The organism is Bilophila sp. T19-St14 (genome assembly GCF_059728385.1).
Genome location: NZ_BAAGFT010000001.1, coordinates 1,901,736 through 1,958,432, shown reverse-complemented (window position 1 = coordinate 1,958,432; position 56,697 = coordinate 1,901,736). Strand labels below are relative to the sequence as shown.

The 56,697-nt window shown below is 58.1% G+C and carries 49 protein-coding genes; 22 read left to right on the top strand and 27 right to left on the bottom strand.

The window, feature by feature from the left end; all coding sequences use genetic code 11:
* Positions 1-340: 340 nt before the first annotated feature.
* The 3 genes from AC6I1V_RS08385 to AC6I1V_RS08375 form a co-directional block, all read right to left on the bottom strand.
* Entirely contained in the window at positions 341-784 is a 444-nt protein-coding gene (locus tag AC6I1V_RS08385; RefSeq protein WP_486853502.1) for a hypothetical protein, read from the bottom strand.
* 510 nt (positions 785-1,294) lie between these two features.
* Positions 1,295-2,593: a (Fe-S)-binding protein gene (locus AC6I1V_RS08380; RefSeq protein WP_486853501.1), complete on the bottom strand. Its 1,299-nt coding sequence runs from the start codon at positions 2,591-2,593 to the stop codon at positions 1,295-1,297.
* 3 nt (positions 2,594-2,596) lie between these two features.
* The gene (locus tag AC6I1V_RS08375; RefSeq protein WP_302553245.1) at positions 2,597-3,982 is read right to left on the bottom strand and encodes an FAD-binding oxidoreductase; all 1,386 of its coding nucleotides are present in this window, start codon (positions 3,980-3,982) and stop codon (positions 2,597-2,599) included.
* Between the two features lie 331 nt (positions 3,983-4,313).
* Here AC6I1V_RS08375 and AC6I1V_RS08370 point away from each other — a divergent pair, with 331 nt between their 5' ends.
* Entirely contained in the window at positions 4,314-5,918 is a 1,605-nt protein-coding gene (locus AC6I1V_RS08370; protein ID WP_302553244.1) for an NAD(P)H-hydrate dehydratase, read from the top strand.
* Positions 5,919-6,230: 312 nt separating this feature from the next.
* On the opposite strand, the gene AC6I1V_RS08365 is transcribed toward AC6I1V_RS08370, so the two are convergent.
* Positions 6,231-7,943 (bottom strand): 30S ribosomal protein S1, encoded by a 1,713-nt coding sequence (locus AC6I1V_RS08365; RefSeq protein ID WP_302553243.1) that lies wholly within the window; start codon positions 7,941-7,943, stop codon positions 6,231-6,233.
* Between AC6I1V_RS08365 and AC6I1V_RS08360 the strand changes: the two genes are divergently transcribed.
* Positions 7,933-8,265: a hypothetical protein gene (locus AC6I1V_RS08360; protein WP_486853500.1), complete on the top strand. Its 333-nt coding sequence runs from the start codon at positions 7,933-7,935 to the stop codon at positions 8,263-8,265. The genes AC6I1V_RS08365 and AC6I1V_RS08360 overlap by 11 nt on opposite strands.
* A 421-nt stretch (positions 8,266-8,686) precedes the next feature.
* On the opposite strand, the gene rnhA is transcribed toward AC6I1V_RS08360, so the two are convergent.
* From rnhA to AC6I1V_RS08345, 3 genes are all read right to left on the bottom strand, one after another.
* Positions 8,687-9,154, bottom strand: a complete 468-nt coding sequence (gene rnhA / locus AC6I1V_RS08355; RefSeq protein WP_308771802.1) for a ribonuclease HI — start codon at positions 9,152-9,154, stop codon at positions 8,687-8,689.
* Between the two features lie 166 nt (positions 9,155-9,320).
* The gene (tmk, locus tag AC6I1V_RS08350) at positions 9,321-9,947 is read right to left on the bottom strand and encodes a dTMP kinase (RefSeq protein ID WP_479858809.1); all 627 of its coding nucleotides are present in this window, start codon (positions 9,945-9,947) and stop codon (positions 9,321-9,323) included.
* Positions 9,932-10,996, bottom strand: a complete 1,065-nt coding sequence (locus AC6I1V_RS08345; RefSeq protein WP_302553239.1) for a 3'-5' exoribonuclease YhaM family protein — start codon at positions 10,994-10,996, stop codon at positions 9,932-9,934. Before AC6I1V_RS08345 ends, tmk begins: the two co-directional genes overlap by 16 nt.
* Before the next feature lie 189 nt (positions 10,997-11,185).
* On the opposite strand from AC6I1V_RS08345, the gene surE reads away from it, so the two are divergent.
* From surE to AC6I1V_RS08320, 5 genes are all read left to right on the top strand, one after another.
* Positions 11,186-11,959 (top strand): 5'/3'-nucleotidase SurE, encoded by a 774-nt coding sequence (gene surE, locus AC6I1V_RS08340; RefSeq protein ID WP_486853499.1) that lies wholly within the window; start codon positions 11,186-11,188, stop codon positions 11,957-11,959.
* Between the two features lie 115 nt (positions 11,960-12,074).
* Positions 12,075-12,998, top strand: coding sequence for a class II fructose-1,6-bisphosphate aldolase (fba, locus tag AC6I1V_RS08335; protein ID WP_302553237.1), 924 nt, complete (start codon positions 12,075-12,077; stop codon positions 12,996-12,998).
* Between the two features lie 157 nt (positions 12,999-13,155).
* Positions 13,156-14,139, top strand: a complete 984-nt coding sequence (gene gap, locus AC6I1V_RS08330; protein WP_302553236.1) for a type I glyceraldehyde-3-phosphate dehydrogenase — start codon at positions 13,156-13,158, stop codon at positions 14,137-14,139.
* A gap of 216 nt (positions 14,140-14,355) precedes the next feature.
* On the top strand, positions 14,356-14,664 hold the full coding sequence (locus AC6I1V_RS08325) for a hypothetical protein (protein WP_486853498.1): 309 nt from the start codon (positions 14,356-14,358) through the stop codon (positions 14,662-14,664).
* Entirely contained in the window at positions 14,657-15,061 is a 405-nt protein-coding gene (locus AC6I1V_RS08320; RefSeq protein WP_486853497.1) for a hypothetical protein, read from the top strand. The genes AC6I1V_RS08325 and AC6I1V_RS08320 overlap by 8 nt, the downstream gene beginning before the upstream one ends.
* A gap of 122 nt (positions 15,062-15,183) precedes the next feature.
* Here AC6I1V_RS08320 and AC6I1V_RS08315 read toward each other — a convergent pair whose 3' ends face one another.
* The 4 genes from AC6I1V_RS08315 to def all read right to left on the bottom strand — a co-directional run bounded on the left by AC6I1V_RS08315 (position 15,184) and on the right by def (position 18,295).
* Entirely contained in the window at positions 15,184-15,420 is a 237-nt protein-coding gene (locus AC6I1V_RS08315) for a hypothetical protein (RefSeq protein WP_479860028.1), read from the bottom strand.
* 382 nt (positions 15,421-15,802) lie between these two features.
* Entirely contained in the window at positions 15,803-16,600 is a 798-nt protein-coding gene (locus AC6I1V_RS08310) for a DUF116 domain-containing protein (protein ID WP_486853496.1), read from the bottom strand.
* 171 nt (positions 16,601-16,771) lie between these two features.
* The gene (gene fmt / locus AC6I1V_RS08305) at positions 16,772-17,776 is read right to left on the bottom strand and encodes a methionyl-tRNA formyltransferase (protein WP_486853495.1); all 1,005 of its coding nucleotides are present in this window, start codon (positions 17,774-17,776) and stop codon (positions 16,772-16,774) included.
* A complete protein-coding gene (def, locus tag AC6I1V_RS08300) occupies positions 17,777-18,295 on the bottom strand; it encodes a peptide deformylase (RefSeq protein WP_302553233.1) in 519 nt (172 codons plus the stop codon). It abuts the gene before it with no gap.
* A gap of 170 nt (positions 18,296-18,465) precedes the next feature.
* On the opposite strand from def, the gene AC6I1V_RS08295 reads away from it, so the two are divergent.
* Both AC6I1V_RS08295 and AC6I1V_RS08290 read left to right on the top strand, forming a co-directional pair.
* Positions 18,466-19,473 (top strand): tRNA dihydrouridine synthase, encoded by a 1,008-nt coding sequence (locus tag AC6I1V_RS08295; RefSeq protein WP_308771725.1) that lies wholly within the window; start codon positions 18,466-18,468, stop codon positions 19,471-19,473.
* Positions 19,474-19,634: 161 nt separating this feature from the next.
* The gene (locus AC6I1V_RS08290; RefSeq protein ID WP_497737101.1) at positions 19,635-20,552 is read left to right on the top strand and encodes a type II secretion system protein; all 918 of its coding nucleotides are present in this window, start codon (positions 19,635-19,637) and stop codon (positions 20,550-20,552) included.
* Between the two features lie 466 nt (positions 20,553-21,018).
* Here AC6I1V_RS08290 and AC6I1V_RS08285 read toward each other — a convergent pair whose 3' ends face one another.
* A complete protein-coding gene (locus tag AC6I1V_RS08285; RefSeq protein ID WP_486853493.1) occupies positions 21,019-21,684 on the bottom strand; it encodes a Maf family protein in 666 nt (221 codons plus the stop codon).
* 89 nt (positions 21,685-21,773) lie between these two features.
* Here AC6I1V_RS08285 and AC6I1V_RS08280 point away from each other — a divergent pair, with 89 nt between their 5' ends.
* Positions 21,774-22,796, top strand: a complete 1,023-nt coding sequence (locus AC6I1V_RS08280) for a DHH family phosphoesterase (RefSeq protein WP_486853492.1) — start codon at positions 21,774-21,776, stop codon at positions 22,794-22,796.
* A gap of 685 nt (positions 22,797-23,481) precedes the next feature.
* Here the strand turns inward: AC6I1V_RS08280 and AC6I1V_RS08275 are convergent.
* The gene (locus AC6I1V_RS08275; RefSeq protein WP_302554715.1) at positions 23,482-24,093 is read right to left on the bottom strand and encodes a MarC family protein; all 612 of its coding nucleotides are present in this window, start codon (positions 24,091-24,093) and stop codon (positions 23,482-23,484) included.
* Between the two features lie 267 nt (positions 24,094-24,360).
* Between AC6I1V_RS08275 and AC6I1V_RS08270 the strand changes: the two genes are divergently transcribed.
* The 3 genes from AC6I1V_RS08270 to dnaJ all read left to right on the top strand — a co-directional run bounded on the left by AC6I1V_RS08270 (position 24,361) and on the right by dnaJ (position 27,271).
* Entirely contained in the window at positions 24,361-25,734 is a 1,374-nt protein-coding gene (locus AC6I1V_RS08270) for an L-serine ammonia-lyase (RefSeq protein WP_308772104.1), read from the top strand.
* A 135-nt stretch (positions 25,735-25,869) separates the two neighbouring features.
* Positions 25,870-26,106 (top strand): DNA-directed RNA polymerase subunit omega, encoded by a 237-nt coding sequence (gene rpoZ, locus AC6I1V_RS08265; RefSeq protein WP_302554713.1) that lies wholly within the window; start codon positions 25,870-25,872, stop codon positions 26,104-26,106.
* Positions 26,107-26,137: 31 nt separating this feature from the next.
* Positions 26,138-27,271: a molecular chaperone DnaJ gene (gene dnaJ / locus AC6I1V_RS08260; RefSeq protein WP_302554712.1), complete on the top strand. Its 1,134-nt coding sequence runs from the start codon at positions 26,138-26,140 to the stop codon at positions 27,269-27,271.
* Between the two features lie 1,434 nt (positions 27,272-28,705).
* On the opposite strand, the gene AC6I1V_RS08255 is transcribed toward dnaJ, so the two are convergent.
* The 5 genes from AC6I1V_RS08255 to AC6I1V_RS08235 form a co-directional block, all read right to left on the bottom strand.
* Entirely contained in the window at positions 28,706-29,089 is a 384-nt protein-coding gene (locus tag AC6I1V_RS08255) for a hypothetical protein (protein ID WP_302552983.1), read from the bottom strand.
* A gap of 155 nt (positions 29,090-29,244) precedes the next feature.
* Positions 29,245-30,417: a metallophosphoesterase gene (locus AC6I1V_RS08250; protein WP_302552982.1), complete on the bottom strand. Its 1,173-nt coding sequence runs from the start codon at positions 30,415-30,417 to the stop codon at positions 29,245-29,247.
* Between the two features lie 4 nt (positions 30,418-30,421).
* Entirely contained in the window at positions 30,422-31,501 is a 1,080-nt protein-coding gene (locus tag AC6I1V_RS08245; protein ID WP_486855027.1) for a DUF2157 domain-containing protein, read from the bottom strand.
* Between the two features lie 26 nt (positions 31,502-31,527).
* Positions 31,528-32,385: an EamA family transporter gene (locus AC6I1V_RS08240; protein WP_302552980.1), complete on the bottom strand. Its 858-nt coding sequence runs from the start codon at positions 32,383-32,385 to the stop codon at positions 31,528-31,530.
* Positions 32,386-32,768: 383 nt separating this feature from the next.
* The gene (locus tag AC6I1V_RS08235; RefSeq protein ID WP_486854658.1) at positions 32,769-35,417 is read right to left on the bottom strand and encodes a valine--tRNA ligase; all 2,649 of its coding nucleotides are present in this window, start codon (positions 35,415-35,417) and stop codon (positions 32,769-32,771) included.
* Between the two features lie 92 nt (positions 35,418-35,509).
* Here AC6I1V_RS08235 and AC6I1V_RS08230 point away from each other — a divergent pair, with 92 nt between their 5' ends.
* Both AC6I1V_RS08230 and AC6I1V_RS08225 read left to right on the top strand, forming a co-directional pair.
* The gene (locus tag AC6I1V_RS08230; RefSeq protein WP_302552978.1) at positions 35,510-36,829 is read left to right on the top strand and encodes a BPL-N domain-containing protein; all 1,320 of its coding nucleotides are present in this window, start codon (positions 35,510-35,512) and stop codon (positions 36,827-36,829) included.
* On the top strand, positions 36,816-37,931 hold the full coding sequence (locus tag AC6I1V_RS08225; protein ID WP_486854659.1) for a GAK system CofD-like protein: 1,116 nt from the start codon (positions 36,816-36,818) through the stop codon (positions 37,929-37,931). The genes AC6I1V_RS08230 and AC6I1V_RS08225 overlap by 14 nt, the downstream gene beginning before the upstream one ends.
* 352 nt (positions 37,932-38,283) lie before the next feature.
* On the opposite strand, the gene AC6I1V_RS08220 is transcribed toward AC6I1V_RS08225, so the two are convergent.
* Positions 38,284-38,990, bottom strand: a protein-coding gene (locus tag AC6I1V_RS08220; protein WP_483986431.1) for an IS1 family transposase whose coding sequence is annotated in 2 segments (ribosomal slippage) — positions 38,284-38,666 and positions 38,666-38,990 — 708 coding nt in all. Because the reading frame shifts where the segments join, the coding sequence is not laid out codon by codon here.
* A 1,031-nt stretch (positions 38,991-40,021) separates the two neighbouring features.
* On the opposite strand from AC6I1V_RS08220, the gene AC6I1V_RS08215 reads away from it, so the two are divergent.
* Positions 40,022-40,546: an NUDIX domain-containing protein gene (locus tag AC6I1V_RS08215; RefSeq protein WP_302552976.1), complete on the top strand. Its 525-nt coding sequence runs from the start codon at positions 40,022-40,024 to the stop codon at positions 40,544-40,546.
* Positions 40,547-41,200: 654 nt separating this feature from the next.
* Here the strand turns inward: AC6I1V_RS08215 and AC6I1V_RS08210 are convergent.
* The 5 genes from AC6I1V_RS08210 to AC6I1V_RS08190 all read right to left on the bottom strand — a co-directional run bounded on the left by AC6I1V_RS08210 (position 41,201) and on the right by AC6I1V_RS08190 (position 45,006).
* Positions 41,201-41,911, bottom strand: coding sequence for a YggS family pyridoxal phosphate-dependent enzyme (locus AC6I1V_RS08210; protein WP_302552975.1), 711 nt, complete (start codon positions 41,909-41,911; stop codon positions 41,201-41,203).
* A 3-nt stretch (positions 41,912-41,914) separates the two neighbouring features.
* Positions 41,915-42,850: a GTPase Era gene (era, locus tag AC6I1V_RS08205; protein ID WP_302552974.1), complete on the bottom strand. Its 936-nt coding sequence runs from the start codon at positions 42,848-42,850 to the stop codon at positions 41,915-41,917.
* Between the two features lie 77 nt (positions 42,851-42,927).
* A complete protein-coding gene (locus AC6I1V_RS08200; RefSeq protein WP_302552973.1) occupies positions 42,928-43,320 on the bottom strand; it encodes a DVU_2496 family lipoprotein in 393 nt (130 codons plus the stop codon).
* Positions 43,321-43,941: 621 nt separating this feature from the next.
* On the bottom strand, positions 43,942-44,373 hold the full coding sequence (locus AC6I1V_RS08195) for a hypothetical protein (protein ID WP_486854660.1): 432 nt from the start codon (positions 44,371-44,373) through the stop codon (positions 43,942-43,944).
* 339 nt (positions 44,374-44,712) lie between these two features.
* Complete coding sequence (locus AC6I1V_RS08190; RefSeq protein WP_497736961.1) at positions 44,713-45,006, bottom strand: hypothetical protein; 294 nt, start codon at positions 45,004-45,006, stop codon at positions 44,713-44,715.
* 89 nt (positions 45,007-45,095) lie between these two features.
* Here AC6I1V_RS08190 and AC6I1V_RS08185 point away from each other — a divergent pair, with 89 nt between their 5' ends.
* The gene (locus tag AC6I1V_RS08185) at positions 45,096-45,356 is read left to right on the top strand and encodes a helix-turn-helix domain-containing protein (RefSeq protein ID WP_337430490.1); all 261 of its coding nucleotides are present in this window, start codon (positions 45,096-45,098) and stop codon (positions 45,354-45,356) included.
* A gap of 589 nt (positions 45,357-45,945) precedes the next feature.
* Here AC6I1V_RS08185 and htpX read toward each other — a convergent pair.
* Positions 45,946-46,809, bottom strand: coding sequence for a zinc metalloprotease HtpX (gene htpX / locus AC6I1V_RS08180; protein WP_302552972.1), 864 nt, complete (start codon positions 46,807-46,809; stop codon positions 45,946-45,948).
* Positions 46,810-47,008: 199 nt separating this feature from the next.
* Here htpX and AC6I1V_RS08175 point away from each other — a divergent pair, with 199 nt between their 5' ends.
* On the top strand, positions 47,009-48,706 hold the full coding sequence (locus AC6I1V_RS08175; RefSeq protein WP_486855008.1) for a hydantoinase/oxoprolinase family protein: 1,698 nt from the start codon (positions 47,009-47,011) through the stop codon (positions 48,704-48,706).
* 994 nt (positions 48,707-49,700) lie between these two features.
* Here the strand turns inward: AC6I1V_RS08175 and hypD are convergent.
* Complete coding sequence (gene hypD / locus AC6I1V_RS08170) at positions 49,701-50,786, bottom strand: hydrogenase formation protein HypD (RefSeq protein ID WP_486854840.1); 1,086 nt, start codon at positions 50,784-50,786, stop codon at positions 49,701-49,703.
* A 206-nt stretch (positions 50,787-50,992) separates the two neighbouring features.
* Here hypD and AC6I1V_RS08165 point away from each other — a divergent pair, with 206 nt between their 5' ends.
* The 3 genes from AC6I1V_RS08165 (at position 50,993) to hemL (ending at position 54,419) form a co-directional block, all read left to right on the top strand.
* Positions 50,993-52,579 carry a hypothetical protein gene (locus tag AC6I1V_RS08165; protein ID WP_302552970.1) on the top strand — a complete coding sequence of 529 codons (1,587 nt, stop codon included), beginning with the start codon at positions 50,993-50,995 and terminating at the stop codon, positions 52,577-52,579.
* 8 nt (positions 52,580-52,587) lie between these two features.
* A complete protein-coding gene (ahbB, locus tag AC6I1V_RS08160) occupies positions 52,588-53,064 on the top strand; it encodes a siroheme decarboxylase subunit beta (RefSeq protein WP_302552969.1) in 477 nt (158 codons plus the stop codon).
* A gap of 80 nt (positions 53,065-53,144) precedes the next feature.
* Positions 53,145-54,419 carry a glutamate-1-semialdehyde 2,1-aminomutase gene (gene hemL / locus AC6I1V_RS08155; RefSeq protein ID WP_308770853.1) on the top strand — a complete coding sequence of 425 codons (1,275 nt, stop codon included), beginning with the start codon at positions 53,145-53,147 and terminating at the stop codon, positions 54,417-54,419.
* 1,017 nt (positions 54,420-55,436) lie between these two features.
* On the opposite strand, the gene AC6I1V_RS08150 is transcribed toward hemL, so the two are convergent.
* Entirely contained in the window at positions 55,437-55,703 is a 267-nt protein-coding gene (locus AC6I1V_RS08150) for a DUF1653 domain-containing protein (protein ID WP_486854839.1), read from the bottom strand.
* A 418-nt stretch (positions 55,704-56,121) separates the two neighbouring features.
* Here AC6I1V_RS08150 and AC6I1V_RS08145 point away from each other — a divergent pair, with 418 nt between their 5' ends.
* Positions 56,122-56,388: a phage regulatory CII family protein gene (locus AC6I1V_RS08145; protein WP_005028417.1), complete on the top strand. Its 267-nt coding sequence runs from the start codon at positions 56,122-56,124 to the stop codon at positions 56,386-56,388.
* Positions 56,389-56,697: the final 309 nt, after the last annotated feature.

The window sequence follows — 56,697 nt, the reverse complement described above, 5'->3', positions numbered from 1 at the left end:
GATTTTCAAGGAAAAAAGCATCAACCATTTTCTATGACAGATCCAATCCATTTTTTCAAAAGGCTGTGTTCAATTTTACGGTTGATGATTTTTTTTCAATGAAAATCAATAGATAAAAGCTCGTTCCACATCTAGTGATGTGGGCCTCTCTCATTTTTGTTCATTACATAAAATCCAGTTTTGAAGAATTGTTGCGAGACCTCCAAATAATTTCCAAAGAACTCTTCCTTTCCAGTTGGAATCTTGTATCAACCACAAACTTAAACACAGCCTTTCAAAATGTCCTGCCGTAATGGGGCATGGCTGTTTCATCTTTTATATGGTGTGGATACGGCCTTTTTCAGTTTTTCGTTGGTTTGGAGACAGCAAAAGATTGATATGCTGTTTCATATAATTCAAGGCAAACGCTGAGGAAATCTTTTTTGTCATTGGAATCGCCAGCAAATGCCTTTAAAAAGTGGCTGTGCCATGGAAAATGGTTGATGCTTTCTTGAGGCCCAAAGGGGGAACCGATAAAATACCTCAGCCATAGAGTCCGGCAACGGAAAAGTTGGAAAGAAGCTGTATTTTCACCATACTGTGGAGATAAAACAACCACATAGTATGACAGCGCCAAAAGTTTAACGAAAGCAATTCCTACAATATCGTATCCAATCAAATGGTACAACAAAGCCTTTTCATCTTTAGTGGGCTTCATGACTGATTCATTTTGTTTTTTAGAAGGCTGTGTTATAGAAAATGGTTGATGCTTTTTTCCTTGAAATTCCAAAGGGGTAACCGGCAAAATGCCTTATCCGTGGATCCCGCCAAGGGGAAAACCGGAGAAAAAGGCTGTATTTTCACAGCGCTATGGAGATGAAACAACCACAAACTATAACAGGGCCTTTTAGAATGTTAAGAAAGAAAACATCAACTCTTTACAGTCACAGCCTTTCTTCACTTCTTCACTGCCCTTTGGCGTTTCCCCAGCATAAAGAAAGGCTGCGCCATAGGAACAGGTTGATGTTTTATTTCTTGAAATTCCAAAGGAATAACGAATAAAATCTCCCCAATCATGGAAGCCCATCAGCGAAAAACTGAGAAAAATAGTCTGTATTTTCAGCATATTTTAGATATAAAGCAACCGCATACTATGACATAATGCTACGGCAGAGCCTAAAGAAAAGGTTCCGCATACGGCATAAGCCGGATGCGGAACCTTTTCTTTAGGCCCCAAGGGGGTCTGGGGGGAATTATTCCCCCCAGACAGGGGGGCAAGGGGGGCGGTAGCCACCCTTGCCGCCGGAGGCATTTCTTACTTCAGCGAGTCGGCATAGATCTCGATGGTGTGCTTGACGACCACGTTGTCGCCGTTCTGGGCGAGCATGTCGGAAAGCTGCATCATGCAGGCGGGGCAGCCGGTGGCGACCACTTCCGCACCGCTGGCGACGATGTTGTTGCGCTTGCGCTGGCCGATTTTGCGGGACAGATCATAGTGCGAGAGGGTGAAGCTGCCGCCGCAGCCGCAGCAGCGGTCGGCTTCCTTCATCTCCACGAGAGCGTAATCCGGGTTCATGCGGATGAGCTCACGGGGCTGCGCGCTGACGCCGAGGGAGCGGAGCAGGTGGCAGGACTCATGATAGGTCACCTTGGTCTGGCCGTGGCGCCCGAACGCGCGGGGCTTCACCTTGAGCACGTCCACGAGGAAGGCGTTGATGTCCATCGCCTTCTGGGAGAGCTCGTTGATGGCGTCGCGGTACTTGTAGGGCATCTTGCCCGCCATCTTGGGCCACAGGGAGCGGATGGTTTCCGTGCAGGACGAGCAGGGCGTGACGATGAGATCGAAGGAACCTTCTTTCAACACGTCCACGTTGTGCATGACCATCTTTTCAAAACCTTCAAGGTCGCCGGACGAGAGGGCGGGGATGCCGCAACAGGAATAGTTGGTAGGCAGATAGACGCCGACTTCGTGGTAATCGAACACCTTGAGGCAGGCTTCGGAAACATTGGTGAAGATCTTGTCGCCCATGCAGCCGGGGAAGAAGGCCACCTTGTGGCGGCTTTTCCCGGCGGGAGTATTCACCGCGCCGATCTTGGCGCTCAGGGGCTGCTTGGCGAGGGGCTGCATGTGGCGTTCGCCGAGGAACGGGCGCAGCAGCGGGGAACACATGGCGGTACCCTGCGGGTTGTTGTCCTCGTGCATGACGAGGCCCTGGAACGGGGCGCTGATCTTCAGCAGGAAGCCGAACAGCTTCGGGTTCGGCAGCAGGGTGCGGAAGATGGCTTTCTTGAGGGGCGAAAGGCCTTTGTAGGACGCGACAATGGCGCGGGCCTCCATGAAAATTTCCAGAATGGAAACGCCGGAAGGGCAGTTCGCCTGACAGGAGCCGCACAGGAGGCAACGATTGAGCTTTTCGTTGACCGCTTCGGGATCCTCGATGAGGCGGTGAGCCAGGTTTTCCAGCAGCGTGAGCTTTCCGCGGGTCACGTCGGCTTCCATCATGGTTTCGCCGAAAACCGGGCACACGGACTGGCACATGCCGCATTTCATGCAGGCGGCGAGCTTGTCGTCAAGCGCCATGAGGGCGTTGGCGAGGAGGGTCAGCTCATCCATGACTTAAACTCCAACCAGCTTGCTGGGGTTGAACAGGCCCTTCGGGTCGATGGCCTTGCGCAGGCGGCGCGAGTACCCGATGGTGCCGCGTGAGGTTTCCTTTTCCAGCCACTTCTGCTTGGCGGTGCCGATGCCGTGTTCGCCGGAAAGGGTGCCGCCCATTTCGATGGTGGTGTTGAAAAGTTCGTCGACGGCGCGTTCCACGCGTTCAAATTCGTCCTTGTCGCGCTTGTCGCACATAAAGGTCGGGTGCAGGTTGCCGTCCCCGGCGTGGCCGAAGGTGCCGACGGTGAGGTTGTACTTTTCGCCGAGGTCCTTGATGACCTTCATCATGGCCGGGATCTTGGAGCGGGGCACGGTGGCGTCTTCAAGGATGGTCGTGGGCTTGAAGCGGGCCAGGGCGGGCAGGGCCTTGCGGCGGGCTTCCCAGATCCGGTTCTTTTCCTCGGCGTCCTTGGCGACCACGATCTGCGTGGCGCCGCTCTTCTTGAGCTGTTCCTCGACGACGAGGGCGTCATCGGCGACCTGACCGGCATGGCCGTCCACTTCGATGAGGAGGATGGCCTGCGCGTCGCGGGGAAGGCCGATCTTCACGTCGTCCTCGACGAGGTTGATGGTCATGTTGTCCATGAATTCCAGCGTACAGGGCAGGATGTGGGCGGCGATGATGCGGGCCACGGCTTCGGAAGCCTTCTGCACGTTGTCGAACACGGCCATCATGGCCTTGGAGGCTTGCGGCGGGGGTACGAGCTTGAGGATGGCGCGGCTGATCATGCCGAGGGTGCCTTCGGAGCCAACGAGCAGGCCGCCGAGGTTGTAGCCGGTCGCGCACTTGACGGTGCGGGAGCCGCTTTTCACCAGTTCGCCGGTGTGGTCATAAAATTCGAGGCCCATGACGTAATCTTTGGTGACGCCGTATTTCAGGCCGCGCAGCCCGCCGGCGTTTTCCGCAATGTTGCCGCCGATGGTGGAGACGGCCTGAGAGCCCGGATCCGGGGGATAGAAGAGGCCCTTGGAAGCCACGGTAGCGGCGAACTGGGCCGTCACAACGCCGGGCTCGACGATGGCGAAGAGGTCTTCTTCATTGATTTCGATGATCTTGTTCAGTCCTTGCGTCAGGATGACCACGGATTTGTCGGCATCGGGCACGGTTCCGCCGCTGAGGTTCGTTCCCGCGCCGCGGATGGTCATGGGCAGGCCGTTGGCGTAGCAGCGCTCAATGAGGGCGCCGAGCTGTTCCGTGGAGGTGGGGCGCAGGACAAGGCCGGGAACGACCGAAGGCAGCACGGCGGCGTCATAGGCGTAGCTTTGCCTGTCCGCTTCGCTGGTAAAGACGTTCTCTTTGCCGATGAGGTTTTCAAATTCCTTGACGAGGGATGCGCTGGGCATGGTTTCCTCCGGATCAGATGGTGAGGGGGGCTGTATATGGGGGGCCGCGAGGCCCGGATACAGTTCGCACAGGAAAGACGGGGTTCTGGCGACAGCAGCTCCCGGCTGCCCCATAAGGCTCCGCCGGATGTTGAGAATGGAATCCGGCGTGATATTCACCATTACTGTATGTCTGGGGGAAGGTCAAATAGTGAAGGCTTTCACGCGTACCTTTTATCCTGTTGCCGTGCCTCGTTAAGGCCGCTTGACCCCACGCTTTCCGGCCCGTAAGACAGAAGAAAACGGCCCGCGTGCCCCTTTACGGCAACCGGGCCTCCGGGAGGTTTTTCGTATGTTCGCACCGCTTCCCGCTCCGGCGGAAATGTCCGGCTGGGATCGGGCCGCCATTGATTTGGGCCTGCCCGAACTGTTGCTGATGGAGAACGCCTCCCGCGAGGCCATGCATGCGCTGGCGGCCGAGACCGGGCCCGTGCGCGGCAAGCGTGTCCTGCTGTTCATGGGCGGCGGCAACAACGGCGGGGATGCCGCTTGCCTTGCCCGGCATCTGCACGACGGGGGCGCGGAGGTGCTTGTGCTGCATACCCGGCCTTTGGGGGCCTGCCGGGGCGTGACGGGCCAGCATGTGCGGCTGGCCCGGCGCTGCGGGGTGCCCTTTGCCCCGGCTGCGGGCTGGCCCGAAAAGTACCGCAATACGCCGTGGGATGTGTATGCCGACGCTTCCGGCTGCGGGCGGGGCGGCCCGGACATCGTCGTGGACGGGATACTCGGCACGGGCTTTTCCGGCAGCCTCAGGCCGCTGGAATTGGGGCTGGTGGGCCGGATCAACGCGCTGGCGCAGCGGGCTTTCCTTTTTTCGCTGGATATTCCGTCCGGGCTTTCGGGGCTGACCGGGCGCCCCTGCCCCGTCGCCGTGCGCGCGCACGCTACGGTGACCTTTGAGGCGGCGAAGCCCGGCCTTGTTCTGCCGGAGGCCGCGCCGTACACGGGCAGGCTGCACATCCGGCCCATCGGCATCCCCGCGGCGGTGCGGAGGGCGCATCCCGCTTCCTATCAGATGATTACGGATGCCCTTGCCGGAGCTTTCCCGGAAGCCGCTCCGGGGTGGCACAAGGGAACCGCCGGGGCCATTTTGATTGTAGGCGGTTCGGAAGGGCTTACGGGCGCGCCGCATCTGGCGGCACGGGCCGCCCTGCGCGCCGGGGGCGGGCTGATCAGCGTCGCCGCCCCGCACGGCTTGTGCCGGGACATCAAGGCGGACTGCCCGGACATCATGACCCGTGCCCTCGGCCCTGCGGGGAGCGTGCGGTGGAGCCCGGCATTGCTTGAGGAACTTCTGCCGTTCCTGCGCCAGTGCGGGGCGATGGTGCTGGGGCCGGGCATCGGGCGCGGCCCGGAAACGGCGGCATTCGTACACTCCCTGCTGGCGTGCCCCTCGCGCCCGTCCGCCGTGGTGGACGCGGACGCGCTGCACGCGCTCGCCATGCACCCTGACGCGCTGTCTTCCCTGCGGGCCTGTGACGTGCTGACCCCGCATCCCGGCGAGGCGGCAACCCTGCTGCATACGACGCCCGCGCTGGTGCAGGCGGATCGTTTCGCGGCGTTGGCGGGGCTGCGGCGTCTGGCCCCTTCCGTGTGGATTCTCAAGGGCGCGGGGACGCTCATCGGCACGGCGGGCCAGCCCGTGACCATCGCCCCCTACGCGGAGCCCAATCTGGCTGTGGGCGGTTCAGGGGACGTGCTCTCCGGCTGCCTCGGCACGCTGATGGCGCAGACCGCCGCGCACCCTTCCGAGGGCTGCGAAAGCTCCAGCTTCCTCGCCGCGTGCATGGGCGTCTATCTCCATGCGCGGGCGGGCAGGCTGCTGCGTGGGGCCTTCCCCAAGCGCGGCAACTCGGCGACGGATATCGCGGAGATGCTGCCTCGGGCACGATCTTGACGTGAGGGGGATCGAATCCCCTTCGGCAGCTTATTTCGGTGGGGAAGGCTTTTGGAATATGTTGACAAGATAAAGAACGCCGCGCGGAAATGGTGAACTTCCAAGCTACAGGGAAAGCGGTCAAGGGGGATTCGACGAAGGGGAAAGCCTTTGAAGGGAGTGGGGAGGCTTGGAGGGGCGAGGGAAACTTTCTGGAGAAAATTTCCCTCGCCCCTCCGATTTCGTTTTCCTGTTCCTGAAAAAACATCAAGAAGCCCGGCACCATGAGGCGCCGGGCTTCCTTTCTGTGCTGTCGGCTAAGCCGCGGACGGCTTAGTTTTCGGACTCTTCAAACTTCTGCTTGAGGAGATCGCCGAGGCTCTGGCCGGCTTCGGGGCCGGAACGGCTGTATTCGCGGGGCTTCTTGCGTTCTTCGTCGTCCTTGAGCTGCTTGATGGAGAGGCCGAGGCGGCGATCTTCAGCGCTGACGTGAATGATCTTGGCCTGGATTTCCTCGCCTTCCTTGTACAGTTCGGCGGGGGTCTTCACCTTCTTGTTGCTCAGTTCGGACACGTGGACGAGGCCTTCGATGCCTTCTTCCACTTCAACGAACAGGCCGAAATCGGTGATGTTCGTGATGATGCCCTTCACGATGCCGCCCACGGGGTAGGCGGTGGGGACGTTGGTCCACGGATCTTCGGTCAACTGCTTGATGCCGAGGGTGAACTTTTCGCTTTCCTGATCCACGGTGAGCACCTTGGCCTGCACGGTGTCGCCGACCTTGAAGAGCTCGTTGGGATGACGGATCTTCTTGGTCCAGCTGATGTCGGACACATGGATGAGGCCGTCGATGCCGTCTTCGATGCCGATGAACATGCCGAATTCGGTGATGTTCTTGATGACGCCTTCAAGGATGGTGCCTTCGGGGTACTTTTCGCCCACGAGTTCCCACGGGTTCGGCTTGATCTGCTTCATGCCGAGGGAGATGCGCTTCTTCTCAGGATCGACGCCGAGGATGACGACTTCAACTTCGTCGCCCTGGCGGACCATCTGGGAAGGATGGCGGAGCTTGCGGGTCCAGGACATTTCGGAGATATGGACGAGGCCTTCGACGCCGGGTTCCAGCTCGACGAACGCGCCGTAATCAACGAGGTTGGTCACCTTGCCGTTGTGGCGGGAACCTTCGGGGAAGCGGGCGGTGATGTCCTGCCACGGATCGGGCACGAGCTGCTTGAGGCCGAGGGAAACCTTCTGGTTTTCCTTGTCGAAGGAGAGCACCTTGAGTTCGAGATCCTGGCCAAGCGTAACCATTTCGCGGGGATGGCGGATACGCTTCCAAGACATATCGGTGATGTGAAGGAGACCGTCGAGGCCGCCGAGATCCACAAACACGCCGTATTCGGTGATGTTCTTGGCCTTGCCGGTAACGACCTGACCTTCGGCGAGGGTCTGGAGGAGATCCTGACGCTTGGAGTCGCGTTCTTCTTCAAGCAGCACACGGCGGGACACGATGACGTTGCTGCGACGGCGGTTGATCTTCAGCACGCGGAATTCGTATTCCTGGTTCACCAGAGCGTCCATGTCCGGCACGGGGCGCAGATCCACATGGGAACCGGGGAGGAACGCTTCCACGCCGCCCAGATCCACAGTGTAACCGCCCTTGATGCGGCGCATGATACGGCCCTTGATGACGCCGTTCTTTTCCTGCACGTCTTCGAGCTGATCGAAGAGCTGCATCCGCTTTGCTTTTTCAAAGGACAGGGTGATGGTGCCTTCCTGTTCGTTCTTGCGAGCGACGAAGACGTCCACACGGTCGCCCACCTTCACAACGAGATTGCCTTCGGCATCCCGGAATTCGGCAGTGGGGATCTGGCCTTCCGATTTGAAATTCACGTCAACAAGCACATTGTCGTCATCCACGCGGACAATTTCGCCTTTGACGATGGTTCCTTCCTCAAGATCACCGAAATCGGTGCTGAGGTAGTCTTCCAGCGCGCTTTCAAAATTAAATTCCGCGTCCATACCGTGGTTTTCCATGGTTTCCATTAAACAGCCTCCAGGCCACATCAATTTCCTGCATATTTTGCAGGTCGTCATCCATAGCAGGAATCGTTTCGTCTGGCAAGGGCTGCCGCCGCGTGAAGAAAAGGCCTTTTTGCGTGATCGCCGCGTTTTCTGTCCACTTATGATAAAGGGGCCGGAGAAGAAAAAATCTGAGGGGATTTTTGAAAGGCCGTGTCCTAGAAAATGGTTGATGCTTTTTTCCTTGAAGTTCCACAGGGATAACCGGCAAAATGCCTTAGCCCTGTATTCCGCCAAGAGGAAAACCGGAGAAAAAGGCTGCATTTTCACCGCACTGTGGAGATGAAACAACCACAAACCATAACAGGGCCTTTTGAAAACGTCTCCCCTCAGCATTGTTGCGGCGTCCAATCGGCGGGAAGCATTGCGGCGGGGCGTTCGGAGCGGCGGAGGGCTGAAACAGGCACTGGAAACATCGCCCTGAAACCGGAAGCGCAGCAGCGACAAAGCCGGGGGCCTCCCGAAGAGGCTTTCAGATCCGGCTATGCACCCCGCAGCGGCAGGGCCGTAGGAACTTCTTGGGGCCATGCCCCTTTCAGCGTCAAAACATCCGGCTATGCCGCAGCAGGAAATGGCTATTTTGCCTTACTATCCCGAAAAGCCAATAACGGCTTCGGCTGTGAAGTCCGCCGGCGAAAAGCTGGAAAACTCTCGTTCCACTGCACTGGGGGACGAAACGGCCACGCTCCCCGGCAGGGGCAAGCGTATTATTCCGGCTCGTACCCCGTGTCTTCCGGCAAGCCGTGGCGGGCGGACTGGCTGCGGGCAAGCTCGTCGCAGCGTTCGTTCTCGGCGTGTCCGTTGTGCCCGCGCACCCATTCCAGCGTGACGCTGTGGCGGTCAAGCTGGACTTGCAGGCGTTCCCAGAGGTCGCGGTTTTTGACCGGCTTCTTGGCGGCTGTCTTCCAGCCGTTTTTCCGCCAGCCCGCGAGCCATTTCTTTTCCACGGCGTGGCGCAGATACTGCGAATCCGTGTACAGCGTGACCGCGCACGGCTCTTTCAGCACTTCGAGCCCAGCGATGGCCGCCATGATTTCCATACGGTTGTTCGTGGTGTGCGCGTAGCCGCCGGAGAGCTCCTTTTCATGCCCATCGCAGCGCAGGATGCAGCCCCAGCCGCCCCGTCCTGGATTGCCGAGGCATGATCCGTCCGTAAATATCGTTACATTCCGCATAATTTTTCTTTTAGGCGCAAAACCGGAGACGCTGGCCGGAAAAGAGAAAACCGGCCCGAACCCGCTGCCCCGTGCAAAGGTCTTGGGAGGAAAAGGAGGGAATGGGGAAGGAAACGGCGTGCCCTCTTTCCAGAAGGCTCCCCCCTTTCCTCCCCATCCCCACATTTTATTCAAACATATCGATATTCGCCAGAGCCTGATGCATAAGCCCCTCCGGGGAGTCGGCGGCATCAAGGACGATGATGCGCTTGGTGTTGTGGGCGGCCCAGAGCTTGAAGCCTTCACGGATGCGGGTGTGGAAGGACATCTGTTCGGCTTCAAAACGCCCTTCTTTTTGGGAAAGCCCCAGCTCCGCGTTGCGGCGGCGGGCGCGTTTCAGCGCATCGGCGGGGTCCATGTCGAGCACGAAGGTTCTGTCGGGCCAGAGGCCGCCTATGGCCATGTCATTGAGCGCGCGCAGCCTTTCGATGTCGAGGCCGCGCCCGTAGCCCTGATAGACCACGGTGGAGTCCGCATAGCGGTCGCAAAGCACCACCTCGCCGCGCTGCAGCGCCGGGCGGATGACCTCGGCGACGTGCTGCGCCCGATCCGCGAGGAACAGGAACAGTTCCGCCTCAGGGCAGATGGCCGTTTCCGGGTTCAGGAGCATCCGGCGCAGCTCCCGGCCCAGCGTGCACCCGCCGGGCTCGCGCGTCACCAGCACTTCATGGTTCAGGGTGCGGAACACGTCGGCAAGGTTCTCGATGAGCGTGGTTTTGCCCGCGCCTTCAATGCCTTCTAGAGTAATGAACACTGGTTCAACCTTGGGGCTTCGGGTTCCGCCGCGCGTTTCGGGGCGTGGGGCTTACGGGGTTCGGCCGCCGGGGTCTTGGGGGCTAGGAACAACTGGCGATCCAGCGACTTCTGGTAGGGCGACCAGCCGCTTCCGCCGTCTTCGAGTGCCCCGAACAGGCTTCGGCTTTGGGTGATCTTGGCGTCGATGTTGTCCGCGTAGTGCAGGGCGAAGGCTTCGGCCGTTTGCGGCAGGCGCGGCGAGCCGTACTCGTACAGCCCGTGGTGGCTCAGGATAAGGTGCTGGAAATGGAGGATAAGCTCCTCGTCGAGCCCGGACTTGGCGAGATGGCGGTCAAGCTTCCCAAGGCACAGGTTGATGTGCCCGACCAGCCGCCCGGCGTCGGTGTAGTCGTTGGCGAGGCCGCCGGAGAATTCCCATATCTTGCCGAGATCGTGGCAAATGGCCCCGGCGAGCAGCGTCTGGCGATCCAGATCCGGGTAATGGTCGCAGAAACGCAGGCACAGCGTCGCCACCGAAAGCGTATGCTCAAGGAGCCCCCCGACCCAAGCGTGATGAACGCTCTTGGCGGCGGGGGCGGTGAGCAGCGGGATACGGATGGCCTCGTCCTCAAGGACGGACAGGATGAACTTGCGCCACGGCTTGTATGTGAACTCCTTGCGGCAGAGGGCTTCGAGCTCGTCGAGCATCTCCTGCGGCGGGCGGCTGCTGGAGGCCATGAAGGCGGACGTGTCCACCGAGGCCGTTTCTTCCGGGGAGAGCACGCGCAGCGCGTTGACATTCACCTGCAGCTTGTCGCGGAAGCTTTCGGCGCGGCCTTCCACTTCGGCGATGACGCCGGAAGGGATCTCCGCGAACTGCTGGCTGAGGGGGCTCCATATCCGGGCCTCAAGATCCCCGGAGGCGTCTTTCAGCTCAAGCCGCCAGAACGGGCCGTTCTTGGCTTGCAGCTGCGACGCCGAGGCGATGAGGTACAGCGCTTTGATTTCGTCGCCGGGGGCCACGTCTTTGGCCCACCGGCGGTCGGGCGCGGATTGTATTTTCTGCATATTCAACCTACAATAAAAAACCGTGCGATCGGCTTTCCGTGCGGAAAGCGCCGCCGCACAGTTGGAATGTTTGGCGGGAGTTCACCCGTTTTCGTCTATGTTGTCAACAGAAAGCCTGCGGCCCGTCCGGGCCCCGGCGTTCCGTCCGTTTCCTGTGGGGAAACTGTTTTTGCTGTTTCGGGAGGTTGCGTGCGTATCCTGCTTTCCAACGATGACGGCATCCATTCGCCGTGCCTCCGCGCGCTGCACGACGCGCTGCGCGAAGCCGGGCACGAGCTTGACGTGGTCGCCCCGCTCACGGAACAGTCGGGTGTGGGCTGTTCCGTCACCCTGCACAACCCCTTGCGCCTGTACCCGGTGCAAGAGCCCGGCTTCAGCGGGATGGCGGTCGCGGGGACGCCCGTGGACTGCGTGAAGCTCGCCCTGACCACGCTTTTGCCGCAGCCGCCGGATCTGGTGGTCGTGGGCATCAACAACGGCGCGAACAAGGGCGTGGACGTCTTTTACAGCGGAACCGTGGGCGCGGCGACCGAAGCCGCCTTGTGCGGGCTGCCCGCCGTGGCCTTCTCGCGCCCGCGCCCCGAACTTGAGCCGCCGCAGGCGCTGGCCCGGCACGCCGCCTCGCTGGTGGATGCCGTGGACTGGCGCTGCTGTGCCGGGAAAGTCCTGAACGTCAACTATCCGCGCTGCCGCGTCGCCGAAATCAAGGGCATCCGGGCCGCGCGCATGGCCGAGAGCCGCTGGGCCGAGAACTACGAACGCCGTGAAGACCCCGCCGGACGCCCCTATTGGTGGATCGCCGACTTCCTCAAGCGGGACAGCGGGGGCGACGATACGGACATCGCCCTGATGGAAGGCAACTGGGTGACGGTCACGCCGCTTCAGGTGGATCGGACGGATCGGGAACTGCTCGGCCGCTTGCAGGAGCGGTTCGGCCTCTGGTTCCAATCCTCCGTAAAATAGGCTACAATAGGATTATCAATACGTGCGGCGGGGTCGCCGCTGCGGTCTTCCGGTGCGGGGGCCGCCTTATTTCACCATCCCAATCGCAGCCGCAAGGCTGAGGCGAGGAGCAACTATGCCGCTTACCTCTCCCAGAGCCATGTTTGAACGGGCCTACAAAGAAGGGTATGCCATCGGCGCCTTCAACGTCAACAACATGGAAATCATTCAGGGAATCATGGAGGCGGGAGCCGAGGAAAAGGCCCCGCTCATCCTCCAGGTTTCCGCCGGGGCCCGCAAGTATGCGGGACAGCATTATATTGTGAAGCTCATTGAGGCCGGTCTGCTGGAAGCCGATCTCCCGGTTGTGCTCCATTTGGATCACGGCGCGGATTTCGACATCTGCAAGTCCTGCGTGGACGGCGGCTTCACCTCCGTGATGATCGACGGTTCGCACCATTCCTTTGAAGAGAACATCGCCGTGACCAAGCGGGTCGTGGAATACGCCCACGACCACGGCGTATGGGTGGAAGCCGAGCTGGGCCGCCTTGCCGGGGTCGAGGAAGACGTCTCTTCCGAGCACAGCATCTATACCGATCCCGATCAGGCCGTGGAATTTGTGGAGCGTTCCGGCTGCGACTCGCTCGCCATCGCCATCGGCACCAGCCACGGCGCGTACAAATTCAAGGGTGAGGCCAAGCTCGACTTCGAGCGCCTCGAAAAGATCGGCGGCCTGATGCCCGGCTATCCGCTCGTCCTGCACGGCGCGTCCAGCGTGCCGCAGGAATTTGTGGAAATGTGCAATGCCTACGGCGGGAAGGTCGCCGGGGCTGCGGGCGTGCCGGAGGAACTGCTCCGCAAGGCCGCTGGCATGGCGATCTGCAAAATCAATATTGATACGGATATCCGGCTGGCCATGACGGCCTCCATCCGCAAGCAGCTCGTCGAACATCCTGAGGAATTCGATCCGCGCGGCTACCTGAAACCCGCGCGGCAGGCCGTGAAGGACATGGTCCAGCACAAGATCAAGCACGTGCTGGGTTGTTCCGGCAAGGCATAAAATTGTCACACGGGGGAGGTACACTGGCTTGTAACGCGGTTGCCTCCCCTTTGTTTCATACGGCGTTCCACCTTCCCCTATGCGGACGCGCCGGCCCGGTCGTCGGGCGCATCAGGATTGTGCCGCAAACCTTTTCGCGTATCGAAGGAGTACCCCAATGGCTCGCATCGGAATCAACGGCTTCGGCCGCATCGGTCGTTATCTTGTCCGCCTCATGGCTGAGCGCAACGAGCTCCCTGTGGTGATCAACGCCCGTGCGGACAACGCTTCCTTGGCCCATCTCTTCAAATACGACTCCGTCCACCGCACCTTCAAGGGCACGGTTGGCCATGACGAAAACGGCATCATCATCAACGGCACGCATATCGCCGTGACCCGCTGCAAGCCCAACGAATGGCAGTGGAAGGACTACGGCGTGGATCTGGTTGTGGAATCCACCGGGACCATCAAGAAGCGCGCCGGGCTTGCCGAGCATATCGCTTGTGGGGCGAAGAAGGTCATCATGAGCGCGCCCGTGTCCGACGCCGACATCACCATCGTGATGGGCGTGAACGACGGCCTTTATGATCCCGCCAAGCATGACGTGGTTTCCTCCGCTTCCTGTACCACGAACTGCCTCGCCCCGGTCGCCAAGGCGCTGAACGACACCTTCGGCATCGAGCACGGCCTGATGACCACGATCCATTCCTACACCATGAGCCAGCGCATCCTCGACGGCTCCCAGAAAGACATCCGCCGCGCCCGCGCCGCCGCCATGTCGATGATCCCGACCACCACCGGCGCGGCCAAGGCCGTGGCCCTCGTGCTGCCTGAGCTCAAGGGCAAGCTGGACGGCATCGCCATCCGCGTCCCCACGCCCAACGTGTCCATCGTGGATCTGAACTGCGTCATGAAGCGCGACGTGACCGTCGATGAGGTCAATGCCGCCCTGACCGCCGCCGCGAACGACCATTTCGGCGTTTCCGCCGAGCCGCTGGTGTCCATCGACTACAACGGCGACACCCACGGCGGCGTCGTTGACCTGCTTTCCACCTCCGTCATGAGCGGCAACATGCTCAAGGTGCTCATCTGGTACGACAACGAAGCCGGGTTCACCAACCAGCTCCTTCGCCTGATCGATCTGGTCGGCGGGAAGATGTAGATTTTGAAAATTGGGGAGGGGAAGGGGAAACTTTCTTCAGAAAGTTTCCCCTTCCCCTCCCCAAGCCCCACCCCTTTCCCTTCAAAGACTTTCGTATGGGTTAACGGCGGGCATGGGGAGCGCATATTTTCGTTTCGGAGGCGTACGTCTCCCGGAACCGCTTACAAAAAGCCGGAGGCACCGCCCCCGGCTTTTTCCGCAGCCCTGCCACAGAATATGGCTGCTCCATCTCCACGACATGATGAAGATGGAGCTTTTTTCGTTGGCTCTGCCAGCGTATATGGTTGTTTTATTTCCGTGTATGATGAAAAGAGAGGCTTTTTCTTCAATTTTCTTGCTGATGGACTCCATGATTGGGGTATTTTATTAAGTATTCCTTTGGAGTTTCAAGAAATAAAGCATCAACCGCTTCCTATGGCACAGCCTTTTCGTTTTGGCTGTGTCATAGGGGGGATTTATCGTTACAGTATGATGAAAATACGGCCTTTTTCTCCAATTTATTCTGTTGGGGGGGGCTATGGCTGAGACATTTTATTGGTGGCTGTGTTATAGAAAATGGTTGATGCTTTTTTTCCTTGAAACTCCAAAGGATAACCGGAAAAAAGCCTTAGCCGTGGATCCCGCCAAGGGGAAAACTGGAAAAAGCTCTATTTTTCACCGTACTGTGGAGATGAAACAACCACATACTATAACAGAGCCTTATTGGTCATTCCTCTGGAATTTCAAGAAAGCATCAGCCATTTCCTATGGCGTAGCTGAGGCGTACGTCTCCCGGAACCGCTTACAAAAAGCCGGAGGCACCGCCCCCGGCTTTTTTCCGCAGCCCTGCCACAGAATATGGCTGCTCCATCTCCACGACATGGTGAAGATAGAGCTTTTTTCGTTGGCTCTGTCAGAGTACATGGTTGTTTTATTTCCGTAGTATGATGAAAAGAAAGGCTTTTTCTTCAATTTTCTTGCTGATAGACTCCATTCTTGGCTATCTTTGGGGAGCCTTGAGGACACATCAACCGGATATCAGAACAGCCTTTTCCGTTGAGAAAATCAGCGTGCGGCTTTGATGATGGTATAGCTGCGATACTCCCCGGTACCGAGGTTGACTTCTTCCGCGGTAGTGCCTCGGTAACTCGTCATGGTATTTGTAAATGTGTCGTATTTAATGAGCTGGGTTTCGGTGGCAAGGAACTGATACCTGTTGATGAAGGCGTACGTCGCTGTAAAAATGAGAATACTGCACGAAAGAAGCAACAGGGACGCCGGAGTGGAGATTGCTTTCAGCATGTGGGCCTCACGCACGAAGATTTGGGGTTGATGAGGCTTTGAATATTTTACAGATGATAATAAAAGTCAATAGAGGCGAAAAAGACTTCCAGATATTTGAACCAGTTCTTTGAAGGTAAGGGCTCTGCCATAGTATGCGGTTGTTTCATCCCCGCAGCGCGATGAAAACCGCCTGACTGCCCCGGTCGGCGCGGAGAGGCTAGTTTTATCTCCACAACACGGTGAAAATACAGCCTTTATATCCGGTTTCCCCCTTGGCGGAATCCATATCTAAGGCATTTATTGGTTATTCCTTTGAAATTTCAAGGAAAAAGTACCAACCATTTTTTATGATACAGCCAAGATAAAAAGAGCATCCCAGCCGCCGGAGGCGTGCCCCGCGCTATTTCATGCCGATGAAATGCCGGATGGCGGATTCGAGCCGTCGGATGCTGACGAAGGTGTCGAGGCAGGGGCCGTTGGGCCGCTCGTTGATGACGCCGAAGACGGGCAAGGGGTGCGTATCCTGAATGCCGGAGGACAGATCGCGTTCGCAGGCCACGGCTACGATGAGCTTGGGGCGGGCCTGCACGACGATGCGGCGGGCGATGGTCCCCCCGGTGGCGATGGCGACCTGCACGCCGTAGGTGTCCCGCAGGCTGAGCACGTCTTTGAGCGGGCAGGCCCCGCAGCGGACGCAGTTGTCGATGTGGTAGGTGAGGCGGTGGGTGCAGCGGCTCGACTGGATGCAGTGGGGCAGGAGCACGAGAAGCTGGCGCGGCTCGCACTGGATGCCGCTGCTGAGGACCAGCTCGTTGTTGACCTTGATGAAGGAGCGGCGCACGGCGGCTACGGGGATGCGCATCACCCGGCCCATGAGCTCCATGATTGGCAGGAGCAGGCGTATGGTGATTCCGCGCAGGCGTGACGTGCCGAGTATGGGCTTTCCGGTATAGGCGTGGAGCACCAGCCCCACGGAAAGCCAAAGGATTCCGAGGATGGCCCCGCCGAAGGCGATGCCCGCAATGAACGGGAGCCACGGGTGGATGGCCGCGAACCCGATGGTCGGGACAAGCCAGATGAGCAGAAGCAGCACGCAGAGCAGGATGGCCGTGCCGATCACCAGGCCGATGAACAGCCGTTTGCCGGTGCCTTCGTATTCATCCTTGGACAGGGAAAATGCCGATTTGGAGATGTTCACCTTGGGTTCGCCCGAATGAGGTGAAAGGATTGAGGAACATCAAGGAAGACGCTTTTCCGCACAACGGGACTCCCGCCGCGCTGCCGCCCCGCCAGTCAAAAGTCTTGGGAAGGGTGGGGGTATGGGGGAGGGAGAACCCTTCTCCAGAAGGGTTTCCCTCCCCCATATGAATCATGCAGTTCCCGGAGAAACGGCGCGGCCGCAGCCGTCCCTGCCCGCCGAGCGGCAGTAGCCGTTCCAGAAGGCTTCCGCGGACATGGGCTTGCTTCCGGCGGGCTTGAGCATGGAAACCTCATACAGGGCGTCACGGCAGGCGATGAGCAGCTTGCCGTCCCGCAAGGCTATGAGGGTTCCCGGATCGGGCTGCCCGCCGGTGAACGCCTCACCCACCCGGCCCGGCTGAAGCAGCGCGGGCAGGGGATCGCGCCCCGGCAGCAAAAATACCGTCTGCGCGCCGGGCCACGGGGTCACGCCCCGGATGCGGGCATGGATGACGGCGGCTTTTTCATCCCAGTCAATGTGCCCGTCGGCCTTGGTCAGCTTGGCGGCGTAGGTCGCGAGCGCCTCTTCCTGCGGGATGGGCGTGGAGGGATCGCCGTCGGCGTATTGCCGGAGCACTTCCACCATGAGACGCCCGCCGAGATCGGCCAGCTCGTCGTGCATGGTGGCGGCGGTGTCGTCGATGCCGATGCCGAGCGCGCGCTGGAGCAGCATGGGGCCCGTATCAAGCCCGCGCTCCATACGCATGATGGTGATGCCCGTGAGATGGTTGCCGTCCATGATTGCCCGCTGGATGGGGGCCGCGCCCCGGTACTGGGGCAGGAGCGAGCCGTGGACGTTGAAAGGCCCGATGGTCGGGATGTCCAGCACGGACTGGGGCAGGATGAGGCCGTAGGCGGCGACGACCAGCGCGTCGGGGCGGAGCCCGGCGAGCGCGGCGCGGTCGGCTTCGTCCTTGAAGTTGAGCGGCTGGAAGACCGGGATGCCGAGTTCCTGCGCCAGCACTTTGACGGCGGGCGGCTGGAGCTTATGCCCGCGCCCGGCGGGGCGGTCGGGCTGGCAATAGGCGGCGACGACCTCGCAGCCGGGCCATGCCGCCACATGGCGGAGCACCGTGGCGGCGAAGTCCGGCGTCCCCATGAATACGACGCGCATTTTTTGTTCCGGGGCGGCCATCTATTTCACCTGACTCTGACGGGTGCCTTTCTTGAGCTTGCTTTCAAACATCATCCGCTTGAGGCGGCTGATCCGGTCGATAAACAGCTTGCCGTCCAGATGATCGATTTCATGCTGGACGCAGACGGCAAGGAGATCGTCCGCATCGAAGCTGATGGGGTTGCCGTCCAGATCGGTGGCTTCAACGTGGACACGGGCGGTACGGCGGACTTTGGAGCGGTAGTCGGGCACGGAGAGGCAGCCTTCCTCGCTTTCCACGTATCCGGCGTCCGGGAGGGGCGTCCATACGGGATTGACCAGCACCATTTTTCCTTCGCGCTTTTCGGGGCCCGTGACGTCGATGACGACGAGGCGGACGAGCCGGCCCACCTGCGGCGCGGCAATGCCGATGCCGTCCGATTTGTACATCGCTTCGGTCATATCTTCGGCGAGCTTACGGATCTCGTCGGTGACTTCAGTAATGGGGAGGCTGGGCTTGCCAAGAAGCGGATTGGGATAAGTGATTATTTTCAAAGCCATGTATGATCTCGTATATGGGTTGGCATTCGTTGTTAAAACGGGTTAAGAAGCGGCTGGGCCTTTATGTTGAGGCCCTATCAATACCCTGTCCGAACAATAATGTACAGATTGTACGCAAGCCTCGCCGGGCCGCCGGGACGGAGAACCTCCGCGCGGCGGACGGGCGGCCGATGGTGACCACCTTGCCGAACGACGTTTTTTTGCCTTTCGCTCCCGACAAGCCGTGGCTCGCGCCGCTGGCCGGATGGTCGGACTTGCCTTTCCGCCTGTTGTGCCGCCGGTTCGGCGCGGCGGTCTGCTGCACTGAGATGATCAGCGCCAAGGGGCTCATCTACAAGAGCCCCGGTACGGCGGAATTGTTCGCCACCTGCCCGGAGGACGGGCCCGTCGTCGTCCAGCTCTTCGGCAGCGAAGCGCCTTTCATGGAGGAGGCGGCCGGGCAGCTCAGGGACAAGGGGTTCGTCTGGTTCGACTGCAACATGGGCTGTTCCGTCCCCAAGGTGGCGCGCACGGGGGCGGGCGCGGCGATGTGCAGGGACATCGACAATGCGCTGTCCGTTGCCGAAGCCCTGATCCGGGCCGCCGGGCGCGGGCGCGTGGGCTTCAAGCTGCGTCTCGGCTGGGATGAGCCGGGGCGTTCCCCCGCCGCCGAAACGTGGCGTGTGCTGGCCCCGGCGCTGGAGGCGCTGGGCGCGGGCTGGCTGACGCTGCACCCCCGCACGGCGAAGCAGGGGTTCACCGGGACGGCGCGCTGGGAATGCCTCAGCGAACTGAAATCGCTTGTTTCCTTGCCCGTCATCGCCAGCGGCGACCTGTTCACGGCGGAGGACGGGGTACGCTGCCTTGCTGAAACGGGCGTGGACACCGTCATGTACGCGCGCGGGGCCCTGCGGGATCCGGCGATTTTCAAGGCGCACCTCGATCTGCTCGCCGGGCGCGAACCGGAGGTTGCCGATGTGGCGACGCTGCTCGCCCGCATCCGGGAACATGCGCGGCTCGCCAAGGAACTCAGCACGGAAAAGGTGGCGCTGCTCAAGATGCGCACTATCGTGCCGCGTTACGTCCGGCACATCGAAGGCTCGAAACAGCTCAGGGCGGATATCATCGCCTGCCGGAGCTGGGAGGATTTTGAAAACGCGCTGCGCTCATTTGAAGCCGGAAAAGATTCTTCCGGGTGATCTTGCAGAGCTTTGCCGATCTGTTATGTGTACAGATAAGCAGTCCCGCCCCATTGTCACCCTACCGCCATGCCGGGGAATTCATGAAGCCTTCTCCTTGCCGTCTGGGTCTTACCGTATCATACGTTTCCGGACGTATCAGTTGCGGGCTTTCTTGCCGTTTGGGGTTTACCCTGATCGAAATCATATCCGTGCTGGTCATCCTTGGCATCCTCGCGGCTGTTGCCGTCCCCAAATATTTTTCCGTGCAGGATGACGCCGAGAAAAAGGCCGCCCTTTCCGCCGTAGCCGAAGCGCAGTCCCGCATCCAGCTTTCTTTCGGGCAGCAGATTTTGCAGGGCAAGCCATGTGATGAGGCTGTGGAGGAAGTCAACGAAATCCGTAAGTTGAGTGACCATAATGACAACAGGTTCGGTGCGTTTTTCCTCGGCGTTGACGGTGAGGCCGGCGGCGGGCCCCTTACGGCCGCCGGGGTGGCCGTGTATGCCAAGCGTAACGTCAACGATGCGGCGGTGGATACCGGGGGGAAGCTGTATTTGCCGTCATGCGCTGATGAAGAATCAGCGGCCGCAGCGTTTTTGAATACGACGCTCCGCGAAGTGGCAGAGTATCTGCTCATGTATGGGAACAATAACCATACGGGAGGCGGCAAAGAGCCTGAGCATGGCAGAGATAGCCGAGAGTTTCAAGACAACTACCTGAACAGGGCGTTTGATCTTGGAAATGGCATTATGGCGGGTCTCGGAAAGGGCGGAGGGGATCAGTTCGGCGATGACAATCGTGCGATGATGAAGGTTTGTTTTACCAATACGTTGACAAACGAAAAAATGGATATCCAGTTTACAAAATACGCCGGGTCTGATGAGGTGGCTATCAATACGGTGTATTTTACGGACTCATCCCACAAAAATATAAGAATTGTCGATGCAAAAAACGCCAATAGGAATCAGGATGTCCTTGATGCCGCAAAAAAAGTGGCCCAAGGGATGGGCCTTAATATCAATGGATTGGGATCTGCCTTTGATGGAAGCCATGCGTTAGGTGAAATAACAATACATCATTCAGATTTCACTTTTTAGGCCGTGTCGTTTTTTTATCTACTTATTTGAAAATATTTAAAATAATAGGCTCTGTTATGGTTTGTGGCTGTTTCATCTCCACAGTGCGGTGAAAATACAGGCTTTTTCTCCGGTTTTCCCCTTGGCGGGAGTACGGATAAGGCATTTTGTCGGTTATCCCTTTGGAGCTTCAAAGAAAAAAGCATCAACCGTTTTCTATAACACAGCCTTTTTATAACACAGCCAAATAATATTTGTGATTTAAAAAGGCTCTGTCATAGTATGCGGTTGTTTCATCCCACAGTGTGGTGAAAATACAGCCTTTTTCTCCAGTTTTCCCCTTGGCGAAACCTATGGCTAAGGCATTTTTCTAGTTATCCCTTTGAAACTTCAAGGAAAAAAGCATCAACCATTTTCTAGGACACAGCCTTTAAAAATAGTTAAATAGCTTCAATAGATTGTATTTGATTGACGGCACGGCCTAATATTATTGCGAAGCTGTTTTTTTCACCCCAATGCTTCCCCCAGCCATAAGCCGTTGCGCCACGGCAAGCACGGGGAGGCCCACAATCGTCGACCACTGGCCTTTGATTTCCGATACAAGAAAGGAGCCGAGGCCCTGTATGGCGTAGGAACCGGCCTTGTCGTCGCATTCTCCGGTGGCTGCGTAGGCGCGGAGCACGTCTTCGGGCCATTCCGCAAACGTCACGTCGGCGGCGTCGTAAAACAGTTCCACCCATTTTTCCCCGTGAGCCGACGGCCCGATGATGCAGCACCCCGTATATACGGTATGCGTCCGGCCTGAGAGGTGCAGCAGCATGGCGAGGGCTTCGTCACGGTTGGCGGGCTTGCCGAGGATGATCGGGCCGTGCTCCTCATGCAGCACGACGATGGTGTCGGAGCCGAGGATCACCGCATCGGGCGTTTCGGGCGCGGCGGCGCGGGCTACGGCTTCGGCCTTGGCTTGCGCCGCCCGCATGACATAGGCGGCGGGATCGTCTTCCAGCGTGGGGGCGGGTTCGGAGCCGTCCACAACCTTGATGGCAAAGTCGATGCCGAGGCTGCCGAGCAGCTCGCGCCTGCGGGGAGAGGATGAGGCGAGGATAATGGGGCGAAGAGCGCGGAATGCGCCGGAAGGCATGGTTTTCTGCACGGTTTTAGTCCTTTTCGTCTTTATGCTACTGGAAAAAGTTTGCGGAAGGCGCTAGCCTGACTTCACAGGGAAATCTGAAAGGAGTCATCATGTCGTCCACCCGCAAACTCAGTTCGCGTCTTACGCAGTTGTTGGAATTATTCAACCGCAATGACGACTGGCTCATCGTGATCAATGCCGATCCCGACGCGATGGCGTCGGCTATGGCCCTCAAGCGGATCATGTCCCATCGTACCGGGAAAGTCACCATCGCCCGGATCAATGAAATTTCGCGGCCGGACAATCTGGCGATGATCCGGTATCTGCGCATCCCCATGCTTCCGCTGACCGACAAGCTGAAAGACCTCTATTCGCATTTTGCGATGGTCGATTCGCAGCCGCATCACAACCCCGCCTTTGCGGGCATCCCGTTTTCCATCGTCATCGATCATCACCCGGCTGTTCCTGAGCATCCCGTGGACGCCGCCTATGTGGACATCCGGCCCCAGTACGGCGCAGTGAGCACGCTGCTCACCGAGTACCTGCGGGCTTACCACATCCGGCCCGGCATCCGGCTGGCCACCGCCCTGCAATACGGCATCCGTACGGATACCGCCACGTTCACCCGCACGGGCACGGAAATCGACCTGCGGGCCTATCAGTATCTTGCCGCTCATGGGGACACCGCCTTGCTTACGCGCATCACCCGCAGCGAATACCTCCCTGAGTGGCTCAAATACTTTGCGCGCGCCTTTTCGTCCATGCATCAGTGCGGCTCTGGGGCCTACTGCTATCTGGATACGGTGGAGAACCCCGATATACTTGTGGTAGTTGCGGATTTCTTTACGCATGTTCACAGCATCAAGTGGGTTGGCGTTTGCGGCGTGTACAAGGATACGGTCGTCGTCATCTTCCGGGGCGACGGGCATGTCGATCTTGGTGAATTCGCCGCTTCACGCCTTGGTGCGCTCGGTAATGCGGGTGGGCACCGCGCCCTCGCGCGTGCCGAATTTCCCCTTGAGGCGACCGAGGGCCGCAGCGTCGATGTGTTCGTTTTCCGCAAGCTCACCGAAAAGCCGCAAAAGAAGAAAGCCGAAGAAGCTGGGAACGTAGAGGGGGGAGAGGAAGAATGAGGGAGTGAACCGGGGGAGGGGAGAGGGAACCCTTTAAAAAGGGTTCCCTCTCCCCTCCCCCGGATCCCCTCCTCTCTCCCTCCTAAACTTTTCGGCCTTATCGAATCCCTGTTTGCGGCGTTCCCGTTTTGTCAGGGGACACGGCGCGGCATTTTTTCTTGAAAGCGGAAGGGCGGCTGAACATCTTGTTCCGTTGCCATTCTTTATGGAAAGGCTCAGCCATAGGATATGGTCGTTTCATCTCCGCAGTAGGTCAAAATATGTCCTTTTTCTCCCGTTTTTTCATCGGCTGAATCCACGGTTAACGTGTTTTGCTGGTTATTCCTTTGGAACTTCAAGAAAAAGAGCATCAACACATTTTCTCTGACACAGCCTTATTGCCTATTTTTTTGGAATTTCAAGGAAGAAAGCATCAACCGTTTCTATGGCACGCCTTTAACGTAACAGGTCTGCTGAACAAGATTATTCGGCAGGTTTTCATGTAAAACGGTTGGATAAGATCCGTTAGGCTCTACCACAGGATGTGGTTGTTCCACCGCCGTTAACAGCACCGACAGGGAAAGCCGAGGGCAGGGACTGGGTAAGGATGAAAGTCTTTGAAGGGAAAGGGGTGGGGTTTGGGGAGGGGAAGGGGAAACTTTCTCCAGAAAGTTTCCCCTTCCCCTCCCCAATCTTCTCCCCCGCCTTATCCTACAATCAAGAAATTCTTCACGCCCGTAAAGACGACTTGTGCGGCGATGGCGGCGAGCAGCAGGCCGGTGAGCTTGGAAAGCACCGCAAGGCCGGTCTTGCCGAGGATGCGCTGCACATGGTTCGCCATGAGCAGCATGAGCGTGATGAGCGCCGAAGCCACAAAGAGGGCGGCGGAACCGATGATGCGTTCCGTCATGCTGTGGGCGGACGCGCCGAGAACCATCAGCGTACCGATGCTGGCGGGCCCCATGCAGATGGGGATGGCGAGCGGAACCACGCTGATGTCCTCGTCAGGGCTGTCGGGGGTGTGCGACTCGCGCTGTTCGCCCATGAGGGCCACGGACGTCAGGAACAGGAGCGCACCGGCGCCGATGCGGAAGGCGTCCAGCGTGAAGCCGAATACGCTGAACAGCGATTCGCCGAAAAAGTACAGCACCGTCCCCACGATGAAGACCGCTACCCCCGTCCGCAGGGCCGTGCGGCGCTTGCGGCGTCCGCCGTAGGTCTGCGTTCCGCTCAGAAAGGCGCTCAGGGCCGCGGGGGGCGTCAGCAGGGCGAAAAGCTTGATGACCGAACTGAAAAAATCTCCGATACTGTAATCCATACGTCTTCTCACTACCCCGCAAAGCGGTTATTGAATGCGCGGGGGATCGCTCGCACCGGGCGCATTTCTTGATTGGTTGTTCAATGAGCCGGGCCACCATACAAGGAACGTGGGATAGTTCAAGAGCTTTTTTTAGGGTTCAAGGGCAACACGCTGGGTTTTCAGCTTTTTTTGTTCAGAGAAAATCAGCGGCTTTTCCGACCGTCCTTTCCGGGCGGCGGAGGCTTGCAACACAAGGGCCCGGAGGCCCGGATTCAGGAGATGTCCATGCCTCAGCGATACATTGATACCACGCTGTTCGACCTGTTTAAAGTGGGGCCTGGGCCGTCCAGTTCCCACACCATCGGCCCCATGAAGGCCGGACATCACTTTGCGGAAGCCTGCACCGGGCTGCCGCGTGATCTGCTGGTGCGCGCCGTGCGCTTCCGGGTGCGCTTGTACGGTTCCCTCAGCGCCACGGGCACGGGCCACGGGACGGACGCCGCCGTCGTCGCGGGCCTGCTTGGTACGGCCCCGGAAAGCTGCCCCGCCGGCCTGCTGCAGGAGCTTATGGATGATCCCCATACGCGCCGGAAACGTCCGCTCGGTGACGGGCAGGCGTCGGTTTGCGTCGATGACGTGAGCCATGACTCGATCATCCATGATTTCCCCTACAGCAATACGCTGGTAATCGAGCTTGTGGATGCCGAAGACAACGTGCTGCATTCGCAGGAGTATTACTCCGTGGGCGGCGGGTTCATCCAGTGGAAGGGCTGGGAACCGCCCGTTCTTGGGGAACCTGTCCACCGCTATTCGACCATGACCGAATTGCGCGCCATTGTGAAGGAAAAAGGCCTCAACATTTACGAGATCATCCTTGACAACGAGATGGCGATCACCGGGGCGTCGCGTCCGAGCATCATCCATTCCTTAAACCAAATCATCGATCATATGGAAAGCAGCGTCCGGCGCGGGCTGGACAGCGAAGGCCAGCTTCCGGGGCCGCTCAAGGTGCAGCGCAAGGCCCGCATGCTGTGGCAGCAGGCTTCCCGGATGCACTCCTCGCCGGATCAGTTCCTGACCCGGATCAATGCCTATGCCTTTGCCACGGCAGAGGAAAACGCTTCCGGCGGCGTCATCGTCACCGCGCCGACCTGCGGTTCCGCCGGGGTCATGCCCGCGCTGGTGTATGCCCTGCGGCATGAAATGTTCATCGGCGATCGCGCCATCCGTGAAGCGTTCCTCGCGTCGGCTGCGGTCGGCTTCATCGCCAAGCACAACGCGAGCATCGCCGGGGCCGAAGTGGGCTGTCAGGGCGAAATCGGCGTGGCGTCCGCAATGGCGGCGGCGTTCGTGGCGGATGCGCGCGGCTACCGATCCCGTGTGACCGAAAACGCGGCTGAGGTCGCGCTGGAACACCATCTCGGCATCACGTGCGACCCTGTGCAGGGATATGTGCAGATCCCCTGTATCGAGCGGAACGCTATGGGCGCGATCAAGGCGTACAATGCGGCTGTGATCACCTCAGGCACGGACCCTTATTCACAGCGGGTTTCGCTTGATGCCGCAATCGCGGCAATGGCCGAGACGGGGCGCGAAATGAGCTGTAAATTCAAGGAAACCTCACTCGGCGGATTGGCCGTAAGTATGGTAGCCTGTTGACAGGGGCCCGGAAGCGGGTTACTGATTGCCTCTTTCACAATGCACTATGCCGGGTTTTTTCCCCTCTGGACAAATATGCTTTCGGGCTTAGAGTTATGAGATTGGAAGAAGCCCGTCTTTTTTGGAGGCTGCACTATGGCACGCATCACCGTTGAAGACTGTCAGGAACGCGTCGAAAACCGGTTTCTCCTCGTACAGATGGCGATCAAACGCGTGCGGCAGTACCGTGAAGGCTACGAGCCTCTGGTCGAGTCGCGCAACAAGGAAGCCGTGACCGCGCTGCGTGAAATCGCCGCCGGAAAGGTCTTCCCTGAGGATATGTCCCAGTATCGTATGCCCGTAGGCGAAACGCAACTTGACATGGACGACTAAGCCCCTTTTGTCTGGAAAGATTTGAACCGCTATGGCCCAACGCGATTACTATGAAGTTCTCGGTGTAGCCCGCGATGCGTCGGAAGACGAAATCAAGCGGGCTTACCGCAAGATGGCACTGCAAAACCACCCTGACCACAATCCCGACAACCCCGAAGCCGAACAGCGTTTCAAAGAGGCCGCCGAAGCCTACGAAGTGCTGCGCGATCCGGAACGCCGGGCGAGGTACGATCAGTTCGGTCACGCCGGTGTCGGCAACAACGGCGACTTCGGAGGCTTTGGGTCCGCCGAAGATATCTTCGCCCATTTCGGCGATATCTTTGGGGATATGTTCGGGTTCAGCATGGGCGGCACGCGCCGCGGCGGGCCTCGCCCCACGGCGGGCGCGGATCTGCGCTATAATCTGAACATCACCTTCGCGCAGGCGGCGAGGGGTGCGGAAATCACCCTGAACATCCCCCGGATGACCACCTGTGGGGAATGCCACGGCACGGGCGCCGCGCCGGGGACATCCCGCGAAACCTGCCGCCAGTGCGGCGGCTCCGGCCAGGTTCGGAATTCGCAGGGCTTTTTCCAGTTCGTGGTTCCCTGTCCGGCCTGCCACGGTGAGGGATACACCATCTCCAAGCCCTGCCCCAAATGCCGGGGCAAGGGGCAGGTGCAGGAAACCCGCGAGCTTTCGGTTCGCGTCCCTGCCGGTGTGGACACCGGAACCCGTCTCCGCCTCCGCAATGAAGGCGAAGCCGGAACCAACGGCGGCCCCAACGGTGACCTGTACGTGTTCATTACGGTGGACGAGGACAAGACGTTCCGCCGTCAGGGGCAGGATCTTGTCCTGACACGGGAGATCTCCTTTGTGAAGGCCGCCCTTGGGCATACCATGACGGTTCCCGGCCTTGACGGTGATCTGGAGCTCAAGATTGCCAAAGGCACACAGAGCGGGACGGTGCTCCGCCTGCCCGGCAAGGGGCTGCCCTATCTCAACCAGAAGCGCAACGGCGACCTGTTGGTTGAGATCCTCGTGAAGACGCCGACCAATCTTTCCGCGCGTCAGGAAGAGCTGCTCCGCGAGTTTGAATCAAGCGCTGAGGAGTCCATCGGCGACAAGATCATCAAGGGCGTCGAGAACCTTCTTGGCGGCAAGGGCAAGAAAAAGAAGAAGTAAATATTGAGGGGGGAGAGGGAACCTTTCTCCAGAAAGGTTCCCTCTCCCCCCTCAAACTCCCCTCTCACCCTCCCAAGACTTTCGTCCTTATTGAATCCCTGTTCGGAAGTTCGGGAGATCTTCCATTAGGGAAGGGGAAGCGCAGGAACTCTGCGAAAAAAGAGGCAGCCGCCCGGAACTCTTGGTTTCGGGCGGCTTTGTCGTTTCCGGGAGAGGCCGGTGAAAGATGCTTTTGGAGAGTTGTGAATGGATTTTCGCCAATTGTTCAACACTGTTCAGCAGTAAAGATGTGTGCCCCGTACGCGCTTTTTCGTGTAGTTCTGTCAAAGTATGTGGTTGTTTTATTTTACAGTATACTGAAAATATAGACTTTTTATCCGATTTTCCGCTGATGGACTCCATAATTGGAGCATTTTGTTAGTTATTCCTTTGGAACTTCAAGGAATAAAGCATCAACTGTTTCCTATGACACAGCCTTTCGTATCTTATGGAGAATATACTTTTTTAACTCATTCACTTCCACTTGGACACCACACAAGCTCTCTCTCTCTCTCTCTCTCTCTCTCTCTCTCTCTCTCTCTCTCTCGCGCGCGCGCATTTCTTAGGCTCTGTCATAGCATGTGGTTGTTTCATATCCACCGCATGGTGAATATACAGATTTTTTATCCACTTTTTCTCTTGTCGGAATCCATAGCCAACGTATTTTTTTGTTATTCTTTTGGAATTTCAAGAAAAAAAGCATCAATCCTTTCTATGCTACAGCCATTTCTTACAACCTACCAGCAGGTGCACGGATTATGAACTCTTTTGCGAGCACATAATACGGATACCATATATCTTCTCTCTTCATTTTTCGGCTGCGTCGTTATTTTTATACATAACTATTTGAAATTGTTTATAATAATCTTTTTTGTAGCTTGAAAATAGTTAAATAATTTCAATATATTATATCTAGTTAACGACACAACCTAGAGTAAATTAACTTCAAAATTGGCTCTGTCATAGTCTGTGGTTGTTTCATCTCCACAACACGGTGAAAAGACAGCCTTTTTCTCCAGTTTTCCCCTTGGCTGAATCCATAGCTGAGGCGTTTTTCTGGTTATTCCTTTGGAATTTCAAGGAAAAAAGCATCAACTATTTTCTGGGACACAGCCTCAAAACTTTATAATGTTACCATGTAAGGAACGCTCACTTCGACATTGAACAGGGCAAGTACATAGTGTTTGTGCTCCCAGTGACCGCATGCTTCCCAGACAGAAGAGCATTTTCACATTGAAAATGTTCTAGGCCCATAAAGGAACCGTCCTCGACGCTTGCAGAAGGGCCGCGGTCAGGGATTCGATAAAGATGAAAGTTTTAGGGGGATGGGGGTGGGGTTTGGGGAGGGGGAAGGGGGCCTTTTTCAAAAGGCTCCCTTCCCCCTCCCCAATTTTTTCAGCAATTCGCGGCGCGGAGGGTTTCCTCAACCATGTCGAGGGTGGGGGCGTCGTCCTTTTCAAGGCCGGAGAGGGCCCGGACAGCCAGCATGAGCATATCGAGATCAAGGGTCATCTCGGTGCGCCCGTCGTTGATGGTACAGGCTTCGCCATGCAGGGAAACGCGGTAGGCCCGGCGGCTGCGCTGCTGCCCTTTGCCGGTCACGATGGAATAAATATGCTCGCCGGATTCCGTGGCATAAAGCTTCTGGCGCGTCAATTCGCCGGTTTCTTCGTCAAACCACGACCCCCCGGCGAAGGGACGCCCGGAAAACTGCATCTCAGCCCCGTTGTCCAGATGCAGGACAATGTTTGCTCTGGAAGTGGGCGCGTCATCGGTCATCGTTTTTACCTGCCCGGTAGTTATTGATTTATAAGCGAGAATGCTAGCACTGCCGATCCTCCGGTGTCAACGGGAAGGCGAAGTTCTCCCATGAGAGAATGCAAAAAAACGATTGGCGCGGACGGGGGAGGCATCTTTTCCCCCGCCGCAGGGCGTCAGTTTGCGTCGAATCCCGTTCCGGTCAGTGTAATGAAGGTGATTTCCGAGGGGACGAACAGACGCAGCGGCATGCCGCCCCAAAGCCCTGAGCCCCTGCTGACGTAAAGCGGCATCCCATCCACGGTATAGGGCCCGCTGACATAGCCGCCGTTGAACGCCGCAATGAGGGGGGCGATGGGCAGGACGAGCCCGCCGTGCGTGTGCCCGGAAAGCTGGAGCGAGGCCCCGGCCTTGGCGCTTTCCGGCGCGAGCGAGGGGCGGTGCGAGAGCATGATCTTGGCGATGTCCTTGGAGAGGCCGGAGAGCGCCTTTTCGGGATCAGGGCCTTCCAGCCCCCAGTTGAGGGCGGCCGTGTCCGTCACCCCGGCAATGGCGAGCGGCGTGCCGTTGACCCGGATCTGCGTGTTTTCGTTCATGAGTACGCGCATGCCGAGGCTCTGGAAAACGGGCAGCCATTGTTGGAGCCCGGAATAATATTCGTGGTTGCCGGGCGTGAGGATGACGCCGTACTTGGCCTTGAGATCCGCTAAGGGGGCCACGTCTTCGGCAAGGCGTGACGGGGAGCCGTCCACCACGTCGCCGGTGATAACGATGAGATCGGGGTTGAGCGAATCCGTGCGGGCCACCACGTCCGCCAGCCATGCCTTGCCGAACGTGGGGCCGATATGCAGATCGGAAAGCTGCGCGATGCGGAACCCGTTCAGTGCGTCAGGCAGGCCGGGGATTTGCATGCGGACTTCACGCACGGAAGGGACGCGCAGGGCTTCCCTCATGCCGTAGCCGGACAGGGCCAGTGCGAGCAGCACCAGCGTGAAGGCCCAGAATCCCGATGCGGGCCTTTTTTCCTTATGCCCGTAGAAAATTTTACGCTGCCGGCCTGCGGAGCGGCGGAAAGGCCACGTGAGGAGCAGGAGCGCGTCCCGCACCACGAGCAGCAGGAACAGGATGGTTACGGCGGAATGGAGATAGCCGGAGGCGAGCTGTACGGGTTCGGGCATAAACGCGCCCATCGTGCCGTAGACGAGTTTGGTCAGGAGGAGCTTTTCGGCGCAGGCGAACGCGAAGAGGCTGAGGACGAATTTGAGGGGCCAATTCATGCCAGAGGGCAGGATAAGCCGGATGATGACGTACAGGCCCATAAAGGCGGAAAACAGCGTGATCATGCTCATAATGTCAGGCATCCTTTGGGGATGATGAGGGCTTTTTCCCCAGATTCCAGAGCCGTTCGGCGTGGGCGCCGAGGGCCCAGAGGCTGAGGCCGACGATGATGAAGAACAGCCCTTTGTTGAGGCTGTCCCAGAACCATTCAAAGAAGCGTGTGTAGAGGTTCAGGCCCAAAAAGACAAGCCCGTACCCCCGCAGCATGGCGTCGTCGTCCTTCACGCCGAGCCATATGGCGGCACAGGCCGCCGCTCCGAAAAGGAGAGACCAGTGGAACAGTTCCATATGGCGGGCGCGATACCATGAGGCCATGTCGCCGTAGTCGCCGAAGATGGAAAGTATCCACAGGCTGATGAACAGATAGAGCAGGCCCACCGAGAGCGTGCTGCGCTCGAAGGCCGCCAGCCGGCCCCAGTGGGCATTGCGTTTGAAGAGGACGGAGAGCCCGCACAGGAGCAGGCCGAGCAGCACGAAGCGCATGGGGTAATTCATCCCCAGATAATAGGCCCCCCAGCCGGAGCTGTACCCCGTTTCGGCACCGAGCCAGCTTCCGAACGAGAGCAGGGCGAAAACCCAGATCAGCCGGGAATCGAGCAGCAGCCCCAGCGCGCCGTATATGGCGGCGGCAAGCAGGAACAGGCTGGAAAGGCTGGAGCCGATATGTTCCCCGCCGTAGGCATAAAGCCATGCGGCGAGTGAGGCGAGCGAGCCCGCAATGGCCAGCACGCCGAGGGAAAACAGGCCCTCATTGGTCAGCCGTTTCCGGGGGGCCCTCCTGCGCCGCCGTACGCCCCAGAAGAACAGGCCCGCCGCCGCAAGGATCAGGAACAGGCTGCGCCCCAGTTCCGTCATGTCGAAAAGGCGGCTGATGAGTTCAAGGAACAGTTCGTTGCCGAGCAGGGCGGCCACGCCGATGAGTATGCACGCAAGGGCACCCCACAAGGCATAGCGGCCAAGCCTGTACCAGTCGAAGGACAGCGGCGTCAGGTCGTCGAGAAGCCGCTTGCCGGTTTCTTCGTCCAGAAGCCCGGATGCCCGCCATTCCTCAATGGCGGCGCGGATTACGGCGGCCTGTTTTTTGGGAACCTTCATCGCCTTCTCCTTGAGGGGCCGCCGCGTCAGCTTTTGCGGCGGATAGTCAGTGTTGCGCCGATGGAGGCCACAATGATGCAGGCCAGAGCTACCCATTGAGCCACGTTGAGCTGCTCTCCGAGGAAAATGATGCCCGACAGGGCCGCGAGGACGGGTTCCATGCTCATCAGGATGCCGAAAGTCTGCGCGGGAAGCTGCTTGAGGGCGACGATTTCCAGCCCATAGGGCAGCGCCGAGGAGAATACGCCGAGCAGCAGGGCCAGCGGGAGTACGGACATGGAGAACATGGACGCCCCCGCCGAGGCCACGCCGAAGGGCAGGATGGCGCAGGCCCCGACGATCATGCCGAGCGAGACGGATGCGCCGCCCCCGGCATTCCCGGCCCGCTTGCCGAAGAAGATGTACATGGCCCAGCAGAACCCGGCTCCGAGCGCGAAGGCCACGCCCACGGGATCGAGATTGCCGGAAAATTCGTGGATGGGCAACAACAGGAACAGGCCGCCGACAGCCAGCGCTATCCACAGGAAGTCGATGAGGCGGCGCGAACCCAGCATGGCTATCGCCAGCGGCCCGGTGAACTCCAGCGCCACGCCCACGCCCAGCGGGATGCGGCTGATGGCCTGATAGAAGCACATATTCATGAGGCCCGTAGACAGGCCGTAGAGGATGATGGGCCGCCATTGGCTGCGGGTGAGCTTCGCCCGCCACGGGCGCATCACCGGAAGCAGCACCAGCGCCGCGAACATAAGGCGCAGGGCCGTCGTCGCCTCAGGGCCGATGATCGGAAAAACGGACTTGGCAAGCGACGCGCTGCACTGGATCGACAGCATGGATATCACCAGCAGCGCTACGGAGAAGAAGGGCGACGTTGTGGACACTTTCATGGCGCAAGGGGGTAAGAGGTTTGCGGGGGAAGGGAGGGGGAAACTTTCTGGAGAAAGTTTCCCCCTCCCTTCCCCCGTACCCCCTTCCCTCCCTCTTCAAAGACTTTTGCCCTTATCGAATCCTTGTCCCCGGCATTCCCGTTTGCAGGGGGGCCCGCCTTTGGGACATGGGTTTGAAAAGGCAGTAGGGGCAAGGCGTGACGCCGCTCAAACGGATTTTCCCATACAAAGGGCATATACCGGACGGGCCCGTTACGCCGCACAAAGACGGGCTGAGGCCCGTTACGAAAGTCTTGGGAGGGAGAGGGGTGGGGTTTGGGGAGGGGAGAGGGAAGCCTTTCTCCAGAAAGGTTCCCTCTCCCCTCCCCAATCTTCAACCGGGATTACATGACATCGCGGAAGCGCTGCTGGAGGGCGGTGAGCTTCACGCGGGCGTCGGTGAGCTCGGCGACGCGGGCGCGCTCGCGCTCGACGATTTCGGCGGGCGCGCGGCTGACGAAGCCTTCGTTGGCGAGCTTCTGGTTGAGGCCGCCCAGCTCCTTGTCGATCTTGCCCAGTTCCTTTTCAAGGCGGGCCAGCTCGGCGGCGAAGTCCACAGCGCCGGACAAATGCACGATGACCTCGCAGCCCTGCGCGACATGGCTCGCGGAAGCCTTGGGCGCTTCGCCGTCGGCGTCGATGATGAGCTCGCCGAGCCGGGCCAGCGTCACGATGACTTCACGGTTCGCCTCAAGGACCTCCTTCTGGTGGGCGTCGGACGGGCGGAGCAGCACGGTCAGCCTGTAGGACGGCGCAATGTTCAGCTCGGCGCGGATCGTGCGGATCATGCCGATGGCTTCCTGCACGAATTCCATGCGGGCGGCGGCTTCGGGCTTGAGGCAGCCGGGGCGCGCTTCGGGCAAGAGCTGCACCGCTACGTCGGAACCGGCCCCGCCGGGCAGGGCCTGCCAGATTTCGGCGGTCACGAAGGGCATGATCGGGTGCATGAGGATGAGGAACTCGCGCAGGGCCGTCCACAGCACATACTGGGCTTCCGCCCTGCGGGGCCCTTCTTCCTTCATGTCCGGCTTGATGAGCTCCAGATACCAGTCGCAGAACTCGTTCCAGAGGAACTTGTAGAGGGTCTGGGCGGCGTCGTTGAAGCGGTAGGCTTCGATGGCGTCGTCCACATCCTTCTTGACCTCTTCGAGGCGGTGGAGCAGCCACTGGTGGTGCAGCCCCTGCACCTTGCCGAGATCCACGGCGGCGGGCACGTCTTCGGGCAGGTTCATGAGCGCGAACCGGGAGGCGTTCCACAGCTTGTTGACGAAATGGCGGTAGCCTTCGATGCGCTCTTCCGAAAGGCGGATGTCGCGGCCCATGGCGGCGAAGGCCGTCAGGGTGAAGCGCAGGGCGTCGGTGCCGTACTTCTCGATCATCACCAGCGGGTCGATGACGTTGCCGGTGGATTTGGACATCTTGCGGCCCTGCGCGTCGCGCACGAGGGCGTGCAGGTAGACGTGCTTGAAGGGCACCTGATCCATGAAGTGCAGGCCCATCATCATCATGCGGGCCACCCAGAAGAACAGGATGTCGAAGCCGGTGACGAGCACGGAGGTGGGGTAGAACGTGGCGAGATCCTTGGTCTTGTCCGGCCAGCCCATGGTGCTGAAGGGCCACAGGGCGGACGAGAACCACGTGTCGAGCACGTCGGATTCCTGCACCAGCTCCGTGCAGCCGCAATCGGGGCAGGACGCGGGATCTTCCTCGGAGACGATGAGCTTGCCGCACTGGGCGCAAGTCCATGCCGGGATGCGGTGGCCCCACCAGATCTGTCGGCTGATGCACCAGTCGCGGATGTTGTCGAGCCAGTTGTAATAGGTCTTCATCCAGTTTTCAGGGAAGATCTGGGTCATTTCCGGCACGGCGGCGCGGGCGCGGGGCGCGAGCTTCGTGGAAGCCACGAACCACTGTTCGGACATATGCGGCTCGACCACGGTCTTGCAGCGGTAGCAGTGCCCCACGCTGTGATCGAGATCCTCGATCTTCACGAGCTGGCCGGAAGCCTGCAAATCCTCGACGATGCGCTTGCGGCACTCTTCCTTGGACAGGCCCGCATACGGCCCGGCCTCGGCGGTCATGTTGCCGTCCTCGTCGATGCACTGGATGAATTCGAGGCCGTGGCGTTCGCCGAGCGTCCAGTCGTTGGGGTCGTGGCAGGGGGTGACCTTCAGGGCGCCGGTGCCGAATTCCTTGTCCACATAACGATCCGCGAACAGCGGCACGGCGCGGCCTACGATGGGCACGATGATTTTTTTGCCCACGAGCCCGGCATAGCGCTCATCCTCAGGATGGACGCACACGCCGGTGTCCGCCATGATGGTTTCGGGGCGGGTCGTGGCGATGATCACCGAGCCGGATCCGTCCTCGAAGTCGTAGCGGACGTGGTACAGGTGGCCCTTTTCGGGCATGTGATCCACTTCGTCGTCGGCAAGGGCGGTATGGCAGCGGCTGCACCAGTTGATGATGTACTTGCCCTTGTAGATGTACCCTTCCTTGTACAGCTCCACGAACACCTTGCGGACGGCCTTGGAAAGGCCCTCGTCCATGGTGAAGCGTTCGCGCGTCCAGTCCACGGAGTCGCCGAGCATACGGATCTGGTTGAGGATACGGTTGCCGTAGTCCTCTTTCCACTGCCATACGCGCTCGACGAAGGCTTCGCGGCCGAGGTCGTGGCGGCTCTTGCCTTCCTTGGCGAGGGCGCGTTCCACCACGTTCTGGGTGGCGATGCCCGCGTGGTCGGTGCCGGGCAGCCAGAGCACCTTTTTCCCTTTCTGGCGGGCGTGGCGGCAGAGCACGTCGATGAGCGTGTGGTTCAGGGCGTGGCCGATGTGCAGCGCGCCCGTGACGTTTGGCGGAGGGATGACAATGGAGAAAGGTTCGCCCGGGCCGTCGGGGTCGGGAGTGAAGGTCTTGTTCTTTTCCCAATACTCACGCCAGTGGTCTTCCACGGCATGGGGCTCGTAGCCCTTGGGTAGCGCGTTTTCGGACATTGCCTGCTCCGATGAAAGGGTTCAAAGGCTCGTGTCAGCGAGGGAGGGCGGGTGTTGTCAACGGCGCCCGGTTGTTCTATGCAGAAGGGACCATGACTGACATAGCCATATTTTGGGATGCTTCACAGCTTTGGGGCCTGCTCGTGTGGCGGGCCGCCGAAGCGTTCGGGCTTCCGTACCGTCTGGTCAAAGCGAAAGAGATAGCTCAGGGCGCGCTTTCTGACAAGACGTCTCTTCTGCTTGTACCCGGCGGAACGGCCCGGCACAAGTCTGCCGCATTGGGGGAAAAAGGGCGGGAGGCCGTCCGCGCATGGGTGCGCGGCGGAGGGCGCTACGTGGGCTTCTGCGGCGGGGCCGGGCTTGGCCTTTCCGATGCCGCCGATCCCGTGCGCACCGCCGAAATCGGCACCGGCCTGCAACTCTGCCCGTGGCACCGCGCCGAAATCGGCGAGCGCGTGCAGCACTTCGTTTCCGGGCATGTCCGCGTCCGTTTTCAGGGCGGGCATCCGCTTGTCCCGGAATGTTTTTCCGATCCCGTCCCCCCCGGTTCCGAACCGGCCATTCCCATCTGGTGGCCGGGGCGCTTTGCGGCGTCCTCCGGCGGCCCCGGCGACGGCGTGGACGTGCTGGCCCGGTATGCGGGCTCCGATCCCCGCACCTGCCCGCCGGATCTGTGCGTGGCTGATTTGCCCCTTTCCTCGCTGTCCCCCGCCGTGCTCGAACAATGGATCGAGCTGTACGGCGTCGCGCTGGCGCCGGGGTTCCTCAACGGGCAGCCCTGCGCCCTGCACGGGCGATACGGCGAGGGGAGCTATACGCTCAGCTACAGCCATCTGGAGACGCCCGGATCGCCGGACGCGAACCGCTGGTTTGCGCACATCCTGCGCACGCTGACGGGGTTCGAGCCGAGGGCGGATACCGTCCCGGCGTGGCGTCCCGGCGAAATGCCCGTATTGTGGCATGATCCCGATCTGCTCGAAGCCCGGCGCGGCATGGGCGAGCTGATCCGGCTCGGCATCGCCCACAACCTGCTGTTTGAGCGCGCACCGTGGCTGACGGGGTGGCGTTCCGGCGTTCCGGGGTCGGGCCTCAACACGCTGTTCATGGGGCTGTGCGTGCTTACGGGCGTGGCCCCGTCCGCCGAGGCCGAAAGGCTTTGGGCCTCGCAGCGCGTCCGGTTCGGCGAAATGTTTTCCCTGTTCCGGCAGGGCGTCGAGGGACTCCTGCTTGGGTTGCGCCTCGCCACGATCATGCCGGAAGAAGTGCCGCGCAAGATTCTCGCCGGGCAGCGCCTGACGCTGTTCGGTTCCGCCATGCAGGGCGGGGGCCTTTACAAGGAACTGATGGATATGGTCGACGCATTGCTGTTCTTGAGTTTGGGAAGGCCCGGAGGGTGCGATGGTTCCGCCTGACGAAGGATCGCGCATCCTGTTTTTCAGCGGCGGCACGGCGCTGGCTCCGGTGGCGGCGGAACTCTCCCGGCATACCCGCAACGCCGTCCACGTCATCACCACCTTTGATTCCGGGGGCAGTTCCGCCGAACTGCGCCGCATATTCGACATGCCCGCCGTGGGGGACATCCGGGCCCGGATCATGGCGCTGGCCGATCGTTCCCTTGAAGGCAATCCTGAGATCGTGGAGCTGCTCGGCTGCCGCTTGCCCAAGGATGCCGGGCCGGAAGCCCTGCACCGCGAGCTGGCCTCTCTCGCATCCGGCGCGCACCCGCTGGTGGCTGCGATTCCAGAGCCCATGAACGAGGTCGTTACGCAGCACCTTTCGGCTTTTCGGGCGTTGATGCCCGCCGATATGGATCTTGCCGGGGCGAGCATCGGCAACCTGATCCTGACTTCCGGCTATCTTTCCCTCGATCGCCAGCTTGAGCCCGTGGTGCGGGTGTTTTCCGGCATGGTGCAGGCGCGGGGCGTGGTTATGCCCGTATCGGATTCCTGCGCCCACCTGTGCGTGCAGCTTGAAAACGGCGAGGTCATCGTGGGGCAGCACCGTTTCACCGGCAAGACCGCGACCGCCGTCACCTCACCCATACGGGATATGTGGCTTTCAGCCTCGCTGGATGATCCTTCCCCCGTTTCCGTGCCCATCCAGCCGCGCCTTGCCCACGTCATCCGGGCTGCGGATCTTATCTGCTATCCCGTGGGCAGCTTCTTCTCTTCCGTGATGGCGAACCTGCTTCCCCTCGGCGTAAGCTGCGCCGTCCGCGAGGCCGCCTGCCCCAAAGTATTCATTCCCAATCTCGGCACCGACCCGGAGCTTTTCGGGCTCACGGTGCAGGATCAGGTGGCGTATCTGCTGCGTTTCGGGGCCGACGGCTGCCTGGCGGGGCAGGCGCTCAACTGGCTTCTGGTGGACGAGGACGAGTCCCGCTATCCCGGCGGCATCCCCTACGAGTGGCTTGCCCGGCTCGGCGTCCGCGTCCGCAAGGCGCATCTTGTTTCCGAGCCCCCTTACCTCGACGCGGGGTTGCTGTGCCGCGAGCTTTTGGGTGAGTGGACGTAGGGAGGATTGGGGAAGGGAGGGGGAACCTTTCTGGAGAAAGGCTTCCCCCTCCCTTCCCCAAACCCCATCCCTCCCTCTCCAAAGACTTTCGTAATGGGGTGTGGGAGCTTCATGGGCGTTCCCTTTGGAAAAGGGCGGGGTTTACCGCAGGATATTTTTCTTAACAGATGTTGGCCGAACAATTGGTGTGTTATTGCCTGAAATTCCAAGCGTCCCTGTCATATAGGATGTGGCGTTTTATCACCACAGTATGATGAAAATACAGTTTTCTTCTCCAGTTTTTCATTGAAGGACTCTATGTCTGAGGTATTTTATTGGGTTATTCCTTTGGAATTTCAAGAAAGGGAGGGTGTCAACTAAATAATGACGCAATATCTTTCCAGCTTCCATTGACATGGAATCTGGCAAAAAGTGCCATTGTCAGGTCTACCATTTCAAGAGTTTTAGATACGACTATTGATTTCCTCCTGAAACGCGCAAACCAATGTCTCTGTCTTCCGTTGTTCTGCTCAAGGTACACCGTTTGTGATTTGCTCTGATAGAGTTTATCGGCAACTATCACTTCAGGATATACTCCCCAGTTATCCGTGCAGAACAGCTCAACTTTCCACCTTGAAAGACGTTCCATCAATTTCGATAGCGTACCCTTATCCCTTCCTCCACATTCCCAGTCAATAAGCTCTCCAGTTTCTCTACGATAAGCTTTCCAGATCCATAGCTTGTTTTTTTTGACCCTAGATAATGCCACATTTCGTCGAGTTCAACAATGATGGCATCACCGGGCGCAGGTTTTTCATAGTGTGTTTTGGCGAATGTCTTTATCCACTTCAAAACAGCAGTCGGAGAAACCCCAATGAGCCTGGCTATAGCCCGTATGGAAAGCCCGAGCGTGTACAAGGTTACTGCCATGGCCTTTTCTTGTGCAGGCCGACCGCGAGGAGTTAGCCTGGTAAACTGCAAAGAACATGACTTGCACTTATATCTTTGTTTTCCTTGAACTTTTCCATTCTTGACGACTTCTATTGATTGACATTTAGGGCATGGCGGTTTTTCGTTCATGTAATCTTATCGCACATAAATGTCGCGAAGTCATTAGTTTATCAACACCCTCAAGAAAGGAAGCATCAACCATTTTTTATGGAGCAGTCTTCCAAGCAAAGAATCAATGAAATGCCTCAGACAAGGGCTAGCCAATAAAAAGGCCCGCAGCAAAGGCTCTGTCATATATGTGGTTGTTTTATATCTACAATACAGTGAAAATACGGACTTTTTTCAGCTTTTTCCTTGGCGGAATTCATGTCTAAGGCATTTATTGGTTATTTCTTTAGAACTTCAAGGAAAAAAGCGTCAATCCTTTTCTATGGTGCAGCCATAGCAAAAGTTGATATTTTATTTCAGGCAATCCACAATAGGTACTGAGGAAGGCTCTTTTTACTTTGGGCCCGCCAGCAAATACCTTCAAAAAGCCCAATGAAGTCACTGCTGTAACATGGCATCAATCAAATATGATGATAGGGTCATAAAAAGGTTGTAAAAGGCCGTGTTCGGAAATAAATTGTATTCTTTTATATTTCAATTAGATAAGGAATAAAATATGGCTCTGTCATAGTATGCGGTTGTTTCATCTCCGCAACGCGATGAAGATATAGCCTTTGTATCCGTTTTCCCCCTTGGCGGAATCCATAGTCAAGGCATTTTGCTGGTTATTTCTTTGGAACTTCAAGGAAAAAGTATCAACACTTTTCTATGGTACAGCCTAAAACATATTAGCCGCAGCTCCCTTCAAAGGAAAAATGGGATAAAAACACCGTATTTTCACTATGCTGTAGATATGAAACAATCACATTCTATGGCAGATTTTTGCAAAAATATTGTATATTCAGTATGTTGAATAACTATACCTTTCATTAGGGAAACTATGCAGCATCATTCAGGAGGGGAATGTTCTTATCAGGAAATGAACTGAAGTAATCTGTTTCACCGTGGAATAATTGAAGAACAGCGCAGAATCCGAAAAAGACTGTTGCGCTTTCCGGCTACTTTTGGGAAGAAAGAACGTTTGCGGGCGATAAATGGGGGGATTCCCCTCTATGCGTACGGGGAACATCCCCTTCATTTTACTCAAGGGACTGACGATGAAGACTGAATTGACCTGTCCGAAATGCGGTGCGATTGTTGAGAAATATCTGAATCCCAAGCCGACCGTGGATATCGTGATTTATGAGCGCGAGCGTGGCCTTGTGCTGGTGGATCGCAAGAATCCCCCCTACGGCAACGCCTTGCCGGGCGGCTTCATCGATCTGGGCGAGTCCGCCGAGCAAGCCGCCGTCCGTGAAGCCTTTGAGGAAACCAATCTGCGTGTAAAGTTGACCGGGCTGCTCGGCGTGTATTCCGCGCCCGACCGCGATCCGCGTCAGCATACCATTTCCATCGTGTTCATCGCCGAACCCCTGAACCCTGATCAGCTCCGTGCCGGTGATGATGCCGCGAAGGTTGCCTTCTACTCGATGGAAGCCTTGCCTGCCCTTGTTTTCGACCACGCCCAGATACTCGCCGATTTCAAGGGCGTCCTGTACGGCGGGCGCCACGCCGCCGGGCTCACGACGCCTTGGTAAGAGGGAAAGGAAAGCATTGGGGAGGGGAGAGGGAACCTTTCTCCAGAAAGGTTCCCTCCCCCCTCCTAAAACCCCACCTCTCTCCTTCCCAAGACTTTTGCATTTATCGAATCCCTCTTGGCGGCTATTCCTATTGAAAAATAAGGCCCTGTCATAGCATGTGGCTGTTTTATCTTCACAGTACAGTGAAAATACGGCCTTTTTTCCGGTTTTTCCCTTGGCTGAATCCAAGGCTAAGGCATTTTGCTGATTATTTCTTTGGAACTTCAAGGAAAAAAACATCAACCGTTTTCTATGGCACAGCCACAAATAAACAGCCCTGAACAAAAATGTTCAGGGCTTTTAGGTTGTGTCTTCAATTAGATATAATCCATTGAAACTATTTAACCACTTTTAAGCCCAAAGAGTATTTTAAATAATTTCAAATAATTACATGTTAAATAACGAGACAACCTACGTAACATTATGTACTTTGAGCCTTGCAACCTTAACAAGTCCTACGCCGGAACGGACTCCCGCCGCGTAACCTCCCCACCAGTCGAAAGTCTTTGAAGAGGATAGGGGAGGCTTGGAGGGGGAAGGGGAAACTTTCTTTAGAAAGTTTCCCCTTCCCCCTCCAAATCTTCTCTCTCTCTCTCTCTCTCTCTCTCTCTTCTACGCCTTCACAGGCCGGGGGCCAAAAATGTCTGTCCCGACGCGGACGAGGGTCGCGCCTTCCTCGACGGCCTGCACGCAGTCGCCGGACATGCCCATAGAAAGCTCAGGCAGCTTGATGCCGAGGCGGGCTTCAAGGGCGTCGCGCAGCTCGCGGAGCCGGGCGAAATAGGGCCGGGCGGCTTCGCCGTCGTCAAAGAACGGGGGCAGACACATCAGGCCGCGCACTTCAAGGCGCGGAAGCGCAAGGACGGCTTCGGCAAGGGCGGGCAGATCGTGCTCGTCGACGCCGGCCTTCTGCGGCTCGTTGCCGATGTTGACCTGAAGGAGCACGCGCTGTACCGGAATGTCCTCAGGCAGGCGGCGGGCCAGCGTTTCGGCAAACTTCAAGTTGTCCACCGTGTGGATGAGCGCGAAACGCCCGGTGACGTCCTTGGCCTTGTTGGTCTGGACATGGCCGATGCAATGCCACTCCACATCAAGATCGGGAAGGGCTTCCTGCTTGGCAAGCGCTTCCTGCACGTAATTTTCGCCAAAAACCCGTTGTCCGAACCCGTATGCCGCGAGGATGGCCTCCACAGGATGGAGCTTTGACACGGCAATGAGACGTACATCTTCCGGCTTGCGCCCCGCGATGCGGGCGGCCCCGGCGAGGCGCTCGCGCACGGCTTCGAGGCGTTCCCCAAGCGCTGCTGTTTCTGACGGATTCATGGGCTAGTACTCCGCTTCAGCTCCAAAGCCGAGGCTGTGCAGGAACTGCGGGTCATCGACCCAGTCCTCACGAACCTTGACCCAGAGTTCGAGGTGAACCTTTTTATCGACCAGATCCCGGATTTCCTTGCGGGCGGCCGTGCCGATGGCCTTGATGCCTTCCCCGGCCCGGCCGATGACCATGGCCTTATGCGAAGGCTTCGCTACGTAGATTGCGGCGTGGATGAGCACGCGGTCGTCTTCTTCGTCCCATACTTCAACGTCCACGGCGACGGAGTAGGGGACTTCCTGATACAGCTTTTCAAAAAGTTTCTCGCGGATGATCTCGGCGGCCATGAACTTCATGGGAGCCGTGGAAAGCTGATCTTCGGGGAACTGCGCTTCGCCTTCGGGCAGGTGGGAGCGGATGAGCTCAAGGAGCTGTTCCATACCGTTGCGGCGCAGGGCCGACGCCGGGAAGATCTCCGCCTTCGGGAACATTTGGGCCACGGACTCCAGCAGGGGCAGCATGCGCGACTTGTCATGGAACAGGTCGACCTTGTTCACCACAACGATGACGGGGCGTTCCTCTTCGGACAGGGGCTGGATAAGGGGCGCGAGATCGCGCTCCATAAAATCGGGCTTGCGCAGGTACAAATCGCCGTCGATGACGAGCACGATGCAGTTCGCCACCGCGAAGCTCTGCCACGCCGACTGAACCATGATCTTGCCGAGCTGGCCCCTTGTCTGGCCGCGCAGGGCGTGCACGCCGGGCGTATCCATAAAAATGACTTGGGCATCCTTCTGGGTCAGGATGCCGACGATGCGGTTGCGCGTCGTCTGCGGCTTGGCCGTGACGATCGCCACCTTTTGGCCCACAAGGGCGTTGGTAAGGGTGGATTTGCCCGCATTGGGCGGCCCCATCAGCGCTACCCATCCACAACGGTGTGCTGTTGCCATATCGTCTCCTCAAAAACGCAAAAATGTTGGTTTCATACTTCCGCTTCGGAGCGGGATGTCATCAAATCTCAAAATGCCTAAAGCGCGACGAGCTGGGCCGGGCGCCGCATGCGCCATTCGCCGGGCCGCACTTCCACGACATCCTCTTCCCATACGCCCTCAAGACGGTACACGCGCCAGAGGCCGGGGAGGAGTTTATGATCGTGCTCCAGCCGTTCTTCGAGCATCCGGGCCATTTCTTCCGTACAGAAGACGGGGAGATCCTCATAGCGGCCTTCCGAAGCCAACAGCGTCGCTTCGTTGTGCTGAATATACTGCATATATGACGCGGGCGCGAGAACAAAAATGCCGTCGCATTCGGAGCGCTGCACCGGCACGGGTTCCTCGCCAAGGGTTCTTTTTTCGCCGCACCCGGAAATGCCGAGGCAGGCCGCAAGCGCCAGACCTATCGAAAGGCTCCCATATTGCATCGTTTACTCCAAGGAACACCGAAAAAGCCATAATTCAGGATGGATGGCGGACGGCTTTGGGAATCGCTCCCGGAAGGCCCCGCAGCTTCTGGCCTGTCCCCAGTCAAGTGGACAGGGGGCAGACCAAGGTGAGAGTTGATAGCCTAGTAGGGCTTTTTCAACTTGTCCATCTAAACGGGGGCATATCATTCCCGCCGGGGCCGCCGCCCGGAAAATGCTTCCGAAGGGCCTGTTTCGCTACCGGAATATGCGCCCAGCGTCAAGGATGATAGAAGCGGCTGGAAAGGGGAACCCCCCATGAAGAAGGGAAAAATGCCCTCCGCCGCGTCCCTGTTTTTTTTTGTGCGCCCCTTCGAGGAGAGGCCGAACAGGTGGCGCCCACGCCCATTAAAAGGGGAGTTCAGAGGCGTTCGAGCGGAGGAAAGGACATATCCCTTTCGGCCTGCTGCCAAGGGGGTGCCTGATTGTCCGGGGATAAAAAAGGTTCCGCATCCGGTTCGTGCCGGGTACGGAACCTTTTCCTTTCAGATAGGGCAAGTCAAAGGATTCCCCCAGATTACGTCAGTTGATAGCGAACGTATAAGAATATGGATATCAAGGCCCTATCCTGCCAGTCTGTACTCAGTAGATGTATTTCGTTTCATAAAAAAAGGTAAATGAATCAAACTGCACATCGTTTTCAAAATTTTTATTTATAATAATATTTGTTCTGCCTGTATGTACTGTTGCGGGTACGAGTATGTTTCTGACAATTTGGCCTGAGTTAAGTAGTATCAGGTGAAATGTTACCTGCAAATAGCCCTCCGTGTTAAAGGTAGGTGTGACATTTGCATGGATATTATATGTATTGCCTGAAATCTTATTCAAGCTGCATTCTATGTCAAATCCTCCATTTTTATTTCCTTTATTTGATATTAATGATAATCTTCCTGATCCTGAGTTATCAATGTATTCTATTGTAGGAAATGTTGTACTTATATATTCTCCGATATATCTTTCTTTTATGCATCCAACTAATAGTAATACTGTAATAATAAGTATATATTTGCTCATATTTTAATCCTTTGGTAATATTTTAAAGCTACTTAATGCTCTATTTTCAAAATATTTTACAAATTTTTTATTATTTTTAGTTTGTCTTTTGAAATATTCAAATCTAAAATCTAATGGTAATGGTTCTATATAGCTAATAACTATATTATGCCATCCTAATCCAACATTATCATGGTATGCAAAGTATGCATGTATAAATTCTCCGGTTTTGTATTTTTTTTACATATATTGCTCCATCCATTTTGTGTTATATTCTTTTTTTGATAATAAATAATATTCACCAAATTTATCTGTTTTTGAATTTAGAAAATTCTTAAAAGTTGCAGCATCTTTATATATTCAGAACTGTTTAGGAACTGCTAGAGAGGCTCCTTTTAAGTTTGAAAATATATAATATGTTCTTTTATTATTAAACGGATCTTTATAATTATTTTCAGTAAGTTTGAAAGATTCATCTATAGTAATATAATCAATATTTTTATTATCTAAATTGGAAATAAATTTATTTCCAACCCTTTTTATTTCCAACTCTTGAATACAGTCCTCATGAGGCCTATATAGCTCAGTTTTGTTTTTAATAGAACAACCTATGAGAATTGTTAGTAAAAACATGAAAATGAGTCTTTTCGCCATAACAGGCCTCCTTGTACTAAAGTTATTACTATATTATCAAGTTATTACTTTACTACTGCCTTTTAGCATTCTCAATTACTCATGGCAAGATGGAAAAAACATCTTGCTCCTTCGGTAAAGTCCTCGTCCGTACTAGGCAACGTCTAGGAATAACTCAATATCAGCTTGCAAAACGTACAGGTAGGAGTGTCCAGCATCTTTCCCAAATTGAGCACGGGAAGAGTGAACCTCGCATCGGCACAGTTATCATGCTGGCAAATGCGTTAGGTGTAGATGTAGGTGATTTTGTTAGGGAAGTTGCGCTAGAACTGGAGCTGGAAAAGCCTTTGGCAGAGCTTGGCAGTAAATAATGTTACTTGGTAGACAGAAATTTGCACGGAGGCGTATTGAGGGCTATTGCCAATATGCCAAAAGCCGCTGTGTTGGCAGGCGTATCCCGTCAGATGGGATATGATTATTTAAAAAATATGTCTTATCAAAAAATAGAAAGAAAAAGTCTTTTCTGAAAAGAAGATAGCGCGTCTGGAAGACGATAGGATAGGCTTGAAGAGGGAAAACAACGGCTCTGGACTTTCTTAGAGGCAATGCAAAGGGCATTACCGAAAGAAAAGAGCAGCCTAAAAAGTTGTTAGAAATGAGTTAGGCAGGTTCAAAAAACAGGAATAGACGCAAGAAGCCCCGGCTATCTAGGTACTCTGCAATGCTTGGCACCTATCCAGCACGGGGGCTTTGTATGTGAAGGTAAAAATATATTGAGTCAGGCAACTGGCCTGTTTTCAACTTTTGGTAGGCGGCGCTCGGCTCTATTGACCATGACCGTTCGAGCGGCTCACTTTGAGGGGCATCGGGCGGGAAGCAGCCACAGGCAGGGCCCGGCGGGGCAGGCAAGGCGCATTTCCCCGGAAGGGCAAGGGCAATGCCCCTGCCCGCCGGAGTTTTTTATCTGACGCCCGCCATTTCGCGGAGACGGGCGATACGGTCGTTGATGTCGGGGTGGGTGCTGAACAGCTTGGCCATGCCGCCGCCGAAGAGGGGGGCGACGATGAACATTTCCGCCGTGGTGGGGTTGCCGTTCTGCATGGGGATGCGCTGGTTCCATGACTGGAGCTTGCCGAGCGCGGCGGCGAGGGCGAGGGGCTGCCCGCAGTAACGCGCTCCGCTGGCGTCGGCGAGGTATTCGCGCGAGCGGGAGATGGCGAACTGGATCAGCGACGCCGCGATGGGCGCGAGGATGGCGAGCACGATGGCCATGAGCGGGTTGCCGCCGCCTTCTTCGCCGTCTTCGCTGCTGCGGCCCATGCCGAAGATGGCGGCGAACTGCATGAAGTTGGCGATGGACACGATGGTCGAGGCCATGACCCCGGCGATCGTCTGGATCAGGATGTCGCGGTTGGCGATATGTGCGATTTCATGGGCAAGCACGCCCTTGAGCTCTTCCGGGGACAGCAGGCGCAGGATGCCCTCCGTGACGGCGACCACGCTGTTTTCGGGGTTGCGGCCCGTGGCGAAGGCGTTGGGGGCTTCTTCGGGAACCACGGCGATGCGCGGCATGGGGATCTGGGCGTTGGCGGCCAGCTCGCGCACCATGCTGTAGATCATGGGGGCTTCGCTTTCCGACAGTTCGCGGGCCTGATACATCCTCAGGACGATTTTATCGGAATACCAATAGCTCCCCACGTTCATGATCAGGGCGAGGCCGAAAGCGATAACGATCCCCGTCTTGCCGCCCAGGGCGCCTCCGAGAACGATGATGAGGCCGGAAAGCAGGGCGAGCAACATGAATGTCTTCAGTTGGCTGGTCACGTAAGTATTCTCCTTTGGTGTTGCGACCGATCCCGGATCGGTTGCCGATCCGGTTCTTTTCCTTGTAATAGGGGAAAGTATAGGGTCGGGGGGGCCGTTTGGCAAGGGCGGCCGGGGTTTCCCTGCGCCGGGGTTTTGCGTTACGCTTCGCCGGGCGCGGCGATCCGTTTCTGGAAACAGGCGCCTCAGGAGGCCATACGTGTCAGAAGAAAGGAAAAAAACGGTCGTGCTCGGGCTGGATATGGGCGGGACGCATACCGACGCCGTGCTGTTGCGCGGCGGGACGCTGCTCGCGTCCGTCAAGGTTCCCACCAACCATCAGGATTTGCTTGTTTCCACACGGGAGGCCCTGCACGCGCTGTTCGAGTCAGGGGCGGCGCTTCCGGCGGATGTGAGCCGGGCGACGTTCGGGACGACCCTCGCCGTGAATGCCGTAGTGCAGGATGCCTGCGCGCCTGTGGGACTGCTGATCAGCGCGGGGCCGGGCCTTGATCCGGGCTGGTTCGGGCTGGGAAGCCATACGGCGCTTGTGCCCGGCGGCGTGGATCATCGGGGAACGGAAGTCGTGCCTCCTGATTTGAAGGCGATCCGCCGCGTTGTGGCCCAATGGCGGGAGGAAGGGCTGACCGCGTTCGCCTGCGTCGCCAAATTTTCGACCCGCAACCCGGCGCATGAAAACGCGATGGCGGAGGTCATACGCGAAGCCTTCGCGGACGGCCCGGAACCGGTGATCGCGCTCGGGCATCGCTTGTCCGGGCGTCTGAATTTCCCGCGCCGCATCGCCACGGCCTACTGGAACGCGGCGGTCTGGACGCTGCACAACCGGTTCGCGGATGCTGTGGAAGCCAGCCTCAAGGACATGGGCATCGACGCGCCCGCCTATCTTTTGAAGGCCGACGGGGGAGCCATTCCGCTTTCGGTGTCCCGCGAGCGGCCTGTGGAAGCCCTGCTTTCCGGCCCCGCCGCCAGCGTCATGGGCATGATGGCCCTGATGCCGTCCTGTTCCGAAGATACCCTTGTGCTCGACATGGGCGGAACGACGACGGACATAGCCTTGCTTGCCGCCGGGCAGCCGGTCTTGTCGCCTGACGATCTGGCGGTCAACGGCCGCTCCACGCTCGTGCGTGCGCTCAAGTCCGTTTCCATCGGGCTTGGAGGGGATTCTCAGGTGACGGTTACGTCCGGCGTTCAGGTCGGCCCTTTGCGCAAGGGGCCCGCGCTGGCGTTCGGCGGGACGGACGGCCCTACGTTCCTCGACTGCCTCAACGTGCTTGGGCATGCGGACGCCGGGGATGTCGCCGCGTCACGCGCGGGTGTGGAATCCCTTGCCGCCGCCCACGGCTTGCGTGCGGAATCCCTCTCGCGGCAGGTTTTGGACTATGCCCGTTCCCGCGTCGCCTCCGCCGTGCGTTCGCTGCTTGATGACGTGAACAGCCGTCCCGTGTACACGCTGGCGGCTTTGCTTGAGGAACGCGCCGTCCGTCCTGCCCGCGCCGTGCTTGTGGGCGGCCCCGCCGAGGCGGTGGCCCCTCTGCTTGGGGAGGCTCTGGGGATTCCCGTGGAGACGCTCGGCGATCCCGTGCTTGGCCCTGTCGCCAACGCCATTGGTGCGGCGCTCACTCGTCCCACAGCGAGCCTTGATTTGTTTGCGGACACGGCGGCAGGCGTGCTGCTGGTTCCGAGCCTCGGAATCCGCAAGTCCATTACACGGCGCTACACGCTTGAAGAGGCCAAGGCCGAGGCATGCGCGCTTCTCCGTGAACAGGCCGCCTTTGTTTCCGCGTCTCCCGAAATCGACGTCACCGAGGCCCAGCTGTTTGCCACGCTCGACGAGTACGGGCGCGGGGGCCGGGACATCCGCGTCCGCTGTCAGCTTCGGCCCGGCGTCGAACGGTAGATGGGTGAAAGATTGGAGGGGGAAGGGGAACCTTTCTGGAGAAAGGTTCCCCTTCCCCCTCCAAACCTCCCCCTTCCCCTCCCAAGACTTTTGACCTTATCGAATCCCTGACCGCAGCTTTCCAAGATACATGGATTATATTTATTATGTTGTTTTTACAATGAAAGAAAAAGATATGTACAGGTGAGGCGTGCTCGGAAGGCGCTGTCGGGATAAAAGGCCGATATTCCGTTTTTTGCATTCCCCAAACACCATCTTGCTGATATCCACCTCTGCTGAATGCTGTAGATGGGGCCTGTTCTCGGTGAGAACAAGGTGCAACGGTATCTATCTACAAGGAATATTGCCGCATGGATCCAGCCTGTCCCTTTCCAGCATCCGCTTATAGGGAGCCTATAGATGGGGTTTGGCCTCGGCGGGAGAAAGTGTACTGATATCCGCCTACGGGGAATGCTGACAAGAGGGATTCGATAAGCACGAAAGCCTTTGGAAAGGGAGGGATGGGGCTGTCCTTGGCGAGGAGAAGACGCAACGTTTTCTACCGACAATGAATGTTGCTGCATGGCTCCAGCCTGTCCCTTTGCCGTATCCGCCTATAGGGAGCCTATAGATGGGTTTTGGCCTCGGCGGGAGAAGATGCACTGATATTCGCCTGCGGGGAATGCTGACAAGAGGGATTCGATAAGCACGAAAGCCTTTGGAAAGGGAGGGATGGGGCTGTCCTTGGCGAGGAGAAGACGCAACGTTTTCTACCGACAATGAATGTTTCCGCATGACTCCAACCTGTCCCCTTGCCAGTATCCGCCTATAGGGAGCCTGTGGATGGGGTTTGGCCTCGGCGGGAGAAGGTACACTGATATCCGCCTACGGGGAATGCTGGTAAAAGGGATTCGATAAGCACGAAAGTCTTTGGAAAGGGAGGGATGGGGTTTGGGGAAGGGAGGGAAAAGCTTTTCTTCAGAAAAGTTTTCCCTCCCTTCCCCAATAACTCCCCTCAATACAACCCATACTTGAAATACGCGGAACAGCTCCCTTCGGTGGAGACCATGCAGGGCCCGACGGGGTTGGCGGGCGTGCAGACCTTGCCGAACAGGGGGCACTCGTTGGGCGGCATCTTGCCCTTGAGCACTTCGCCGCAGCGACAGCCGGGCAGCGGCTTGGTTTCGGGCAGGGAAAGGCCGAGGCGGGCGAGGGCGTCGAAACGCTCGTAGGCCGGAGCCAGCGCGAGGCCGCTGCCGGGGATGGCGCCGAGGCCGCGCCAGAGGGCGTCGGCGGTGCGGAACACCTGCGACAGGATGGCCCGTGCCTTGGGGTTACCGTCGTCGTTGACGGCGCGGGGGTAGGCGTTCTCGACCTTGAATTCGCCCTCGCGGTACTGGCGGGCCATGCGGCAGAGCGCGTCGAGGATGTCGGCGGGCTCGAACCCGGCGACGATGGCGGGGCGCTTCCAGTCTTCGGCTACGAAGCGGAACGGCGAAAGGCCGAGAACCGTGGACACATGCCCCGGCAGCAGGAAGGCGTCGATGCCGTTGTCGGGATCGCCGAGCAGGGCGGCAAGCGCCGGTGGCACGAGCTTGTGGCAGGAGAAGACGGTGAAGTTGTCCAGCTTGCGCTGTTCGGCGGCGAGGACGGTCGCCGCGACCGCCGGGGCGGTGGTCTCAAAGCCGACGCCGAGGAAAACGACCGTGGCGCCGGGGTTGTCGGCGGCGAGGGCCAGGGCGTCGAGCGGGGAATAAATGACGGATACGCGGGCTCCGTCGGCCTGCGCGTGCTTGAGGGAGCGCCCGTCCGGGCCGGGGACGCGCATCAGGTCGCCGAAGGTGGCGATGATGACGTTCGGCTGTTCGGCCAGCTTGAGGAAGGCGGCGACTTCGCGATCGTGGGTCACGCAGACGGGGCAGCCCGGCCCCGTGAGGTGGGTGACCTGTTCGGGAAGGAGCGTGCGCAGGCCGCCCCTGAAGATGGATACGGTATGGGTTCCGCAGACTTCCATAAACCGCATGGGGCGGTCGAGGAGGTCTTCGAGGCGGCGGAGCAGGGCTTGGCAGAGTTTGGGATCATGCAGCGTTGGCGTGGGCATGGGGTTCTCCGGGGCAAAGCGGTTGAGGCCGGATAAGGGGCATCCGGGAGCGTCGGCGTGGGCGTCACGAACGGCGGCCCGCCTGTTGTAGCCTGTTTCCGGCATTCCATAAAGCCTTGATTTCCGCCGGAGTGAGGCGCAATCGAGTGCGCTTGATCTTGTTTGTGCCCTTGGCTATGGTCAAGTGAACCTCCCAGAGCCCTATTATGTCCTACTCCATTGTCCGCCGCCGTCGCCGCCCCAACGCCTCCCTGCTTGCCGAAGCGGTCAGAACCATCGGCAAGCGCCGCTTTGAAATCCGCCAGCAGGTTTCCTGCCCGCTGGAGGACAGGAAGCTGCACTATCTTGTGGAAACGTGGTTTTTCTTCCCGCAGAGCCTTCAGATCAACCGCTGGAGCTATACGGCGACCGATTATCAGCAAAGCCTCAAGAATTATATCCGGCTCGGCGTGCCCATCCGTCCGCTGGAGTCGCTGCTTGGTGGCGAACTGCCCCCGGTTCTGCGGAAACTGGAGGCGGAGGAGGGCGGCGGTGAGGAAATCATTGACTTGACGCTGCCGGAACAGGTTCCGGATATTCTGGAGGACTGTTCCAGGCTGCTTGACGATTTGCTTTGGCAAAACACGCCGGAGATCCGTGAACGCTATGAGGACAGCCTCAAACTGTTTTGCATCGCGTTCCGGGTGTCCCTGCTGGCACGGAAAAACGCGGTGCTGGCTATTGAAGACGGTAACGAGCGGACTCGGGCCGCCTATAATCTGACCCGTCTGGCGGTGGCCTGTCTGAAGCGTTACCGCAAGTTGCTCGGCAGGAGGGCGAAGGAGGCGCAAAACCTTTTGCGGGCCCCGGCGTTTCTGTATTGCGACGAGTACCTGTCCATCATCACGACGAGGACGCTTGGGGAGATCGTGCGCCGCCTCTCGCCCGTGCATAAGTGTTCCACATACATTTTGGCGTGTTTCGGGGCGCAGCGCGCCTACCGCCGCTACCGTTATCCCGAAAGTATGCCCACCAAGACAGGCGACAACGAGCTGCCCGTATTCCGTTGGGGGGTGCTCAAGAAATACGTGGACATGCCGCTGTTCCTGAACGTGCAGCGGCACTCTGGAAATTCCCTGCTGGAACATGCGCTGTACAGCCTGATCGCGGCGGTGGCCATGAGCCTCGCGCTGACCGTGACGCTCCTGTGGGAAGGGGCCGGGGCCCTCAGCGCGCCGATCTTCGTGATTGCCGTCTTCGCCTACATCTGCCGCGAGCGCATCAAGGATGTGCTCAAGCACAAGCTGTTCAAGGCATTCGGCAAATGGATCCCCGATCGGGTGCTGCGCGTCTGCGACGGCTACGGCAGGCGTCTGGGGCACTGCGTCGAGCAGTTCCGGTTCGCGGACTGGGACAAGCTCCCCAAGGCCGTGCGCGTCCTGCGGAACAGGACGCATTTCGTGGACATCCTGAATGCGTTCCACAATGAAGATATTTTGTATTATTCAAAGCGGATAGACATCAAGGAGCTGCCCGATCCCTTCCACGAGGGCAAGAACCTGCTGCTGGACATCTCGCGCTTTGACATTTCGGACTTTCTGCGGCATGCCGATGAAGTTCTTGACGAACCTCAGGGCGGTATGGACGATGCGGTGGGGGGCGACAAGGTCTACCATATGGACATGGTGCGCAAGATCACCCACCGCTGCGGCTCCGATCTGGAGCGGTTCCGTATCGTGCTGACCCATGCGGGCATCCGGCGCATCGACGAGATCAAGCCGCTGTTCATCACCACCGGCGACAACGAACATTAAGGACGACCATGAGCACAGCTTTTACCGACACCGAGCGCGCCATCCTGCGCATTGTCCAGTTCCAGCTTCCCGACACCCTGACCCCGTATGCGGACATCGCCCGCGAAGTGGGGACTGATGAGGAAACGGTGCTGAACCTTCTGCGCCGCATGAAGGAAGACGGCGCCATCCGCCGTTTTGGGGCCAGCATCAAACACCAGAAGACCGGCTGGACGCACAACGCGATGGTCGCATGGATCGTCGATGAGGCCGACAGCGACGCCATCGGCGAGGTGGCTGCCAAGAACCAGCGTATTTCCCATGTGTATTTCCGCCCGACTTCGGCCCCGGACTGGCCTTATACGCTGTATACGATGGTTCACGGGCGCAGCGAGGAGGAATGCCGTCAGGTCATTGAGGAATTGCGGCGCGAGACGGCGCTTGACGAGTACGCCGTGCTTGACAGCCTTGAGGAATTGAAGAAAACGTCCATGACGTATTTTTAAGCCGGCTGGCCCGGAAGGGCGGCCTTTTTTGATGCGAAGACAGCGGCGCTTGCCGCTTAACCCAATGTTCTGAGGAGATTATGAAGACGACTCGTTCGGAAAAACTGTTTAAGGAAGCCTGTGAACTGATCCCCGGCGGCGTCAACAGCCCCGTGCGCGCCTGCCTCGGCGTGGGGGCCGATCCGCTGTTCATCGCTTCCGCCAAGGGGAGCCACGTGACCACCGTGGACGGGCAGGAGATGATCGATTTCGTGGAATCGTGGGGGCCGATGCTGCTTGGGCATTCCCACCCCGAAGTGACCAAGGCGGTCGCCGAAGCCGCCGGAAAGGGCACCAGCTACGGCGCTCCCTGCCCCGCCGAGGTCGAACTTGCCCGCATGGTCGTGGATGCGTTCCCCGGCATGGATATGGTGCGCATGGTGAATTCCGGCACGGAGGCGACCATGTCCGCCCTGCGCCTCGCCCGCGGCGTGACCGGGCGCACCAAGGTGCTGAAGTTCATCGGCTGCTATCATGGGCATGCCGATCCCTTCCTCGCCAGCGCGGGTTCCGGCGTAGCGACCCTTTCCATCCCCGGCACGCCGGGCGTGCCGGAAAGCACGGTCCGCGACACCCTGCTTGCCCCCTATAATGACGTGCGGGCCGTCGAGGACATTTTCCACCTGTACGGCAAGGACATCGCGGCGATCATCGTGGAGCCCATTGCCGGAAACATGGGCCTCGTGCTGCCTGAGGAAGGCTTCCTCAAGGCGCTGCGGGCCCTGTGCGACACGCACGGAGCCCTGCTCATCATGGATGAGGTGATCACCGGCTTCCGCGCCGAGTACGGCGGGGCGCAGACCCGTTTCGGCATCACGCCCGATCTGACCACCCTCGGCAAGATCATCGGCGGCGGCCTGCCCGTGGGGGCGTTCGGCGGCAAGCGCGAGTACATGAGCCGTGTGGCCCCCGCCGGGGACGTGTATCAGGCCGGGACGCTTTCCGGGAATCCGCTCGCCATGGCTGCGGGCATCGCCACGCTCTCCGTGCTGAAGTCCAGCGACTACGCCGCGCTTGAGGCCCGCGTGGAAGCCTTCGCCGCCGAGCTGGAATCCATCCTGCGCGGCAAGGGCGTGCCCGTGACGGTCAACCGCCTTGCCTCCATGTATACGGTGTTCTTCTCCGACGGGCCGCTCCGCAACTTTGAGGATGTGAAGAATTCCGATACGGAGATGTACTCCCGTTTCTTCCGCGCCATGCGCGAACGGAACATCTTCGTGGCCCCGTCCGCCTTTGAAGTGGCGATGGTGTCCTTCGCCCATACCGAAGAGGACTTTGCCAAGACGCTTGACGCCGTGCGCGGCATCAAGCTGTAGGAGGGGGCCCGCGGCGGCAGGTGAAGCCTTCCGCGGGCTCTGTCCGTCCCAAGGGCATACCAGGAAGCTTCTTTGATGCGGAATCTCCCGCGTGCCCGGTTCGTCCCGATGGCAAGGCGGCGGGATGGGACGGCGATAAGGATTTTCCGTGTGTCCGGTTCGCCCGGCGGGGCTTCGCAGGGCTTGGGGCATACGCTTTTCAACACGTTTAAAACGAAACGGTTCCGTATCCGGTTTTTGCCGGGTACGGAACCGTTTTTTAGAGCGTTTTCACGTTGAAAATACCCTTCCGGCTGCGGGAAGCAGGAAGCCGCTGTGAAGGCATAAGCGCAATGTATTTGCGCTGTTCAATGCCGGAGCAAGCGTGACCTAATCTTTAAAAAAATCGTAAAATTTTGGCTGTATCATAGAAAACGGTTGATGCCTTATCTTGAAGCTCTAAAGAAATAGCCAATAAAATGCCCCAATCATGGAATCCGTCAGCGGAGAAATTGAGAAAAAGTATATATTTTCAGTATATTGCTGAGAAGGGAACAACCATAATGCTATGCAGGGCCTAATTTTTAGGTTCTGCCATAGCATTATGGTCGTTTCATTTCCACAGCGCGGTGAATATGCAGCTTTTTTCTCCAGTTTTCCTCTTGGCGGAATCCTTAGCTAAGGCACTTTGTTGGTTATCCCTTTGGAGTTTCAGGGAAAAACATGGCTCTGTCATAGTATATGGTTGTTTTTGTAATATACTGAAAATAGAAACTCTTATCTGATTTTTCCGCTGGCGGGCTCCATGATTGGGGCATTTTATGAATTATTCCTTTGGAATCTCAAGAAATAAAGCGTCAGCCGTTTCCTATGGCGCAGCCAAAAGCGTCAGCCATTTTTTATGACTTGGCCTTCTTTTACAGCTCTTGGGAAGGGGGCGGCAAGGTTCCGCCGCTGTACCGTCATTCCGTCCCATTTATGGACGGTTTTGAAAGGGGAGAGCTCCTTTGGAACGTCTACCGCCTCCCCGCGGCATTTTTACCTCCAGACTTCTACCTCATGGACAACATGGGCGCGGGCGTCTTCGGGCAGCTCGGCATATTCGACAGGGGAGAAACGGAGGCACTCGGAGCCGTCGGGACGCCGCACCGAGCCGAAAAATTCCTCTTTGGGACGGGTAAAGAGGGAGTACTCGGAGGGGTACAGCGTGCGGTAAACGATAACGAGGGTGTCATCTCGTGTGTCGAGGGCCTCTCCCACGAGCTGATAATAACGGTTTTTGTAGTGTCGGAAGAAAGTTGCCATGAAGATCTCCTCTAATGGGGAAAAAGGGGGGAGTACATGGGGGAGTACTCCCCCATAAACAGATGGCGAAAGGGCTTCGCTATATGCCCGCGAATGAGGCCCTTGATTCTAACCTGTAAGAAAATCAAGTGATTTTTCTCGATCCCACTACGGGGTACGCTCAAGGGGGTAGGAAGGTTCCGAGGGCGTAATTGGGGGGGAGTACAGGCGCTTCGCATCGCTTTTGCCATGAGAATACTCCCTCTCATGTGAGGTTTTTTGATATAAGTACTCCTATGATACTCCTTACGGAAAAGCTATTTTTTTGCCAGAAGTGAGTTGCCGGAGGTGCTCCGGTTGAAGCCGGCCGGAAACGGCCACTGTTCGCAAAGCAACCTGCCATCAACTTTCAAACGTATGCTTTATGCAGGAGAAAACCATGTCGAACGATCTTATCACCACTGTCCATGATCTCGTTCTCGAAAGCCCTATCGGTGCTAAGGCTATCGCGCAGGCTGTCGGGAAGCCCTATTCGACCCTTCTGCGTGAAGTGAACCCCTATGACACCGGCGCAAAGCTCGGTGCCGAAACGCTCATGCACATCATGAAGACCACCGGCAATGTGACGCCGCTGGAAAAGATGGCCTTGGAAATGGGGTATCGTCTGGAACCCGCTGAAGGCATGGGTTCCACGGTGCGCGCTTAACCCGGCTGGACGGCTGTCCGGTTCGTGTTCATCAGCGGGAGGGCGCCGTTGGGCGGCCCTCCCGAAAAGTTTAGGCGCTGTCACGATATGAGCTTGCTTCATCCCCACAGCGCGGTGAAAATGCAGCCTTTTCTCCAACTTTCCCCTTGGCGGAATCCATAGCCAAGGCGTTTTGCTGGTTATTCCTTTGGAGCTTCAAGGAAAAAAGCATCAACCATTTTCTAGGCTGTGTCGTCAATTAGACATAATCTATTGAAATTAATACATATTTAAAAGTTATAAAAGATTATTTCAATATTTTCAAATAGT

What these genes read in the sequence shown, in the direction of transcription:
- AC6I1V_RS08360 (WP_486853500.1), top strand. Translation starts at nt 7,933, where the DNA reads ATGGTTTCCATTAAACAGCCTCCAGGCCACATCAATTTCCTGCATATT.
- AC6I1V_RS08250 (WP_302552982.1), bottom strand. Translation starts at nt 30,417, where the DNA reads ATGAGCATGATCACGCTGTTTTCCGCCTTTATGGGCCTGTACGTCATC.
- AC6I1V_RS08295 (WP_308771725.1), top strand. Translation starts at nt 18,466, where the DNA reads ATGGTGACCACCTTGCCGAACGACGTTTTTTTGCCTTTCGCTCCCGAC.
- rnhA (WP_308771802.1), bottom strand. Translation starts at nt 9,154, where the DNA reads ATGCGGAATGTAACGATATTTACGGACGGATCATGCCTCGGCAATCCA.
- AC6I1V_RS08345 (WP_302553239.1), bottom strand. Translation starts at nt 10,996, where the DNA reads ATGCAGAAAATACAATCCGCGCCCGACCGCCGGTGGGCCAAAGACGTG.
- fmt (WP_486853495.1), bottom strand. Translation starts at nt 17,776, where the DNA reads ATGGCCGCCCCGGAACAAAAAATGCGCGTCGTATTCATGGGGACGCCG.
- AC6I1V_RS08230 (WP_302552978.1), top strand. Translation starts at nt 35,510, where the DNA reads ATGACTGACATAGCCATATTTTGGGATGCTTCACAGCTTTGGGGCCTG.
- AC6I1V_RS08245 (WP_486855027.1), bottom strand. Translation starts at nt 31,501, where the DNA reads ATGAAGGTTCCCAAAAAACAGGCCGCCGTAATCCGCGCCGCCATTGAG.
- AC6I1V_RS08380 (WP_486853501.1), bottom strand. Translation starts at nt 2,593, where the DNA reads ATGGATGAGCTGACCCTCCTCGCCAACGCCCTCATGGCGCTTGACGAC.
- AC6I1V_RS08315 (WP_479860028.1), bottom strand. Translation starts at nt 15,420, where the DNA reads ATGCTGAAAGCAATCTCCACTCCGGCGTCCCTGTTGCTTCTTTCGTGC.
- AC6I1V_RS08370 (WP_302553244.1), top strand. Translation starts at nt 4,314, where the DNA reads ATGTTCGCACCGCTTCCCGCTCCGGCGGAAATGTCCGGCTGGGATCGG.
- AC6I1V_RS08190 (WP_497736961.1), bottom strand. Translation starts at nt 45,006, where the DNA reads ATGGCGAAAAGACTCATTTTCATGTTTTTACTAACAATTCTCATAGGT.
- AC6I1V_RS08365 (WP_302553243.1), bottom strand. Translation starts at nt 7,943, where the DNA reads ATGGAAACCATGGAAAACCACGGTATGGACGCGGAATTTAATTTTGAA.
- AC6I1V_RS08150 (WP_486854839.1), bottom strand. Translation starts at nt 55,703, where the DNA reads ATGGCAACTTTCTTCCGACACTACAAAAACCGTTATTATCAGCTCGTG.
- AC6I1V_RS08255 (WP_302552983.1), bottom strand. Translation starts at nt 29,089, where the DNA reads ATGACCGATGACGCGCCCACTTCCAGAGCAAACATTGTCCTGCATCTG.
- AC6I1V_RS08325 (WP_486853498.1), top strand. Translation starts at nt 14,356, where the DNA reads ATGGCTGCTCCATCTCCACGACATGATGAAGATGGAGCTTTTTTCGTT.
- AC6I1V_RS08185 (WP_337430490.1), top strand. Translation starts at nt 45,096, where the DNA reads ATGGAAAAAACATCTTGCTCCTTCGGTAAAGTCCTCGTCCGTACTAGG.
- AC6I1V_RS08200 (WP_302552973.1), bottom strand. Translation starts at nt 43,320, where the DNA reads ATGCAATATGGGAGCCTTTCGATAGGTCTGGCGCTTGCGGCCTGCCTC.
- hemL (WP_308770853.1), top strand. Translation starts at nt 53,145, where the DNA reads ATGAAGACGACTCGTTCGGAAAAACTGTTTAAGGAAGCCTGTGAACTG.
- AC6I1V_RS08280 (WP_486853492.1), top strand. Translation starts at nt 21,774, where the DNA reads ATGTCGTCCACCCGCAAACTCAGTTCGCGTCTTACGCAGTTGTTGGAA.
- gap (WP_302553236.1), top strand. Translation starts at nt 13,156, where the DNA reads ATGGCTCGCATCGGAATCAACGGCTTCGGCCGCATCGGTCGTTATCTT.
- AC6I1V_RS08165 (WP_302552970.1), top strand. Translation starts at nt 50,993, where the DNA reads ATGTCCTACTCCATTGTCCGCCGCCGTCGCCGCCCCAACGCCTCCCTG.
- fba (WP_302553237.1), top strand. Translation starts at nt 12,075, where the DNA reads ATGCCGCTTACCTCTCCCAGAGCCATGTTTGAACGGGCCTACAAAGAA.
- def (WP_302553233.1), bottom strand. Translation starts at nt 18,295, where the DNA reads ATGGCTTTGAAAATAATCACTTATCCCAATCCGCTTCTTGGCAAGCCC.
- AC6I1V_RS08145 (WP_005028417.1), top strand. Translation starts at nt 56,122, where the DNA reads ATGTCGAACGATCTTATCACCACTGTCCATGATCTCGTTCTCGAAAGC.
- ahbB (WP_302552969.1), top strand. Translation starts at nt 52,588, where the DNA reads ATGAGCACAGCTTTTACCGACACCGAGCGCGCCATCCTGCGCATTGTC.
- AC6I1V_RS08235 (WP_486854658.1), bottom strand. Translation starts at nt 35,417, where the DNA reads ATGTCCGAAAACGCGCTACCCAAGGGCTACGAGCCCCATGCCGTGGAA.
- rpoZ (WP_302554713.1), top strand. Translation starts at nt 25,870, where the DNA reads ATGGCACGCATCACCGTTGAAGACTGTCAGGAACGCGTCGAAAACCGG.
- dnaJ (WP_302554712.1), top strand. Translation starts at nt 26,138, where the DNA reads ATGGCCCAACGCGATTACTATGAAGTTCTCGGTGTAGCCCGCGATGCG.
- hypD (WP_486854840.1), bottom strand. Translation starts at nt 50,786, where the DNA reads ATGCCCACGCCAACGCTGCATGATCCCAAACTCTGCCAAGCCCTGCTC.
- AC6I1V_RS08270 (WP_308772104.1), top strand. Translation starts at nt 24,361, where the DNA reads ATGCCTCAGCGATACATTGATACCACGCTGTTCGACCTGTTTAAAGTG.
- AC6I1V_RS08240 (WP_302552980.1), bottom strand. Translation starts at nt 32,385, where the DNA reads ATGAAAGTGTCCACAACGTCGCCCTTCTTCTCCGTAGCGCTGCTGGTG.
- AC6I1V_RS08275 (WP_302554715.1), bottom strand. Translation starts at nt 24,093, where the DNA reads ATGGATTACAGTATCGGAGATTTTTTCAGTTCGGTCATCAAGCTTTTC.
- AC6I1V_RS08320 (WP_486853497.1), top strand. Translation starts at nt 14,657, where the DNA reads ATGGCTGAGACATTTTATTGGTGGCTGTGTTATAGAAAATGGTTGATG.
- AC6I1V_RS08210 (WP_302552975.1), bottom strand. Translation starts at nt 41,911, where the DNA reads ATGAATCCGTCAGAAACAGCAGCGCTTGGGGAACGCCTCGAAGCCGTG.
- era (WP_302552974.1), bottom strand. Translation starts at nt 42,850, where the DNA reads ATGGCAACAGCACACCGTTGTGGATGGGTAGCGCTGATGGGGCCGCCC.
- AC6I1V_RS08215 (WP_302552976.1), top strand. Translation starts at nt 40,022, where the DNA reads ATGCGTACGGGGAACATCCCCTTCATTTTACTCAAGGGACTGACGATG.
- AC6I1V_RS08375 (WP_302553245.1), bottom strand. Translation starts at nt 3,982, where the DNA reads ATGCCCAGCGCATCCCTCGTCAAGGAATTTGAAAACCTCATCGGCAAA.
- AC6I1V_RS08225 (WP_486854659.1), top strand. Translation starts at nt 36,816, where the DNA reads ATGGTTCCGCCTGACGAAGGATCGCGCATCCTGTTTTTCAGCGGCGGC.
- AC6I1V_RS08195 (WP_486854660.1), bottom strand. Translation starts at nt 44,373, where the DNA reads ATGAGCAAATATATACTTATTATTACAGTATTACTATTAGTTGGATGC.